Origin of the sequence: Streptomyces sp. NPDC002793, from assembly GCF_040295485.1 — a bacterium.
Taxonomy (GTDB): Bacteria; Actinomycetota; Actinomycetes; order Streptomycetales; family Streptomycetaceae; genus Streptomyces.
Window position 1 is genome coordinate 1 of the sequence record NZ_JBEOVL010000056.1, and the last position, 42,645, is coordinate 42,645.

At 70.6% G+C, this 42,645-nt stretch carries 40 protein-coding genes; 27 read left to right on the forward strand and 13 right to left on the reverse strand.

All coding sequences use genetic code 11. The features are described from left to right. The 11 genes from ABT001_RS32255 to ABT001_RS32305 form a co-directional block, all read left to right on the forward strand. Nucleotides 1–4,236: non-ribosomal peptide synthetase (locus ABT001_RS32255; RefSeq protein WP_351284868.1), on the forward strand; the 4,236-nt coding region annotated here is incomplete at its 5' end. 63 nt (nt 4,237–4,299) lie between these two features. Further along, a complete protein-coding gene (locus ABT001_RS32260) occupies nt 4,300–5,604 on the forward strand; it encodes a lysine N(6)-hydroxylase/L-ornithine N(5)-oxygenase family protein (RefSeq protein ID WP_351284869.1) in 1,305 nt (434 codons plus the stop codon). Next, nucleotides 5,601–5,816, forward strand: a complete 216-nt coding sequence (locus tag ABT001_RS32265; protein WP_351284871.1) for an MbtH family protein — start codon at nt 5,601–5,603, stop codon at nt 5,814–5,816. Before ABT001_RS32260 ends, ABT001_RS32265 begins: the two co-directional genes overlap by 4 nt. 25 nt (nt 5,817–5,841) lie before the next feature. Next, nucleotides 5,842–7,041 (forward strand): cytochrome P450, encoded by a 1,200-nt coding sequence (locus tag ABT001_RS32270; RefSeq protein ID WP_351284873.1) that lies wholly within the window; start codon nt 5,842–5,844, stop codon nt 7,039–7,041. 167 nt (nt 7,042–7,208) lie between these two features. After that, nucleotides 7,209–7,724: a toxin-antitoxin system HicB family antitoxin gene (locus ABT001_RS32275; protein ID WP_351284874.1), complete on the forward strand. Its 516-nt coding sequence runs from the start codon at nt 7,209–7,211 to the stop codon at nt 7,722–7,724. 34 nt (nt 7,725–7,758) lie between these two features. Continuing rightward, nucleotides 7,759–8,610 (forward strand): DUF4097 family beta strand repeat-containing protein, encoded by an 852-nt coding sequence (locus ABT001_RS32280; protein WP_351284875.1) that lies wholly within the window; start codon nt 7,759–7,761, stop codon nt 8,608–8,610. Nucleotides 8,611–8,845: 235 nt separating this feature from the next. Next, nucleotides 8,846–9,736, forward strand: a complete 891-nt coding sequence (locus tag ABT001_RS32285) for an ABC transporter ATP-binding protein (protein ID WP_502967559.1) — start codon at nt 8,846–8,848, stop codon at nt 9,734–9,736. Further along, a complete protein-coding gene (locus ABT001_RS32290; RefSeq protein WP_351284878.1) occupies nt 9,733–10,575 on the forward strand; it encodes an ABC transporter permease in 843 nt (280 codons plus the stop codon). The genes ABT001_RS32285 and ABT001_RS32290 overlap by 4 nt, the downstream gene beginning before the upstream one ends. Nucleotides 10,576–10,906: 331 nt before the next feature. Beyond that, nucleotides 10,907–12,100: a cytochrome P450 gene (locus ABT001_RS32295; RefSeq protein ID WP_351284879.1), complete on the forward strand. Its 1,194-nt coding sequence runs from the start codon at nt 10,907–10,909 to the stop codon at nt 12,098–12,100. Nucleotides 12,101–12,144: 44 nt separating this feature from the next. Then, nucleotides 12,145–13,338: a cytochrome P450 gene (locus ABT001_RS32300; RefSeq protein WP_351284880.1), complete on the forward strand. Its 1,194-nt coding sequence runs from the start codon at nt 12,145–12,147 to the stop codon at nt 13,336–13,338. A gap of 11 nt (nt 13,339–13,349) precedes the next feature. Continuing rightward, the gene (locus ABT001_RS32305) at nt 13,350–14,405 is read left to right on the forward strand and encodes a methyltransferase (RefSeq protein WP_351284882.1); all 1,056 of its coding nucleotides are present in this window, start codon (nt 13,350–13,352) and stop codon (nt 14,403–14,405) included. Between the two features lie 681 nt (nt 14,406–15,086). On the opposite strand, the gene ABT001_RS32310 is transcribed toward ABT001_RS32305, so the two are convergent. Further along, nucleotides 15,087–15,947 (reverse strand): 3-hydroxybutyryl-CoA dehydrogenase, encoded by an 861-nt coding sequence (locus ABT001_RS32310; RefSeq protein WP_351284884.1) that lies wholly within the window; start codon nt 15,945–15,947, stop codon nt 15,087–15,089. Nucleotides 15,948–16,141: 194 nt separating this feature from the next. Here ABT001_RS32310 and ABT001_RS32315 point away from each other — a divergent pair, with 194 nt between their 5' ends. After that, nucleotides 16,142–17,404 (forward strand): glycoside hydrolase family 10-like protein, encoded by a 1,263-nt coding sequence (locus ABT001_RS32315; protein WP_351284886.1) that lies wholly within the window; start codon nt 16,142–16,144, stop codon nt 17,402–17,404. A 55-nt stretch (nt 17,405–17,459) separates the two neighbouring features. Here ABT001_RS32315 and ABT001_RS32320 read toward each other — a convergent pair whose 3' ends face one another. Continuing rightward, entirely contained in the window at nt 17,460–17,663 is a 204-nt protein-coding gene (locus tag ABT001_RS32320; protein ID WP_351284888.1) for a DUF1918 domain-containing protein, read from the reverse strand. 42 nt (nt 17,664–17,705) lie between these two features. Then, complete coding sequence (locus ABT001_RS32325; protein WP_351284890.1) at nt 17,706–18,680, reverse strand: DMT family transporter; 975 nt, start codon at nt 18,678–18,680, stop codon at nt 17,706–17,708. On the opposite strand from ABT001_RS32325, the gene ABT001_RS32330 reads away from it, so the two are divergent. The 4 genes from ABT001_RS32330 (at nt 18,679) to ABT001_RS32345 (ending at nt 22,479) form a co-directional block, all read left to right on the forward strand. Further along, nucleotides 18,679–20,139 carry an aminotransferase-like domain-containing protein gene (locus tag ABT001_RS32330; protein ID WP_351284892.1) on the forward strand — a complete coding sequence of 487 codons (1,461 nt, stop codon included), beginning with the start codon at nt 18,679–18,681 and terminating at the stop codon, nt 20,137–20,139. The two genes, ABT001_RS32325 and ABT001_RS32330, sit on opposite strands and share 2 nt — an antisense overlap. Beyond that, entirely contained in the window at nt 20,136–20,573 is a 438-nt protein-coding gene (locus ABT001_RS32335) for a GNAT family N-acetyltransferase (protein WP_351284893.1), read from the forward strand. Before ABT001_RS32330 ends, ABT001_RS32335 begins: the two co-directional genes overlap by 4 nt. A gap of 68 nt (nt 20,574–20,641) precedes the next feature. Further along, a complete protein-coding gene (locus ABT001_RS32340) occupies nt 20,642–21,217 on the forward strand; it encodes a histidine phosphatase family protein (RefSeq protein WP_351284895.1) in 576 nt (191 codons plus the stop codon). A gap of 110 nt (nt 21,218–21,327) precedes the next feature. Next, nucleotides 21,328–22,479, forward strand: a complete 1,152-nt coding sequence (locus tag ABT001_RS32345; protein ID WP_351284896.1) for a serine hydrolase domain-containing protein — start codon at nt 21,328–21,330, stop codon at nt 22,477–22,479. 7 nt (nt 22,480–22,486) lie between these two features. On the opposite strand, the gene ABT001_RS32350 is transcribed toward ABT001_RS32345, so the two are convergent. The 5 genes from ABT001_RS32350 to ABT001_RS32370 form a co-directional block, all read right to left on the reverse strand. Further along, nucleotides 22,487–23,155 (reverse strand): response regulator, encoded by a 669-nt coding sequence (locus ABT001_RS32350; protein WP_351284898.1) that lies wholly within the window; start codon nt 23,153–23,155, stop codon nt 22,487–22,489. Continuing rightward, on the reverse strand, nt 23,152–24,447 hold the full coding sequence (locus ABT001_RS32355) for a sensor histidine kinase (protein WP_351284900.1): 1,296 nt from the start codon (nt 24,445–24,447) through the stop codon (nt 23,152–23,154). Before ABT001_RS32355 ends, ABT001_RS32350 begins: the two co-directional genes overlap by 4 nt. Further along, on the reverse strand, nt 24,440–25,600 hold the full coding sequence (locus tag ABT001_RS32360) for an acyltransferase family protein (RefSeq protein ID WP_351284901.1): 1,161 nt from the start codon (nt 25,598–25,600) through the stop codon (nt 24,440–24,442). Before ABT001_RS32360 ends, ABT001_RS32355 begins: the two co-directional genes overlap by 8 nt. Beyond that, nucleotides 25,593–26,552 (reverse strand): alpha/beta hydrolase, encoded by a 960-nt coding sequence (locus tag ABT001_RS32365; protein ID WP_351284903.1) that lies wholly within the window; start codon nt 26,550–26,552, stop codon nt 25,593–25,595. Before ABT001_RS32365 ends, ABT001_RS32360 begins: the two co-directional genes overlap by 8 nt. 146 nt (nt 26,553–26,698) lie before the next feature. Continuing rightward, complete coding sequence (locus tag ABT001_RS32370; protein ID WP_351284904.1) at nt 26,699–27,460, reverse strand: LysR family substrate-binding domain-containing protein; 762 nt, start codon at nt 27,458–27,460, stop codon at nt 26,699–26,701. Nucleotides 27,461–27,497: 37 nt separating this feature from the next. On the opposite strand from ABT001_RS32370, the gene ABT001_RS32375 reads away from it, so the two are divergent. Beyond that, complete coding sequence (locus tag ABT001_RS32375) at nt 27,498–27,920, forward strand: DUF5997 family protein (protein WP_351284906.1); 423 nt, start codon at nt 27,498–27,500, stop codon at nt 27,918–27,920. 31 nt (nt 27,921–27,951) lie between these two features. Here the strand turns inward: ABT001_RS32375 and ABT001_RS32380 are convergent, their stop codons facing one another. Next, a complete protein-coding gene (locus ABT001_RS32380; RefSeq protein ID WP_351284908.1) occupies nt 27,952–28,584 on the reverse strand; it encodes an SRPBCC family protein in 633 nt (210 codons plus the stop codon). Between the two features lie 298 nt (nt 28,585–28,882). On the opposite strand from ABT001_RS32380, the gene argC reads away from it, so the two are divergent. Genes argC through ABT001_RS32405 form a run of 5 tightly spaced genes read left to right on the forward strand, consistent with a single transcriptional unit; the run spans nt 28,883 to nt 33,776 of the window. Further along, nucleotides 28,883–29,911 (forward strand): N-acetyl-gamma-glutamyl-phosphate reductase, encoded by a 1,029-nt coding sequence (gene argC, locus ABT001_RS32385; RefSeq protein WP_351284909.1) that lies wholly within the window; start codon nt 28,883–28,885, stop codon nt 29,909–29,911. Next, nucleotides 29,908–31,086, forward strand: coding sequence for a bifunctional glutamate N-acetyltransferase/amino-acid acetyltransferase ArgJ (gene argJ, locus ABT001_RS32390; RefSeq protein WP_351284911.1), 1,179 nt, complete (start codon nt 29,908–29,910; stop codon nt 31,084–31,086). The genes argC and argJ overlap by 4 nt, the downstream gene beginning before the upstream one ends. Continuing rightward, nucleotides 31,083–32,009, forward strand: coding sequence for an acetylglutamate kinase (argB, locus tag ABT001_RS32395; RefSeq protein WP_351284912.1), 927 nt, complete (start codon nt 31,083–31,085; stop codon nt 32,007–32,009). The genes argJ and argB overlap by 4 nt, the downstream gene beginning before the upstream one ends. Continuing rightward, a complete protein-coding gene (locus ABT001_RS32400) occupies nt 32,006–33,205 on the forward strand; it encodes an acetylornithine transaminase (RefSeq protein ID WP_351284914.1) in 1,200 nt (399 codons plus the stop codon). Before argB ends, ABT001_RS32400 begins: the two co-directional genes overlap by 4 nt. A 25-nt stretch (nt 33,206–33,230) precedes the next feature. Next, complete coding sequence (locus ABT001_RS32405) at nt 33,231–33,776, forward strand: arginine repressor (protein ID WP_351284915.1); 546 nt, start codon at nt 33,231–33,233, stop codon at nt 33,774–33,776. On the opposite strand, the gene ABT001_RS32410 is transcribed toward ABT001_RS32405, so the two are convergent. Continuing rightward, nucleotides 33,770–34,471 carry a L,D-transpeptidase family protein gene (locus ABT001_RS32410; RefSeq protein ID WP_351284916.1) on the reverse strand — a complete coding sequence of 234 codons (702 nt, stop codon included), beginning with the start codon at nt 34,469–34,471 and terminating at the stop codon, nt 33,770–33,772. The two genes, ABT001_RS32405 and ABT001_RS32410, sit on opposite strands and share 7 nt — an antisense overlap. Nucleotides 34,472–34,535: 64 nt before the next feature. Next, a complete protein-coding gene (locus ABT001_RS32415) occupies nt 34,536–35,135 on the reverse strand; it encodes a pyridoxamine 5'-phosphate oxidase family protein (protein WP_351284918.1) in 600 nt (199 codons plus the stop codon). 152 nt (nt 35,136–35,287) lie between these two features. Here ABT001_RS32415 and argH point away from each other — a divergent pair, with 152 nt between their 5' ends. Together argH and ABT001_RS32425 are read left to right on the forward strand one after the other, a co-directional pair. Then, the gene (gene argH / locus ABT001_RS32420) at nt 35,288–36,721 is read left to right on the forward strand and encodes an argininosuccinate lyase (protein WP_351284919.1); all 1,434 of its coding nucleotides are present in this window, start codon (nt 35,288–35,290) and stop codon (nt 36,719–36,721) included. Nucleotides 36,722–36,784: 63 nt separating this feature from the next. Then, nucleotides 36,785–37,756 (forward strand): aldo/keto reductase, encoded by a 972-nt coding sequence (locus tag ABT001_RS32425; RefSeq protein ID WP_351284921.1) that lies wholly within the window; start codon nt 36,785–36,787, stop codon nt 37,754–37,756. Here ABT001_RS32425 and ABT001_RS32430 read toward each other — a convergent pair. Further along, nucleotides 37,739–38,263, reverse strand: coding sequence for an HAD domain-containing protein (locus tag ABT001_RS32430; protein WP_351284922.1), 525 nt, complete (start codon nt 38,261–38,263; stop codon nt 37,739–37,741). The two genes, ABT001_RS32425 and ABT001_RS32430, sit on opposite strands and share 18 nt — an antisense overlap. An 85-nt stretch (nt 38,264–38,348) precedes the next feature. Here ABT001_RS32430 and ABT001_RS32435 point away from each other — a divergent pair, with 85 nt between their 5' ends. Continuing rightward, nucleotides 38,349–38,900: a TetR/AcrR family transcriptional regulator gene (locus tag ABT001_RS32435; RefSeq protein ID WP_351284924.1), complete on the forward strand. Its 552-nt coding sequence runs from the start codon at nt 38,349–38,351 to the stop codon at nt 38,898–38,900. Then, the gene (locus ABT001_RS32440) at nt 38,897–40,444 is read left to right on the forward strand and encodes an MFS transporter (RefSeq protein WP_351284925.1); all 1,548 of its coding nucleotides are present in this window, start codon (nt 38,897–38,899) and stop codon (nt 40,442–40,444) included. The genes ABT001_RS32435 and ABT001_RS32440 overlap by 4 nt, the downstream gene beginning before the upstream one ends. A gap of 44 nt (nt 40,445–40,488) precedes the next feature. Here ABT001_RS32440 and ABT001_RS32445 read toward each other — a convergent pair whose 3' ends face one another. Next, nucleotides 40,489–41,160 carry a lysophospholipid acyltransferase family protein gene (locus ABT001_RS32445; protein WP_351284927.1) on the reverse strand — a complete coding sequence of 224 codons (672 nt, stop codon included), beginning with the start codon at nt 41,158–41,160 and terminating at the stop codon, nt 40,489–40,491. 232 nt (nt 41,161–41,392) lie between these two features. Between ABT001_RS32445 and ABT001_RS32450 the strand changes: the two genes are divergently transcribed. Then, nucleotides 41,393–42,556: a glycerophosphodiester phosphodiesterase gene (locus ABT001_RS32450; RefSeq protein WP_351284928.1), complete on the forward strand. Its 1,164-nt coding sequence runs from the start codon at nt 41,393–41,395 to the stop codon at nt 42,554–42,556. The last annotated feature ends 89 nt before the right edge of the window (nt 42,557–42,645 follow it).

The window sequence follows — 42,645 nt, forward strand, 5'->3', positions numbered from 1 at the left end:
CTCAACGACGAGACCGGCGCCATCCTCGCGCCCCACTCGACCGGCCAGATCGCCTTCAACTACCTCGGCCGCTTCTCCTCCGCCGACATGCCCGAAGTGCTGCGCGGGCTCGGCTGGACGGAGGCCGCCGACGCGGCCGGACTCGTCACGGCGACCGATCCGGGCATGCCGGCCATGGCGACGGTGGACATCAACGCGTACGTCACCGACCGGGCGCAGGGCTCGGAGCTGGAGGCCCGGTTCGACTTCCCCACCGGCCTGCTCACTCGCGAAGAGGTGCAGGAGCTGGCGCACCTGTGGAGCGCTGGACTGGAGGCTCTGGCCCGTCATGTCGCGACGCCGGGGGCGGGCGGGCTGACCCCGTCCGACGTACCGCTGATGTCGGTGCGCCAGAGCGAGATCGAGGCCTGGGAGAAGCAGTACCCGGGGCTGAGCGACATCTGGCCGCTCACGGATCTGCAGGCCGGTCTGCTGTTCCAGTCCCAGCTCGCCGAATCCGGCTACGACGCCTACCACGTACAGCTCGTGCACCATCTGACCGGCGAGGTGGACCCGGCCCGGCTGCGCGCGGCTGGGCAGGCCCTGCTCGACCGGCACGCCAACCTGCGCACCGCGTTCGTCAGCGATCTGGCCGGCGACCGTGTACAGCTCCTGCGGGACGGTGTCGAGCTGCCGTGGCACGAGATCGACCTGCGTGACCTAGATGAGGAACAGCGGAACGCTGCGTTCCAGCGGCTCCTGGCCGACGACCAGGCCGCCCACTTCGATCCGGCCGCACCGCCGTTGCTGCGCATGTCGCTGGTACTGACCGGCCCGGCGGAGGCAGAGCTGGTCCTCACCGCACACCATGTGCTGTTCGACGGATGGTCGCTGCCGCTGCTGACCCAGGACCTGCTGCGCCTCTACGGCTCGGGCGGCGACGCCTCCGTACTGCCGCAGGTGCGCGGGTACCGGGACTTCCTGACCTGGCTGTCGCGGCAGGACCGTGCAGCCTCCGACCGGGCGTGGGCGGCTGAGCTCGACGGGCTCGACGAACCGACGCTCCTCGCCCCGGACGCCCCGGCCGAGGCCGGTCAGGGCGGCGTCGGGCACCTGGAGGTCCCGCTGTCCCCGGACGTCTCCCAGGAACTGTCGCGCCGGGCCGCCGAGTTGGGCGTCACGCTGAACACCCTGCTGCAAGGTGCCTGGGCGATGGTGCTCGCCGGTCTGACCGGACGGCGGGACGTGGTGTTCGGCACGACCGTGTCGGGCAGGCCGCCGGCCGTGCCGGACGCGGACTCGATGGTCGGCCTGTTCATCAACACCCTCCCGGTACGCGTCCGGCTGTCTCCCTGGGACACGCTCGGCCGGATGCTCAACACGCTGCAGAGCCGGCAGGCCGCGCTCCTGGACCATCACCACCACGGGCTGGCCGACATCCAGCGCTCGACCGGCCTGCCCGTCCTGTTCGACAGCGTCGTCGTCTTCGAGTCCTTCCCCGTCGACCGCACCGCCATCACGGAGGCGAACACGGCTGCCGGTATCTCCGTCACGCGGGTCAGCGCGGAGAACGGCACCCACTACCCGCTCGGCATCGCCGCCACGGCCGATCCTCATCTGCGGGTGGCCATGCAGTACCAGCAGTCCCTGTTCGACCAGGACACCGCCGAGGGCATCGCCGAACGCTTCGCGCGGATCCTGCGCCATGTCGCGGCGGACCCGGACGTACCGCTCGGGCTGGTCGATGTGCTGCTGCCCGCCGAACGGAACCGGCTGCTGGTCGAGGTCAACGACACCGCTGTGCCCGTGTCCGAGGGAACCGTCACCGAACAGTTCGCCCGCCAGGTCACCGCGACGCCGGACGCCGTCGCGGTGTTCTTCGAGGACATGGAGCTGACCTACGAGGAGGTCGACACCCGGTCGAACGAGCTGGCCCATGAACTGATCCGGCGCGGTGTGGGACTGGAGTCGGTGGTGGCGGTGTCGGTACGCCGATCGCCGGACCTGGTGATCGCGTTGCTGGCCGTACTGAAGGCCGGCGGCGTGTACCTGCCCGTCGACTCCGCCGTGCCGGCGGACCGGATCGCGCTCATGGTGTCGGACTCCGGGGCCTGCCTGTCCCTCGTGGACGCGACGACCGAGGCAGCTCTGTCCGGACTGCCGGTGCCCGGACTGCGGGTGGACGAGCCGCTGCCGGGCACCGACGGCAGCGCCGTCCGGAGCACCGCGGCCGTCGACAACCTCGCCTATGTCATCTACACGTCCGGCTCGACGGGCAGGCCAAAGGGGGTCTCCGTCACGCACCGCGGAATGGCGTCCCTGGTGGCCTCGCACGTGGACCGGCTCGAGATGACCGCGGACAGCCGCATGCTCCAGCTCGTCTCACCGAGCTTCGACGTGTCGCTGTGCGAGGTGTTCACCGCACTGCTGTCAGGTGCGAGCGTGGTGCTGGCCGACGCCGAGCGGCTCGTGCCCGGGACGCCCCTGGCCGAGACGGTGGACGCGCACCGGGTGACGCACGTGCAGATCACGCCCACGATGCTCGCGGCGATGCCCGTCGCATCGTTCTCTACCGTGACCTGCCTGGTGATCGGCGGCGAGATGGCTCCGCCGGAGCTGGTCGCCGCCTGGTCCTCCGGCCGGCGCCTGGTGAACGTCTACGGGCCGACAGAGATCACCGTCTGCGCCACCATGAGCATGCCGCTCGTGGGCGACGGCGGTGCCCGCCCGATCGGCCGCCCGGTCGCGAACACCCGGGTGTACGTACTCGACGACGCCCTGCGGCCGGTACTGCCCGGGGTGGCCGGTGAGCTGTACATCGCGGGTCCGGGCGTGGCGCGGGCCTACGTCGGCCGGCCGGATCTGACGGCCGGACGGTTCGTGGCCTGCCCGTTCGGCACGCCCGGCGAGCGGATGTACCGGACGGGCGATGTGGTCGCCTGGACGCCGGCCGGGGACCTGGTCTTCCGGGGCCGGACGGACGAGCAGGTGAAGATCCGCGGCTTCCGGATCGAACTCGGTGAGATCGAATCGGCGCTGCGCGCGCTCCCCCAGGTCGAGGAGGCCGTCGTCGTGGTCGACGACCGGCCGGGCGACCGGCGGCTGGCCGGGTACGTGGTGCCGGGTGCGGGCGGCGTCGACCCGGCCGAGCTGCGCAGCCGTCTGCACGAACGGCTGCCGAAGCACATGGTGCCGTCCGCGATCGTGATCATCGACGAGGTGCCGCTGACCGCGAGCAAGAAGCTGGACCGGCGTGCGCTGCCGGCTCCGGACTACGCGAGCACCTCGACCGGCCAGGCACCACGGACCACGCGAGAAGCCATCCTGTGCGGTCTGTTCGCCGAGGTACTGGGCCTCGACCAGGTGGGTGTCGCCGACAGCTTCTTCGCTCTCGGCGGTCACTCCCTGCTGGTCAACCGGCTCATCACCCGCATCCGCGCGGTGCTCGGTGCCGAGTTGCCAATACGCGCGGTCTTCCAGTCGCCCACCGTCGCCGAGCTGGCCGCGTATCTGGAATCGGGCAACGGAGCGGACGAGGGTGCGGATCCGTTCGCTCCGGTACTGACCCTCAAGAGCGAGGGGTCCAGAGAACCGTTGTGGTGGATCCACCCCGGTGGCGGTCTAAGCTGGCCGTACCTGGGCTTCGCCACCCTGCTCCCCGAGGACCGGCCGGTCCTCGGCCTGCAGGCGAAGGGCTTCGACGGGAAGGCAGCGCTGCCCGAGTCGATCGAGGCGATGATCGCCGACTACGTGGCAGAGGTGCTGGCCGTCCAGCCCGAGGGCCCGTTCCACCTCATGGGGCTCTCCAGCGGCGGCACGCTCGCGCACGCGATGGCCGCCGAACTCCAGCGGCGCGGACACGAAGTGGCCCTGCTGGCCCTACTGGACAGCGTTCCCAGCAGCTACTTGGCCGGCCGGCCGCTGCCCACCGAGACCGAGTTCCGCGACTACTTCGCGGAACACCTGACAAGCCTGGCGGGCTCGGACGACTACGAGTCGTTCGTGGACAACGCGGTGGCGATCGGCGTCAACTACACCGCCCTCGTAGCCGAGTTCGTCGAGCCCACCTACCGCGGTGACGCCCTGCTCTTCAACGCGGTGCCGAAACCGGAAGGTTCGTACGCGGATCTGTGGCGTCCGTACATCCTCGGTGCCCTGCACCAGCACGACATCCACAGTGCCCATGAGGACCTGTACCTGCCGGGACCGGCAGCCGAGATCTGCAAGATCATCAGCCAAGAACTCGCCGGGGACTGAGGGGGGGGGCGACCGCGCGGGCGGGGCCAGGTCAGTTCGGCTTTTCACTGAGGGGACACAGCAATGGAATCGCGTGAACCAGAAATCCTCGACGTCGTGGGCGTCGGGTTCGGACCGTCCAACCTGTCGCTCGCCGTGGCCCTGGAAGAGAGCCCGGACCCCGTCACATCCGCGTTCTTCGAACGCCAGCCGTCTCTCGGCTGGCATCGCGGAATGCTGCTGCCGTCGGCAAGGATGCAGGTCTCCTTCCTGAAGGACCTGGCCACGTTCCGCAATCCGGCGTCGAATTTCAGCTTCATCTCCTATCTGCACGACGTGGGGCGGCTCACGAGGTTCGTCAACAACCAGGACTTCTTCCCCACCCGGCGGGAGTTCCACGACTACCTCGAGTGGGCCGAGTCGAAGCTGATGCAGCCGGTCACCTACAACTCGGAGGTGACCGCGATCGGACCGGCACCGGCTGCCGGACCGGGGGCCGCCGACCGCGTACGGGTCACGGTGCGCGACGCGGCCGGCGACTCGCGTCAGGTCGACGCGCGGAACGTCGTCATCTCCACCGGGCTGGTCCCCAGGATGCCTGTCGGTCTGGAACCCGACGAATTCGTCTGGCACAGCTCTCAGTTCCTGCACAACTTCCGTCGGCGGAACAGCGGTGAGCTGAAACGGGTGGCGGTCGTCGGAGGCGGCCAGAGTGCCGCCGAGATCGTCAGGTTCCTCTACGACAGCCTGCCGGACGCCAAGGTGTCCGCGATCATCCCGTCCTACGGCTACTCCATCGCCGACGACACCCCGTTCGCGAACCAGGTGTTCGACCCCGGTGCCGTGGACAGCTACTACCACGGCTCGCAAAGGTCCAAGGACGCCGTATGGCACTACCACAAGAACACGAATTACTCGGTGGTCGACGACGAGGTGATCCGGGGCCTGTACGAGCGGGCCTACGAGGAGGATTTCAGCAAGGGTGACCGGCTGGAATTCCTCAACCTGGCCCGGGTGGTCGACGTCAAGCGAGTCGGCAGCGAAACCCGCATCACTGTGCACTCGCTGGTCAGCGAGGAGTCCTACGACCTGGACGTCGACGTCCTGGTCTGCGCCACCGGCTACGACCCGATGGACCCGGCCGAGATCCTCGGCGAGCTCGACGCCTACTGCGTCCACGACACCCAGGGCCGGCACCGCGTCGGCCGCGACTACCGGCTGGTCACGACCCCGGAACTCGACTGCGGGATCTATCTGCAGGGCGGGACGGAGCACACGCACGGGCTCGCGTCGTCGCTCCTGTCGAACATAGCCGTCCGCAGCGGCGAGATCGCGCACTCGATCGCTGCCCGGCGATCCGGCGCCCATGAGAAAGGAATCAACGAATGAGCACCAACCCGTTCGACGACGACAACGGCCGGTTCCACGTGCTGGTGAACGACGAGGACCAGCATTCGCTGTGGCCGTCCTTCGCCCCGGTGCCGGACGGCTGGCAGATTGCCTTCGGCGAGAGCAGCCGGAAGGAATGCCTCGCATACGTGGAGGCGAACTGGGTCGACATACGGCCGAGGAGCCTGCGTGAGGCCATGGCCGGGGACTGACAGAACGCGTTGAAGGAGAATTCCCATGACAACTCCGGCCGAGCGATGGGGTATCCACCCCGAGCATTTCTGGCTGTACGGGCGCCGACCGGAGCAGCCGGTTGAGTTCGACGAGAAGATGAACGCGTGGAACGTCTACGGCTATCCCGAGGCGATCGACGTCCTCGGTGACCCGGGGACGTTCTCGTCCCACATGGCCCGTCTGCTCCCCATGGGCGCAGACGAGTCGTTCACGGAAGGCGATCTGCTGCAAACGGATCCGCCGGACCACCGTGAGCTGCGCAAGCTGGTAAGCCACGCCTTCACCCCGAAGGTCGTGGCCGACCTCGAACCGCGGATCACCGCTCTCACCCACGAGTTGCTCGACGCGGTGGCCGACCAGGACGAGTTCGACCTGATGAGCAGTCTGGCGTACCCGCTCCCCGTGACCGTGGTGGCCGAGCTGCTGACCATTCCGAGCAGCGACCGCCATCTGTTCGAGCGGTGGATGACGGAGATGGTCCACAGCCTCGGTGATGTGTCGATGGAGGACGATGCCGAGGACCAGGAGCGCATCTTCGAGGCCAGCATGGCGCCGATGCGCAAGATGCTCGAGTACCTTCGCGAGCACACGGCCGAGTGCCGGCGGCGGCCGCAGGACGATCTGCTGGGCAGGCTCATCCAGGCGGATCTCAACGGCGGGCGGCTGACCGACAACCACATCGTCAACTTCGCGAAGATGCTGCTGATCGCGGGGTACCTGACGACCACGATGCTGATCGGCAACACGGTTCTGTGCCTGGACAGTTATCCCGACCAGGCCGCGCGCGTCCGGGAGGACCGCTCGCTCGTGCCGGGGCTGCTCGAGGAGTCGATGCGGTTTCTGAGCCCGGTGGCGGCCACGTACCGGGCCACCACCAGGGAGGTGGAGATCGCCGGGCAGCGGCTCTCGGCCGACCAGATGGTCATGGTCTGGTACGGGGCGGCGAACCGTGACGTCCGCCAGTTCGCCGAACCGGACGTGTTCGACATGACGCGTGGGCCCAACCCGCACCTCGGGTTCGGCAGGGGCATCCACTTCTGCCTCGGCGGTCCGCTGGCCAGGATGGAGGGGAGGGTCGCGCTCAACCTTCTCTTCGACCGGTTCCCGGAGCTGCTCACCGACCCGGACAAGCCGCCGACGTTCATGCCGGGCTTCGACACGACCGGCGTCAGCACACTCCCGCTGCGGACCTCGTCGTCATAGTCACGGTCGGTCGGGCCGAGCCGGTCAGAAGCGGCCAGGGTGACGCCATCGTGGCGCAGCCTGGTTGTCATCGAAAACGAGGCAGATGCTGCGCGGATTGCCTGCCCCTGACTGTCAGTGGCGGCAATCGCTTGTGTGTGGCGCCATGTGTGTGCCACTATGGCGTTATGAATTTGACGCCGTACGTCGACCACCTCCGTCGCGAGTTCCTGCTCGCGGCGGAGGCCACCGGCGAGGAGAGCCTCGGGGTGGCGGAGCGCCTTGTGTCCCCGCTGGACGCGTCCGTCCGGCTCACCCTGCTGGACGCCCTGTCGACCGCCGCGGACGAGATCTCCCGTGATCTCGCGCCCGGGGCGGTCGACCTTCGTCTGCGTGGCGTGGAACCGACCTTCGTGGTGACGCCGCCGACATCCGGCCTCGGTATCGAGGACTTCCTGACCGGCGATCCATCCTCCGGAAACGGCATCGTGATCCCGACGGCTGAGGAGGAGGGCGCCCCGGCGCGTATCAACTTCCGCCTGCCCGAGCACCTCAAGGCGCGGATCGAAGAAGCCGCCGGCAGGGAAGGGATCTCGGTCAATGCCTGGCTCGTCCGGGCCGTCACCGCGACCCTCAACGGCGCCGGCCGCTCCGAGCGGCGAGCGCCACCGGGGGACCAGTACAACGTCGGCTGGGTGCGGTAGCGCACACGCAAGCGGCTCACCACGGAAGGCTGACATGCCCACTTTCGACACCCCCGAACCGATCTCCGCCAGGATCGAGATCTCCACGGGCGATATCGCCATCACGGCGAGCCGACGGACCGACACGGTCGTCGACGTCCGCCCGACGGACAGCTCCAATGCCGCCGACGTCAAGGCCGCGGAAGGGGCGAAGATCGACTACGCGCAGGGCAAGTTGCAGATCAAGGCGCCGGCGCAGATGCTCCTCTGGCCCGGCATGTCGCGTCGCGCCGGCTCCGTCGACGTCGTGATCGAGCTGCCCGAGGGGTCCCATGTGCACGGCAGTTCGTCCTGGGTGACGCTGCGCGGCGAAGGCCGCCTCGGCGAGTGCCGGTTCGAGGCCGCGCACAGCGACATCCGCCTGCAGGAGACCGGACCGCTCCGGCTCACCACGTCCCGGGGCGAGATCCATGTGACCCGGGTGGTCGGCAACGCCAAGGTCGTCAACGGCTCCGGAGGCGTACGCGTCGAAGAGATCGACGGAGCGGCTCTGATCGGCAACGACCAGGGCGAGGCCAGAATCGGCGACGTCACCGGAAACCTGCGCCTGACCGGGATGAACGGCGACTTCCATGTCGAGCGGGCGCACGGAAGCGTCGAGGCCAAGACCGCCCATGGCAGCATCCGGATCGGCGAGGTCATCCGCGGCTCGGTCGTGGTGACGGCCTCGTCCGCCGAGATCGAGATTGGCATCAAGGAAGGCACCGCGGCGAAGCTGGACGTGAGCACGCTGTCCGGCGCGGTCCGCAACTCCCTGAAGGTCGTCGAGGGCCCCGCGAAGTCCGACGAGATCGTCGAAGTGCGCGTCCGCACCTACAGCGGCGACATCGTCATCCGCCGCTCCTGACGATTCCGCGAACACGGCAGCGGTCGGCTCACCGGCCGCTGCCGCAACGAGACAGGGCCCCGGCGGACGCATGACCAACATCCCGCCGACGGCCCCGGCGGCCCGAGGACCGAATCCCCCGCGGTTCCCGGGCCGCCACCCGAACCAGGCCCCCACCCGGAGAGACACGCGTGAAGATGAGGGATCAATTATGACAACGCGCGAGAGGGTTGTGCTGGATGTCGATGGCTTGCGCATGCGCTACGGCACGACCGAGGTCCTCAAGGACGTGAATCTCCGGGTGCACCACGGTGAGGTGGTGTGCCTGCTCGGACCGAACGGGGCGGGCAAGACCACCACGCTCGAGATCCTCGAGGGGTTCCGTATGCGGTCGGCCGGCCGGGTCGAGGTGCTGGGCACCGATCCGGCGCACGGCGACGAACACTGGCGGGCCCGGGTCGGTGTGGTGCTCCAGTCGTGGCGGGACCACGGCAGATGGCGGGTGCGCGAGCTGCTGGCGCACCTCGGCATGTACTACGCCCGCTACTCCACCGAGCAGATCAAGCGGCCGTGGGACCCGGACGAGCTCGTCGCCGCAGTCGGGCTGACCGCGCAGGCGGACAAGAAGGTCCGGATGCTCTCCGGCGGTCAGCGCCGCAGGCTGGACGTCGCGGTCGGCATCGTGGGCCGTCCCGAACTGCTCTTCCTCGACGAGCCCACCGCCGGCCTCGACCCCGTGGCCCGGCGCGAGTTCCACGACCTCGTCGACCGTCTCGCCGATGAGCAGGACACAACGATCGTGCTGACCACCCACGATCTGCACGAGGCCCAGAAGCTCGCCGACCGCATCATGATCCTCAACGGCGGGCAGATCATCGCCGACGGTACGGTTCAGGAGCTCGCCGAGCGGATCGTCGGCGAGGACACCGTGCGCTGGTCTCGTGACGGCCGCGACTTCGTGCGCTCGACCGGCGAATCCACCAAGTTTGCCTTCGAGTTGTTCCGGCAGTACGGCGAGGACATCACGGACCTCGAAGTCCGGAAGGCGACGCTCGAGGACACCTATCTCTCACTGGTAGGACAGCCGGCCGGTGAACACGCAGCAGACACAGACGCCGTGAGTGAGTCAGGGGACGTGACCCGATGAACGAGACAGCACTGCGAGCGGGCTGGTCCCGCGGCCTGATCGAACTGCGCCAGTCGTTCACCAACGGTGGGGACCTGTTCAACCACTTCTTCTGGCCCGTGCTGATGCTGATCGTGACGTTCTTCCTGCGGGACGTGTCCTTCGGCAGCACCGGATTCGAACTCGGCACCCTGGTGCTGCCCGGCATCCTCGGTATGAACGCCGCGATGGCCATGGTGTCCATGAGTCAGCTGCTCACCGCAGAGCGGGAGGACGGGACCCTGCTGCGCGCCAAGGCGACGCCGAACGGGATGCCAGCCTATCTGATCGGCAAAATCATCTCGGTGTCGGGCGGCGTCATCGTCGACCTTGCTATCTTCCTCGTACCCGGCCTGTTCATCATTCCCGGACTCACGATCGGTAGCCTGAGTTCCTGGCTCACACTGGTCTGGGTGCTGGTTCTGGGCCTGGTGGCCACCCTGCCGATCGGCGCGGTGCTGGGATCGGTGTTCAGCAGCGCCCGCAGCCAGGGGCTGCTCACGCTCCCGATCCTCGCGATGATCGGAACCTCCGGGATCTTCTACCCGGTTACCTCCATGCCGGAATGGGTGCAATGGATCGCCCAGGTCTTCCCGATCTACTGGCTCGGACTCGGCATGCGTTCGGCATTGCTGCCCGACAGTGCGGTCACCGTCGAGATCGCCGATTCCTGGCGCCATCTGGAGACCGTCGGCGTGCTGGGAGCCTGGGCCGCCATCGGTCTCGTCCTCGCGCCCATCGTGCTGCGCCGCATGGCCCGGCGTGAGTCCGGGTCGACCATGGCCGAGCGCCGGGAGAAGGCCCTGCAGCGGGTCGGCTGACCCATTCCACGTCCTGTGCGGCGCGATGGCGCGACAGTGGAATTTCCCTGTGATAAAGGCAAGTTGCGCCTCCGGGAGCAAACACGCGCACACCCTGAACCATGTCCCGTCGCCAGGACAGGAAAAAGCCGTGGAGAACTCAAGTGAACCTTGACACCGGCCAGGAAGCGCTTGAACACTGGAACAGCACGCTGAATTCGGTGCCCATTCTCACGCCCCGACCGCTCGTAGCGCTCTCGGTCGCATTCGGCCCATAGGCACCGCATGCAGCGCAAGGGCCAGATGCAGGAGTGGCTCGGCGTTCATGACTCTTTCACGGAAGGACACACCTGTGACCTCGCCCGTCGACCAGTGGGAGTTCCATCCCGGCCATTTCTGGCTGCGTGGAAAGCGGCCGGAAAAAATTGTTGACTATGACGAAGAGTTGCAGCTGTGGAATGTTTACGGTTATCCCGAGTCGGCTGCGATACTCGGCAACCCCAAGACCTTTTCCAGCGACACCATGCGGCTGGATCCCATCAAGCTCGACGAGTCGATAGTCGAGGGCGACTTCAGTCACACGGACCCGCCGAAGCACCGCAAACTGCGCGGACTTGTCGATCACGCGTTCACCCCGGGTCTCGTGGCCAAGCTCGAGTCCCAGGTGCACGGGATCGTCCACGAACTGCTCGATGACATCGAGGGGAAGAGCCAGTTCGATCTGGTGGCGGAGTTCGCGGCGCCGCTGCCGCTGATCATGATCTCCGATCTGCTGGGCGTCCCGGGGAGTGACCGGGCCCTGTTTCGGCAGTGGATGGACAAGATGCTCGACGGCTCGGAGAAGTTCGAGTCGCCCGAGACCGTCCTGGAGCAGGAGCAGGAGCTCGAGAAGGAGCTGGAGCTGCTCTGGGAGATGCGCGATTACTGGCACGAGCGGGCCGCCGAGAGTAGGAAGCGTCCCCGTGAGGATCTGATCAGCCAGCTCGTGCACGCGGAGGTGGACGGTGAGCGTCTGAATGACAGTCAGATCTCCAACATCGCCAACCGGCTGCTGGTCAACGGTCACCTCACCACGGCCATGCTGATTGCCAACACCGTGCTGTGCATGGACGCCTTCCCCGAGCAGGGGGCGCGTGTGCGGGCGGACCGTTCGCTGGTGCCGCCGCTGCTCGAGGAATCCATGCGGTACATGAGCCCCATCTGCGGTGTCGGCCGGGCGACCAACACTGATGTGGAAGTGGCCGGGCAGGTCATCCCCAAGGACCAGTTGCTCATCGTGTGGACCGGAGCGGCCAACCGCGACGAGCGGCAATTCGAGGACCCGGACATGTTCGACGCGGGGCGATCCCCCAACGCGCACCTCGGTCTGGGGCGCGGCATCCATTTCTGCGTGGGCCGGCAGTTGGCCCGAATGGAAAGCAAGGCGGCAGTGGAAATCCTGCTGGACCGCTTGCCCACTCTGCGGACCGACCCGGCGAACCCGCCGTCGTTCCTACAGGTGGTGGATGCCAGCGGCGTGGCCACACTCCCCGTCGTCACCCAGTAGGTCGTCACGCAGCAATCCGTAGGACTTCAATAGGGAGAAACGTGATGACGACTGTCGTCGACCGGTGGAACATTCATCCCGACCATCTCTGGCTGCGCGGACAACGGCCCCCGTCTCCAGTGGAGTTCGACGAGTCCCAGGGCCTGTGGAACGTCTACGGATATCCCGAGGCGCTGGAAATACTCAACAACCACGGGACGTTCACGTCCAACCTGGCGCATCTCCTTCCCGTCTCTGTCGACGCCCCGCTACTCGAGGGCGACATGTCGCAGATGGACCCGCCCATCCACCGCAAGTACCGGCAGCTCGTCAGCCGGGCGTTCACCCCCAAGCTAGTCGCTGCCATGGAATCGCGGGTCGCCACGATCACCGGCGAACTGCTCGACGCGGTGGACGGCAAGCCCGAGATCGAGATCGCCGCCGATCTCGCATACCCGCTGCCGGTCATCGTCATCGCCGAGCTGCTCGGCGTCCCGGCCAGTGACCGCGATCTGTTCAAGAAGTGGGCAGACGACATCATCGAGGGCTTCAGCGGGTTCTCGTTCCTCGACGACAGCGAGCAGGGCGAGAAGGACGTTCGCGATGCCACGGACCGACTGCGGCCGCTGCTGGACTACATGGCCGGGCATGTCACCGAGCGCCGGCGCAACCCTCGCGAGGACCTGCTCACGCATCTGGCCTTGGCCGAGGTCGACGGTGAACGCCTCACCGACAACGAGATCGTGAACGTCGCGAACATTCTGCTCGTAACGGGCCACATCACCACCACCATGCTGCTCGGCAACACGGCCCTGTGCCTGGACGCCTACCCGGAGGTGGCCGCGAAGGTCCGTGCGGACAGGTCACTGGTGCCGGGCGCCATCGAGGAGGCGCTGCGGCTGCTGTCCCCGTCGGCGGCGCTCGCCCGGGGAACCAGCGCAGATGTGGAGATCGCCGGGCAGCTCATTCCCAAGGATCAGATCGTCATGCTCTGGCTGGGCGCGGGGAACCGTGATCCCCGCCAGTTCGACGACCCCGAGACGTACAACCCCGCCCGGGATCCCAACCCGCACTTCGGCTTCGGCCGCGGTATCCACTTCTGCATCGGAGCCGGGCTGGCCCGGCTCGAGGGCCGTATCGCGCTGAACGCCCTGTTCGACCGCTTCCCGGTGCTCAAGACCGACCCGGCCACGCCGCCCACGTTCTTCCCGACTCCCGACATGATCGGGGTCAACACGCTCACTCTGCGCACCTCTTGAGAGGAAAAGGCTTGTCCGCCAACGGAGGGGAAGCGGAACCCGCCCCCATGGAACAGTCGCTGACCCAGATGACCCTCGGCTACGTGCCCGCGCAAGTGCTCTACGCCGCCGCGGAACTGGGCGTCGCGGACGTGCTCGGAGACGGCCCGCGTACCTACGAGAGCGTCGCCAAGGAGACGGGCACGGACTCGGCAGCCCTGCGTAGACTGCTCAGAGCACTCGCCGGACTGGGCGTGGTCACCCAGCACGACACCGAGCGCTTCTCCCTCACGGAGCTCGGCAACCGGCTGAGGGCCGACGTGCCGGTCTCTGAGCGGGACGACATCGTGCTCTCCACAGCCCCGGAGCTGTGGCGGGCCTGGGGCGAGCTGTCGACCGTCGTGCGGAGCGGAGCGCCCGCCCGGGATCCCGGCACCGGCCTGACGGCCCACGAGGCGATGCTGCGGCACCCGGAACTGTCGGCGAAGCTGCGCGCGGGCATGGCGCAGGCGGCCCGTGAGTTCGCGTCCGGGGTCGTCGGCGCATACGACTTCTCGCAGTTCCACACGGTCGCCGACTTCGGTGGTGATGAGGGCACCTTGATCGCGGCGGTCCTCGGCGCGGTGCCGGGTCTGCGGGGAGTGCTCTACGACCAGCCGGACGCACTGGAGCGGGCGGCAGCCGCACTGGGCGCGGCGGGCGTCGCGGACCGGTGCGAGGTCGTGGTCGGCGACCTCACGAAGCCGGTAGCGGCCGGAGCCGACGCCTTCGTCCTGAACAACGTCGTCCGCGACTGGGGCGACGAGAAGGCGACCGCGCTGCTGCGCAACTGCCGTGCGGGAATGACCCCGACAAGCCGGCTGCTCCTGGTGGAGACGCTCATGCCACCGGTCCTGACTCCGGACGAGTCCGCCGCGTACGGGCTCACGGACCTCAACAACCTGGTCTTCACCGGCGGGCGGGAGCGCACCCGGGACGAGTACGCCGACCTGCTCGACGCGGCAGGCTTCGCCCTCTCGGCGACCGTGGCCGTGCCGGTCCCCACGGGCATGCCGGACTATCACGTGATCGAGGGCACCCCCACCTGACGACCGTCACACACCCGAGGCAGAGCCGCCGCCAGCTGCCGGCTCTGCCTCCGTGTGTAGGGGGCAGGCCTTCTGCTGATGTTTTCAGCACGAGTTGGCACGGTTCAGGCACACGTGTCGCCTCTGGGGCGAATCCTCGGGCAACCGCAGTTTGTGTGGGCCCGACAAAACATCCTGGTTGTCCTGCTGGTCCTCTGAATAGCTGCGCTTGTGCGCTCGGGCGGTGTCTCTGGCGGCTCTGCAGCAACTCCACCGGTGGCAGCCGGTGGACAGACGCCTTTGGACCGTGCATCACGTGGTAGCACGGGCAACCTGTCGCACGTGCTCTGATCAGGCAAAACGTCACCGGACAGCACGACGAGGCACTACGCAGCATGAACACTCATGGTCTCGTAATGCGTAGGTCCGGGGTCCGAGTCGCCAGGGACTTTTCAGGGACTTTCAGCTCTGTCGGAGGGACATCCGAGGGACTTTTTGCAGTACAAGCACGGAAGGCTGTGACAGCGCTGAAAGGCCCAGGGCATCGGGGCCGCGCATCCGCGCCGTCGCTCCATAGCGCTCCGGCACGGCGTCGGGTCGGCAGTAGAAGACGAGGTTCGTCGGGGCCGCACACGGTCCTGACCTCGGAGAACGTGCCCCCGCGGGCCCGGCGGCGTGAGCGCCGGGCCCGCAAACAGGCGGTCAGTCGTACGGGTAGAAGCCCGACCCCGTCTTGCGGCCGAGCCGCCCCGCGTCCACCATCCGCTGGAGCAGCGGGGGAGCGGCGTACAGCGGCTCCTTGTACTCCGCGTACATCGAGTCGGCGACCGAGGCCACGGTGTCCAGGCCGATCAGGTCGGCGAGTTTGAGCGGCCCCATCGGGTGGGCGCAGCCCATCTCCATGCCGTTGTCGATGTCCTCACGGCTGGCGATGCCCGACTCGAACATCCGGATCGCGGAGAGCAGGTACGGGATCAGCAGGGCGTTGACGACGAAGCCCGAACGGTCCTGGGCGCGGATCGCGTGCTTGTCGAGCACGTCGTGCACGACAGCTTCGGCGCGCTTGATCGTCGCGTCGGACGTCGTCAGCGCGGGGATCAGCTCGACGAGCCGCTGCACCGGAGCCGGGTTGAAGAAGTGGATCCCGATGACCTGGTCCGGCCGGGATGTCGCCACGGCCAGCTTCACGAGCGGGATGGAGGAGGTGTTCGAGGCGAGGATCGCGTCCGGCCGTGTCACCACCTGGTCGAGGACCTGGAAGATCTCGGTCTTGACCTGCTCGTTCTCCACGACGGCCTCGATCACGAGATCGCGGTCGGCGAACTCTCCGAGGTCGGTGGTGAAGCTGAGGCGGGCGAGGGTCTCGTCGCGCTCCTCCACGGTGATCTTGCCGCGTTCGGCGGCCTTGGAGAGGGAGTTGTGCAGCCGGGTACGCCCTATCTCCAGCGCCTCGCCGGTGGTCTCGGCCACCTTGACCTCGAGGCCGCTGCGAGCGCATACCTCCGCGATGCCTGCGCCCATTTGGCCACAGCCCACCACTCCGACGCGTGCAATGTCGGCCATAGAGTCCGTCACCTCGTGCCTTTCGCTGATCTCGTGCGGCAGTTCCCGTTTGATTCCGGTGCCCGCCTCGACCCCACGACGTTACTCCGCGATCCGGCTCCGGTGAGCTGCGGGTGGGGGGTCCGAGGCGGGCATGATCTGTGTCACGCGCTGCCGACGTGACACACGGGAACAGGGAAACGAAAGGTGCACAGATGCGTCGTTTGGGTCGGAGGTCATTGGTGATGGGTGCGGCGAGCACGGTGGCCGCGCTGCTGACGGCGGGTGATGCCGTCGCCACGCGCGTACCCGGTACCCCCCGGCACGGGGGCCGGGGTCGCAGGGCGGACCAGGGCGAGCTGCGCGGTGTGTGGATCGCCACGGTGGCCAACCTGGACTGGCCCTCGAAACCGGGCCTGGGTGCCGCGGCCCAGGAGGCGGAGCTGATCGCGCACCTGGACCGCGCGGTCGCCCTGCGGCTGAACGCCGTGGTGCTCCAGGTCCGGCCGAGCGCGGACGCGCTGTGGCCCTCGTCGTACGAGCCGTGGGCGCAGTGCCTCACCGGCGTCCAGGGCAAGGACCCGGGCTGGGACCCGCTGGGCACTGCGGTCCGCGAGGCGCACGCGCGCGGGCTGGAGCTGCACGCGTGGTTCAACCCGTACCGGGTCGCCAACCACACGGACCCCTCACGGCTCGTCGCCTCCCACCCCGCCAGGGTGCACCCGGAGTGGGTCCTGCCGTACGGCGGGAAGCTCTACTACAACCCCGGGCTGCCCGAGGTCAGGGAATTCGTCCAGGACGCCATGCTGGACGCGGTGAGCCGTTACGCCGTGGACGCGGTGCACTGGGACGACTACTTCTACCCCTACCCGGTGGCGGGCCAGGTCTTCGACGACGACGCGGCGTACGAGCGGTACGGCGAGGGCTTCCCGGACAAGGCGGCCTGGCGCCGTGACAACACCGACCGGCTGGTGCGCGAGACCGCAGCGCGGATCAAGGAGGTCAGGAGCGGCGTCCGCTTCGGGATCAGCCCCTTCGCGGTGTGGCGCAACGCGAAGACCGATCCGCTGGGCTCCGACACCGCGGCCGGCGTGCAGACCTACGACGACCTGCACGCCGACACCCGGAAATGGGTCAAGGAGGGCTGGATCGACTACATCTGCCCGCAGATCTACTGGAACATCGGTTTCTCCGCCGCCGACTACGCGAAACTGCTGCCGTGGTGGGCGGAGACGGTCCGGGGCACCGGCGTCGGTCTGTACATCGGTGAGGCGCTCTACAAGGCGGGCGACCCCGCCCAGCCCGCCGCCTGGCAGGACCCGGCCGAACTCTCCCGTCACCTCGACCTCGCCGCCGGATATCCGGAGGTGGGCGGCCACGTCTACTTCTCGGCGAAGCACGCGAAGGCCGACCCTTCGGGGGCGATGGCCCGGGTGGTGGCCGACCACTACCAGGTCAGGGCGCGCACACCCCGCTGACCCGGGCCCTGACACGTGCGCCGGGGACCGCTCGTGACCCCGGCGCACGCGCGCCCTACCGGTCCCGTTCCTCCGCGGCGGTGTGCTGGACGACGCTGTCGGGGCCCGGGGACCTGATCGATTCGTGCCCGTCCTCGAAGCGCAGGCGGTACGGGGGGCTGCCCCCGTCACCCAGCACCTCGATGATCTCCGCGACACGGTCGTGCTGTCCCACGGTCCTGCCGTGCGTCAGCAGCCGGTCGCCCGTGTGTGCCTCCATCGGGGGTGACCTCCTCACGGGTGGTGGTCCATGTCGACAAGTCTATGACCGGACGGGCGCCTCGGCTCCCGTGCGGCGGGTCTCGCGGCTGCCCGTGCGCTGGGTGACGGCGATGCACACCAGGACGGCCACCGCCGCCACCGGAGCGGCGGCGGACACCTCCTCACCGAGGGCGAGGAACGACCAGACGAGGGTGAGGAGCGGCTGCGCCAGTTGGAGCTGACTGGCCCGCGGGACCCCGATCTCCGCCATGCCCCGGTACCAGACGTACAGGCCCAGGAAGGTGGACCCGGCGGCCACCCAGACCAGACCGATCACCCCGCGCGCCGTGAGGTGTACCGGTTCGAAGGGGAGGGCGACGGCCGCGCCGGCCACCGCGACCGGCAGGGCGAGCATGAGGGCCCAGCCGATCACCTGCCAGCCCGGCATCACCTTGGCCAGTCTGCCGCCCTCGGTGTATCCCGCCGCGCAGACCAGCAGCGCCCCGAACAGGTACAGATCGCCGGCGGACAGCTTTCCGCCGCTCTGCTGGACGGTGAAGGCGATCACCACGGCCGCCCCGGCCAGCGCCGCGACCCAGAAGGCGCGCGGCGGACGTGCCCCGGTGCGCGCGGCCGAGAAGAGCGCGGTGGTCAACGGGAGCAGCCCCACCACGACCGCCGCGTGCGAACTCGTGGAGGTCTCCAGGGCCAGCGAGGTCAGCAGCGGGAAACCCACCACCACGCCGCCGGCGACGACGGCGAGACCGGCCCAGTGGCGGCGCGCGGGCAGCGGCACCCGGCCCGCGAGCAGCGCGCATCCCGCGATCAGTGCCGCGAGCACGCTGCGCAGGGCGACGAGGGACCAGGGGCCGAAGCTCTCCAGGCCCCACACCGTCGAGGGGAAGGTCAGTGAGAAGGCGAGGACCCCGAGACCGGCGAGCAGGAGGCCGCCGCCCGGGCCACGGCGTGTCGACGTGGGTCGGTCTACCTTAACCGCTATCGCTGCGCGGCTGGTAGCGCTACTCTGTGCTGTCATGTATGAGCGTAGCAGCGTGTCCGAACTGGCAAACACTCTGCGGGGCGAGCTGAACCGCTACTCGCCAGGTGGAAAGCTGCCGTCGAGTCGGGCTCTCGTCGACCGGTTCAAAGTCAGTCCGGTCACCGTCTCGCGAGCTGTCGCCCAGCTCGCCGCCGAGGGCCTCGTCGTCACCCGTCCCGGCTCCGGAGCGTTCCGTGCCGAGACCCGCCCCGCCGCGCCCGCCGTGGGTGACACGTCCTGGCAGGAGGTCTCGCTGAGCGGGGCCGGTGGGCCCGAGGTCGTGCCGCGCACCGTCGACGCCTCAGGGGTGCTCGTCACGCTCGCCGCGCCGCCGTCCGGCGTCATCGAATTCAACGGCGGCTACCTCCATCCCCGTCTCCAGCCCGAACGGGCACTCGCCGCAGCCCTGGCCCGGGCGGGCCGCAGGCCCGGGGCCTGGGGCAGGCCGCCCACGTCCGGGCTGGCCGAGCTGTGCGCCTGGTTCGCCCGGGAGATCGGCGGCAACCTCACCGGGCCCGACGTCCTGGTCACGGCGGGCGGGCAGAGCGCCCTGGCCACCGCGCTGCGTGCTCTCGCCCCGCCCGGTGCCCCCGTCCTCGTCGAATCGCCCACCTATCCGGGCATGCTGGCAGCCGCCCGCGCCACCGGCCTGCGACCGGTCCCCGTGCCGACGGACGCCGACGGGGTGCGGCCCGATCTGCTGGAAGCCGCGTTCCGGGCCACCGGGGCCAAGGTCTTCGTCTGTCAGCCGCTCTTCCACAACCCGACGGGCGTGGTCCTCGCCCCCGAGCGGCGCGAGCGCGTCGTGCGGGCGGCCCGGCAGGCGGGTGCCTTCGTCGTGGAGGACGACTTCGCCCGTCACCTCGTCCATGACGACGCCGGCCCGCTGCCCGAGCCCCTGGCCGCCGACGACCCGGACGGCGTCGTGATCCATGTGCGGTCCCTCACCAAGATCACGTCGCCCAGCCTCCGCGTCGGGGCGCTGGCCGCCCGAGGGCCGGTGCGGGAACGGCTGCGCGCGATCCAGGTCGTCGACAGCTTCTTCGTACCGCGTCCGCTCCAGGAGGCCGCGCTCGAACTCGTCGGCTCCCCGGCCTGGGAGCGCCATCTGCGCACCACGGCCGTCGAACTCGGCGGCCGCCGCACCGCGATGACGGCCGCCCTGCGCGGCCTGCTGCCCGAACTCGCCCTGGCGCACGTGCCGTCCGGCGGTGGCAGCCTCTGGCTCCGGCTCCCCGGGGAGGGGGCCGAGGAGCCGGCCCTGGTCGCCGCCGCCCTGCGGGCCGGCGTCGCGGTCGCCCCCGGCCGGCCCTACCACTGCGCCGAACCACCCGCCGGGCACATCAGGCTGAGCTTCGCGGCCGTGTCTGGCCCCTCCGAGATCGCCGAGGGGGTGCGCAGACTGCGCACCGCCGTGGACGAGGTGCGCACGCCGGGCGATAGCCTCCCGGGATGACCGACCACGACACCGCCGTGCGGCGCTACGAGATCTCCGACGACCCCGCGCGGCTCGACAACGCCCGCATCCACCACTGGCTGTCCACGGACGCCTACTGGGCCCTGGGGCGCACCCGTGAACAACAGGACCGGATGATCGAGGGTTCGCTCAACTACGGTGCCTACGACCCCGTTTCGGGGGAACAGGTCGCCTTCGCGCGGGTGGTCACCGACCGCGCCTCCTTCGCGTGGATATGCGATGTCTACGTCGACCACACGGCCCGCGGCGAGGGCCTCGGCACCCGGCTCGTCACCGCGGTCCGCGACGAACTGGCTCCGCTGGGCGTGCGCAGGTTCCTCCTCGCCACCAAGGACGCCCACGGCGTGTACGCCAGGCTCGGGTTCACCCCGCTCGCCGAACCGGACATGTGGATGGTCCTCCAGACGGGCTGAGGACGGGCGGAAACGTGGGGCCGCCCGCCCTCTTGACCGGCACGGCGCCCGGCCCCACGATCGCTCGCATGAGTGTTCGGGTGTCTCTGGTCGCCGCAGCACGCAGCTCCGCCCTCCTCGCCGAGCGTTTCGACGACGACCGGCCGCTCGACCACGCCGGCTGGCGCGAGGTCCAGCTCGCCGCCCACACCCTGGTGCCGCTCAATGTCGCCGAGCTGCGCTACTGCTCGCCCGCCCCGCGCAGCCGCGCCACCGGCGACGCCCTCGGCTTCGCCCCGCTCCTCCAGCCCGCGCTGCGCGACTGCGACATGGGCCGCTGGCGGGGGATGACCCTGTCGGAGGTGGCCGCCCGTGAGCCGGCGGCCGTCGACGCCTGGCTGGCCGATCCGCGCTCCGCCCCGCACGGGGGAGAATCCCTGCTCGGCTTCATAACGCGGGTGGGGGGCTGGCTCGACACCCGCCCGGTCTCCGAGGGTGCGGTCGTCGCCGTCGCCGAACCCGCCGTCGTGCGCGCGGTCCTGGTGTACGCGCTCAAGGCCCCGCCGTCGACGTACTGGAACGTCGACGTCCGGCCGCTGTCCACGCTGACGATCACCGGACTGCCCGGTCGCTGGAGCCTCAGCCTCGGGGCGCTTCCCGGCTGACCGGCAGACCGGGCGGCCGGCTCACCCCGTCGGAGGAGCGGTGCGTACGGCGCCTTCCCGCCGGTCCGACCAGTCGGTATGGTGCGTGGCACCGAGACGAGGAGAGACCTGTGCCGCAGATCCAAGGCCACTGTGACGACCGGTTCGCCGCGGTACGCGACGCGTTCGCCGCGAACTTCGCCGAGCGCGACGAGCTGGGCGCGGCGGTGACCGTGCTGGTCGACGGCCACCCGGTGGTGGACCTCTGGGGCGGCTGGGCCGACGGGGAGCGGTCCCGCCCATGGGAGCGGGACACCGTGGTCAACGTCTGGTCCACGACGAAGGGGCCGACCGCCCTCTGTGCCCACATCCTCGTCGACCGTGGTCTCCTGGACCTGGACGCCCCGGTGGCGGCGTACTGGCCCGAATTCGCCGCCGCGGGAAAGGAGTCCGTCCGCGTGCGGCACCTCCTCTCGCACCGCTCCGGGGTCGCGGGCCTGCGCGATCCGCACACCCTGGCCGAGCTCTACGACTGGGAGCTGACCACGGCGCGCCTCGCCGCCACCGAGCCCTGGTGGGAGCCGGGCACCCGCTCCGGCTACCACGCGATCTCCTACGGCTTCCTCGTCGGCGAGGTCGTCCGGAGGATCACCGGCCTGCTGCCCGGGGAGTTCCTCCGGCAGGAGATCACCGGGCCGCTCTCCATCGACTTCGGCGTGGGCTTCCCGGAGAAGGACGCCGACCGGGTCGCCGAACTCGTCCAGCCGAAGTCCGTCTCCCGTGCGCAGGCCGCCCTGTTCGCCACGATGGAGCCGGTGGCCATCGCCTCCCTGCTCAACCCCGGCACCGGTGTCGCCGCGGCCAACACCCCCGAGTGGCGCGCCGCGGAGATTCCCGCCGCCAACGGCCACGGCACCGCACGCGGGGTCGCCTCCCTCTACGGCATCCTCGCCGGGCGGGGCACCCTCGACGGCCGGCGGATCCTGTCCGAGGAGGCGGCCGAGCGGGTCCGCGAGGGCCAGGGCAGCTGCCGGGACCTGGTGCTGGGGGCGGGCTTCGCCCACGAGACCGAGCTGGGCCTCGGCCTCTGGCTGAGCGGCCCGAACGCCTCCTACGGCCCCAACCCGCGTGCCGTGGGCCACGACGGGGCGGGCGGCTCCTGCGGTCTCGCCGACCCCGAGGCCGGGGTCGCCCTCGGCTACGTGATGAACCGCATGGGCCCGCACATCGCCGACGACCCGCGCAAGACGGCCCTGGTCGACGCGGTGTACGGAGCTCTGTGAGCCGGCGTCAGTAGCCTGCGGGGCGCACCAGCCCGGACTCGTACGCGTACACCGCGGCCTGGGTACGGTCGCGCAGACCCAGTTTCACCAGGATCCGGCTCACATGGGTCTTCACGGTCTGCTCCGCCACCACCAGGCGCACCGCGATCTCGGCGTTCGACAGGCCCTGGGCGACGAGGGACAGCACCTCCGTCTCGCGTTCCGTGAGAGAACCGACCCTCTCCCTGCCCGGAGCCCGGGGCCCGGTGCTCACCCGGGAGAACTCGGCGATCAGCCGCTTGGTGATGTTCGGGGCGAGCAGCGCGTCACCGGCCGCCACCACCCGTACCGCCTGGGCGAGTTCCGCGGCGGAGGCGTCCTTCAGCAGGAAGCCGGAGGCGCCGGAACGCAGCGCCTCGTACACGTACTCGTCGAGGTCGAAGGTCGTCAGGACGAGGACCCGGACGGTGGCGCCGGGCGCCTCGGTGAGGCGGCGCGTCGCGTCGATCCCGCCGAGGCGGGGCATCCGTATGTCCATCAGGACGACGTCCGGGGCGAGTTCGGCCGCCTTCTCCAGTGCGTCCATACCGTCCACCGCCTGTCCGACGACCTCGATGCCGGGCTCGGCGTCCAGCAGCACCGTGAAGCCCTGGCGGACCATCATCTGGTCGTCGGCGATCAGCACGCGGATGGTCATGCGGGGTCCTCCAGGGGGAGCGTCGCCACTACTTCGAAACCCCCGCCGGGGGTGGGGCCGTGGGCGAGGTCGCCGCCCAGCATGGCGGCTCGTTCGCGCATGCCGAGCAGCCCGTGTCCGAGCCCCTCCGCCGGTGCGGCGGGTGTGCCGGGTGCGGAGTTGACGACCCGCACCGTGAGGGCGGTGGAGTGGTAGCCCATCTCCACGCGGGCCCGCGCTCCCGGGGCGTGCCGCAGTACGTTGCTCAGCGCCTCCTGCACGATGCGGAAGGCGGACAGTTCCACCCCCGGCGGCAGCGGCCGACGCCGGCCCGCCGTCCCCCTGGTGACGGTGACACCCGCACCCCGCACCTTGCCGATGAGTTCGTCCAGCCGGTCCAGGGTGGGCTGCGGGGCGTGCCGCAGCCCGTCCGCCACGGCGTCCTCCGAGCGCAGGACGCCGAGCACCCGGCGCAGCTCGGCGAGCGCCTCCACGGCGTTCTCCCGTATGCCGGCGAGATTCTCCCGGAGCTCGTCCGACGGGTTCTCGACCAGATGCGGGGCGACCTGCGCCTGGATGGAGATCACCGACATGTGGTGGGCGACCACGTCGTGCAGCTCGCGCGCGATCCGGTTGCGCTCCTCCAGGAGGGTGCGGCGGGACCGTTCCTCCTCCGTCAGCCCGGACTGCACGACGAGCTGGGTGCGAGCCACCCGCAAGGCGCGCAGGGCGGCGGCGATCACCACCGCCGAGACGAGGACGAGGGAGGTGATGCCCAGGGAGTAGTGGTGGGGCCAGGCGGTGGAGCCGGCGAGCAGCCCCGCCGCCAGGGCCAGCGCGAGTGCGAGACCCGCTCGGCGGGGATGTACGCGGAGCGTCAGCAGGAACAGGGAGGCGCCCTGCAGAGCCATCTCGGGGCCGGTCCACGGGAACAGCGCGCCGGGTACCGTCACCGATGCCGTGATCCGCACGCTGACGACCATGAGGACCAGCGAGGCCCACCACGCGTACAGGGGCTGCCACATCCCGGTGAGCAGCGCCAACGCCTGGGCCACGACCAGGAGCACCGCGTATTCGGGTACGCCGGCACCGTGCGGGACCAGGTCGGGCACGTGCCAGACGGCGACCACCGACACCCCGAGCGTCAGCAGCATCCCGAACACGGGCCGCCAGACCGGGTATCCGGGTGCGTCCACGGGCGGCACGGGATCGACCGGAGCGGACCACAGATCCTCGCGCAGCCTGCGCGGGAGCCCGCGCAGTGCCGCCCCGATCCGCTCCCCGACCCCCGTCATGCCGTTCAGCTTAGACACGGCGCGACTCCGGTGCCCGGGCCGGGGAGCCCGACCGCACGACGGTCGAACTCCCGCCGCCGCGCCGCTCGTACGCCCCGAACGCGGCCCGGCACACCAGCAGCACCAGCGCGAACACCGGGAGCCAGGCCGGTCGGGCGAGCAGCCAGGCCGGGCCGTCGGGGACCGTGTGCAGTCCGGGGAGCGGGCCGTGCAGGAACAGGGTGGTCATCGTGACCACGATCATCGCGGTCTGGTGCCACAGGAAGACGGTCATCGCGGAGAGGTTCACGAGCGCCACCGCCGCCCACACCACGGGCCGCGCGAGCACCCGCCGCAGACGTCCGAGCAGCAGCAGGGCCGCACCGCACTGGGCGAGGCCGAAGGTGACGGCGGCGAGCGTCGGCGGATCGAGGTTGGAGAGGGCGCCGCCCGGCACCCCGACCATGGCGGCGGGGTACCCGGCGAACAGCACCAGGCCCGCGGTGGCCGTCGCGCCGCCGAGCAGCAGTACCCACCCGGTCCCGCGGTCGCTCAGCGCGCCCCGCGCCCAGGCCGCCCCGAGGCAGTAGGGGACCAGCCAGCCGGCGGCCACGTTGATCCACCCCAGGGCGGCCGGGCCGTCGAAGCCCAGCCGGAACAGGTCGGCGTGCAGGACGACGGCGAGCGGCCACAGCGGGTGCAACCGCATCACCAGCGGGGTCGCCGCGGTCAGCGCCGCGAACACCAGCAGGAACCAGAGGGGCGACCACACCAGCTTGCCCAGGGTGCGTACAGTCCCCTCGTCCACCCCCGAGGCCAGCATCACGCCGCTCGCCACCGCCCACACGGCCGTCACCACGGCGACCGGCCGGAAGAGGCGGCCCATCCGGGTCCCCAGCCACCGCCCGTAGGACTCTCCCCTGGCCCGGGCGGAGGCGTAGCCCTTCGCCCCCACCTGGCCGCCCACCAGGAAGAAGACGGCGAGCGTCTGGAACACCCACGAGACGGGCGCGAGCCGGGGCATGTGCTGGAGCGGACTCGCGCCGTGCACGGTGCCGCTGTCCGCGACCAGCGCGGTCACCAGCCAGTGGCCGCACACCACACCCAGGATGGCGAAGGCCCGCAGCGCGTCGACCGCACGGTCGCGGTCCCGGGGCGTCGCCGCGTCGATCCGTCGAACGAGGTCACGCATGACCGCCCCCGGCCGTGCCCCCGACGATCCCGGCGATGCTGCGCAGCGAGACGGAGCCGGGCCGCAGATATCCGCTGTGGTCCGCGTCGCCCGCGTCGAAGACCTCGGCACCGAACGCCGGTGCCACCGGGTCCGTCCCGAACCCGAGGGTGACGAACGGCAGCGGGATCTCGACGTGCGGAACCCGGGCGATCCAGTCGTCCCCGCCGAGGCCCGCCCGGACCGTGGCCCGGGTGCGCAGGGCGGTGGCGTCGTCGAAGCCGGTACCGGGGCTTCCGTACAGCACGATGTCCGCGACGTCGAGCCCGGACGCGGCGCGGGCGCAGACCACGGAACCGTAGGAGTGGCAGAGCAGGGACACCCGGGCGGTGGGTTCTGCCACGCTCAGCTCCCGCACGAAGGCCCGCAGGCCCGGTGCCGCCTCGTCGGCCAGGGCCGACGTCAGGGAGGAGGGGCCCAGCATGACCGGCGTCCGGTAGCCGAGCCAGGCGACGACGGCGGAGCCGCTGCCCAACTCGTCCAGGAGAGCCTCGGCGCCGCGCCGTAAGCGCCCGTAATGATCGAGGTCCACGCCCGCCCCGGGCACCAGTACCGCGATGCGTTCCGCCCCGGACAGCTCCCCGAAGACCTCAGCGCTCCGGCCGCCGTCGCGCCCGTCGAAACTCAGGAAGGCACGCCCCCGGCCCGCCATGGCCGTGAGCGTGGCGGCCCGTCGCCGGTCGCCGTGGTGGGCGGCCATGTCCCGCGCCGCCAGAATCTCCTCCCGGCCGGCCGCGTACCTGTACTCCAGCCCCGAGGGGCCGGCCGTGCCCAGCGGCGACAGGGCGGCCGGGGCGGGGGCCGGGACGGCGCCGGGGCGCGCCGCTCCCGACACCGGCAGTGCCACCGACGCGGTGACGAGTACGGCGAGCAGGGCACGCCGAGCGCGGCTGCTCCGTGGGCGGGACGCCATGGGTGATTCCTTCCGTACCGGATGGGTTCTCGTTGAATCCGGTACCGAAGTTATGGAGCGACCCGTGTGGTCGGCGTCCCGCTCAGGAGTGCACTTGGCGCGTAGCTCCCAGGTACTACGAGTAGGGGGTGAGCACCGGCCACCCGCTACGGCCGGCGGCGGGGCTTCCCGCGCTTGGCGGCGCCGCCCTTGGACGGCTTGGCGCCGCCCCGGGACGTCTTGCTCCCCGCCGCGGGCTTCCGCGGCGCGCCGGTCTTCTTCTCGGCGCGCTTGGCCTTGGGCTGCGGCGGTGTCGGCGGACGGCCCCGGGTGCTGTTGACGGTCCGACCCCGGACGATCCCGATGAACTCCTCCACCAGGTCGGTGGTCTTCTCCTCCGGCCAGGACAGGGCGATCCGCGACTCGGGTGCGCCGGTCAGCGGCCGGTAGGTGAGGTCCCTGCGGTGGTGCAGACGGGCCAGCGACTGCGGGACGACGAGCAGCCCCACCCCCGCCGCCACCAGCTCGACGGCGTCCGCCGTCGTGGCGGGCCGCTCGAACGCGGGCCGGCCCGGTGGGCGCTCCCAGTCGAGGGGGTCGTCGAGGGGGTGCAGCACGATCTCCTCGGCGAGGTCCTCGGCCGACATCTCCTCGACGGCGGTCGCCGCACGGTCCTTGGGAAGGACCACCACGGTGGTCTCGGCGTAGAGGGGGATCGCGCTGAGGTCCGTACGGTCGACGGGCAGCCGCACGAAACCGGCGTCCGCGCCACCGTCGCGCAGCAGGGCGGCGGCCTCCGCGGCGGGTACGCCGACGAGGGTCAGGGGGGTACCGGGCAGCCGCTCGTTCCAGATCCGCACCCACTTGGTCGGGGTCACGCCCGGGACGTAGGCGAGCCGGAACGCAGGGGGTTCTTCCGAGCCTGTCACCCCGCCAGGTTACCGGCCGTGGTCGGAGGCGGCGCACATGCTCGATACCCTGGACACCATGACGTCGCACCAGACCACCCAGACCATGAAGCCCGCCACCGCGGCGAAGAAGCTGGGTGTGTACCTCGAAGCCACCCCCGCCGAGTTCCAGGAGGGCGTCGTCTCGCGCGCCGAGCTGAACGCGCTGCAGTCCGACCCGCCCGAGTGGCTGCAGGAGCTGCGCCGCAACGGCCCGCACCCCCGGCCGGTCGTCGCCTCGAAGCTGGGCGTCTCCATCGCCGGCCTCGCGCGCGGAGGGGTCACCGAGGCGCTCACCACCGAGCAGATCGACGCCCTGAAGCACGAGGGCCCGGAGTGGCTGGAGAAGGAGCGCGCCACCCAGGCGGAGGTCCGCAAGGAAGCGGTGCGCATCAAGGAGCGCGACGCCGCCCGGGCCGCGGAGAAGGCCGACCGCGACTGACGCGCCCCGTGGGCGGCGAGGCGCTGCCGGGCTATTCGCCCGTGTAGAAGGCGACGGTCGCCACCGTCGTCGCGGTCACGGTCTCCGGGTCCGCGCCGGCAGCGGCGAACGCCCGTCCCCATTCCTCGCCCGAGCGGGCCACGAAGGCCTTCGCCTCGGGTGAGGTCTGCCACTCCACCGCGTCGTCCGGGCCGAGCCCGCCGCCCGCCAGGTGCCACCCGAGCCCCAGAAGGGCCAGGTCCCACCCGACGCCGACGGCCCCCGGCCCGTACTGGCTCCGGAACTCCTCCGGGATGACGGACACGTGCTCCAGCTCGAACACCGTCCGGTCGCCGCCCTCCGGCGCGAGCCGCACCTCGACCTCGCTGAACCCGGGATCGGGACCGAACAGCCAGGAGACCCGCAGCCGCTCCGGGGGGACGCACTCCAGGATCTCCCCGCCCGCGTTCCCCTCCAGCTGGTAGCTCCCGCCGACCCGGAAGTCACCGGTCACCGGAAGGAACCACCTGGCGATCCGCTCCGGCGCGGTCAACGCGTCCCAGACGTCGGCGGGACGGGCGTCGAAGGTACGCCGCAACAGCACCGTGCCCGCCTCGTCCGCCCCCACCCGGCGGGTGCCGACCTCTCGCCGCACCCGGCTGATCGCGTCGACGATCTCGCTCATGGCCGCTCACTTCCCTCGGGCCGGCAGATACGCGTTGTCGGTGACGCAGCTCCAGTGGCTCATTTTATGGTCGTTCCCGCGCCGCGACAGCGGGAGGAACCGCCATCCGTCCCGGAGCCACCGACGGCGGCGCGCGACAAGGGGCGGAAGGGCACGGTACGTGGTCTCGCGTGTACACCGCATGGCTCCGCAGGGCAGGTGTGAGCGGGCCGCTCCGGAGCCGGCCCGACCTCCCCCCGGTCTTTGCATAAAACTGCATAGATGCGTATAGTCATGCCGTCGATAGGGAGGAATTCCGATGGTGGTACGTGCGGCAGTGGCAGGAGCGAGCGGATACGCCGGCGGGGAACTGCTCCGCCTGCTCCTCACCCACCCCGAGGTAGAGATCGGGGCCCTCACCGGTCACTCCAACGCCGGGGAGCGGCTCGGCGCGCTGCAGCCGCACCTGAGGCCGCTCGCGGACCGCGTGCTCCAGCCGACCACGCCGGAGGTGCTCGGCGGGCACGACGTCGTCTTCCTGGCCCTTCCGCACGGACAGTCCGCCGCCGTCGCCGAACAGCTCGGTGACGAGGTGCTCGTCGTCGACATGGGGGCCGACTTCCGGCTGGAGAACCCCGCCGACTGGGAGAAGTTCTACGGCTCACCGCACGCCGGTACCTGGCCCTACGGACTGCCGGAGCTGCCCGGGGCCCGTGCGGCACTCGAAGGGGCCAAGCGTATCGCCGTCCCCGGCTGCTACCCGACGGCCGTCTCCCTCGCGCTCTTCCCGGCGTACGCGGCCGGTCTCGCCGAACCCGAGGCCGTCGTCGTCGCCGCGTCCGGCACCTCCGGCGCTGGCAAGGCGGCCAAGCCGCACCTGCTCGGCTCCGAGGTCATGGGCAACATGTCCCCGTACGGTGTCGGCGGGGTCCACCGGCACACCCCCGAGATGATCCAGAACCTCGGCGCCGCGGCCGGCGAGCCGGTCACCGTGTCCTTCACCCCGACCCTCGCGCCCATGCCCCGCGGCATCCTCGCCACGTGCAGCGCGAAGGCGAAGCCCGGGGTGAGCGCCGAGTCGCTCCGCGCGGCGTACGAGAAGGCATTCGCCGACGAGCCGTTCGTCGACCTGCTGCCCGAGGGGCAGTGGCCCGCCACCGCCGCCGTGTACGGATCCAACGCCGTGCAGATCCAGGTGGCCCACGACGAGGCCGCCGGCCGGATCATCGTGATCAGCGCCATCGACAACCTGGCCAAGGGCACCGCCGGAGGTGCCCTGCAGAGCATGAACATCGCCCTCGGACTTCCCGAGGACACGGGTCTTTCCACGATCGGAGTCGCACCGTGAGCGTCACGGCAGCCAAGGGATTCACGGCGTCGGGCATCGCCGCCGGAATCAAGGACAGCGGTAACCCGGATCTGGCCGTTGTGGTCAACCAGGGGCCGCGATGCACCGCCGCGGGCGTCTTCACCTCCAACCGCGTCAAGGCCGCACCCGTCCTCTGGTCGGAACAGGTCCTCAAGGGCGGCGAAGTGACCGCCGTCGTGCTCAACTCCGGTGGGGCCAACGCCTGTACGGGGCCCCAGGGCTTCCAGGACACCCACGCCACCGCCGAGAGGGCCGCGGCCTCCCTCAACAGCGCCGGGTACGACGAGACGGGCGGGCACGGTGCCGGAACGGTTGCCGTGGCGTCCACCGGACTGATCGGCCTGCTGCTGCCCATGGACAAGCTCCTCCCGGGCATCGACAAGGCGGTCGCCCAACTGACCCCGCACGGCGGTGAGAAGGCCGCCATCGCGATCAAGACCACCGACACGGTCCACAAGACCGCGGTCGCGGGCGGCGAGGGCTGGACCGTCGGAGGCATGGCCAAGGGCGCGGGCATGCTCGCCCCCGGCCTCGCCACCATGCTGGTCGTCCTCACCACCGACGCCGACGTCGAAGCGCCCGCCCTCGACTCCGCGCTGCGCGCCGCCACCCGCACCACCTTCGACCGGGTCGACTCCGACGGCTGCATGTCCACCAACGACACCGTGCTGCTGCTCGCCTCCGGCGCCAGTGGGATCACCCCCGCGCAGGCCGAGTTCGAGCAGGCCGTGCAGAGCGTCTGCGCCGACCTCGCCCGGCAGCTGATCGGCGACGCCGAGGGCGCGTCCAAGGACATCCGGATCGAGGTGGTCAATGCCGCCACCGAGGACGACGCCGTCGAGGTCGGCCGGAGTATCGCCCGGAACAACCTCCTCAAGTGCGCCATCCACGGCGAGGACCCCAACTGGGGCCGGGTCCTCTCCGCGATCGGCACCACGAAGGCGGCCTTCGAGCCCGACCGTCTGAACGTCGCCATCAACGACGTCTGGGTGTGCAGGGGCGGCAGCGTCGGCGACGACCGCGACCTGGTCGACATGCGCTACCGGGAGGTCCGGATCACCGCGGACCTCGCGGCGGGGGACGAGTCCGCCGTCATCTGGGCCAACGACCTGACCGCCGAGTACGTGCACGAGAACAGCGCGTACAGCTCATGAGCGCCGCGAGGAAGCACACCGCGCTGCCCAAGGCGCAGATCCTCATCGAGGCGCTGCCCTGGCTCACCCGGCACAACGGGAAGACCGTCGTCATCAAGTTCGGCGGCAACGCCATGATCGACGAGGAACTGAAGGCCGCCTTCGCCCAGGACGTCGTCTTCCTGCGGCACGCCGGCCTCAAGCCCGTCGTCGTCCACGGCGGGGGCCCGCAGATCAGCGCCCAGCTCGACAAGCAGGGCCTGGTCAGCGAGTTCAAGGCCGGGCTGCGCGTCACGACGCCCGAGGCCATGGACGTCGTACGCATGGTGCTGGCCGGGCAGGTCCAGCGTGAGCTCGTCGGGCTGCTCAACCAGCACGGCCCGCTCGCCGTCGGCATGACCGGTGAGGACGCCCACACGATCACGGCCGTCCAGCACCGTCCCGTGATCGACGGCGAGGCCGTCGACATCGGCCGGGTCGGAGAGATCACCGCCATCGACACCGGGGCGATCCAGGCGCTGCTGGACGACGGCCGGATCCCGGTCGTCTCCTCCGTCGCGCGCTCCGCCGACGACAACCACGTCTACAACGTCAACGCCGACACGGCGGCCGCCGCGCTCGCCGCAGCGCTGGACGCCGAGACGCTGATGGTCCTCACCGACGTCGAGGGCCTCTACGAGGACTGGCCGAACAGCGACGACGTCATCAGCCGCCTCACCGCCACCGAGCTGGAGAAGCTGCTGCCGGATCTCTCCAGCGGCATGGTGCCCAAGATGCAGGGCTGCCTCCACGCCGTGCGCAACGGTGTCGAGACCGCCCGTGTCATCGACGGCCGCGTCCAGCACGCGATCCTGCTGGAGATCTTCACCGACGAGGGGATCGGCACGATGGTCGTGCCCGACACGACAGCCGCCGCACCGCACGGCGCAGAGGGGGAGTCATGACCGGCAACGAGGAGTTCGCACAGCGCTGGCAGGGCGCGCTGATGGACAACTACGGCACGCCGCAGCTGCCCCTGGTGCGCGGTGCGGGCGCCCGGGTGTGGGACGCGGACGGGACCGAGTACCTCGACTTCGTCGGGGGTATCGCGGTCAACGCGCTGGGCCACGCCCACCCCGCCGTCGTAGAAGCCGTCTCCACGCAGATCGCCTCCCTCGGGCACGTGTCCAACCTCTACACCGCCGAGCCGCCCATCGCGCTCGCCGAACGGCTCCTCCAGCTCTTCGGACGGACGGGCAGGGTCTTCTTCTGCAACTCCGGTGCCGAGGCCAACGAGGCTGCCTTCAAGATCGGCCGGCTGACCGGGCGCACGCACATGGTGGCCACCGACGGCGGCTTCCACGGCCGGACCATGGGCAGCCTGGCCCTGACGGGCCAGCCCGGCAAGCGGGATCCGTTCCTCCCGCTGCCCGGCGACGTCACGCACGTGCCGTACGGCGACGTCGACGCGCTGCGGGCCGCGGTGACGACCGACACCGCGCTGCTGATCATCGAGCCGATCCAGGGCGAGATCGGCGTCGCCGTACCGCCCAAGGGCTACCTGGAGGCGGCCAGGGAGATCACGCGTGCCACGGGCACGCTGCTCGTCCTGGACGAGGTGCAGACCGGGATCGGCCGCTGCGGCCACTGGTTCGAGCACCAGGCACACCAGGGCGTCGAGCCCGACGTGGTCACCCTGGCCAAGGGGCTCGGCGGCGGACTGCCGATCGGTGCCACCGTCGCGTTCGGTGCCGCGGCCGACCTGCTGAAGCCCGGTCAGCACGGCACGACGTTCGGGGGGAACCCCGTCGCCTGCGCCGCCGGTCTCGCCGTGCTGGACACCCTGGCCTCCGACGGCATCCTGGACGAGGTGAAGCGGCTCGGCGAGCGGATCAGGGACGGCGTCGAGGGTCTCGGCCACCCGCTGGTCTCCCATGTCCGCGGCTCCGGACTGCTGCTGGGTATCGTGCTCACCGGGCCCCTCGCACCGAAGGTGCAGCAGGCGGCTCAGGGAGCCGGACTCCTGGTGAACGCGCCCGCCCCCGACGTCGTACGGCTCATGCCGCCGCTGATCATCGGTGACGCCGAGGTGGACGCGTTCCTGCGGATCCTGCCAGGAGCTCTCGACGCGGCTGACGGGGACGGACGATCCGGCGAGTGATGATCCGGAGAATGAGGCGACGACGATGACCGAGGCGCAGGAAACCGACCACGGCGGGCCGTCGGTTCCGCAGACCCGCACGGCACGCCACCGCAGGATCGTGGACATCCTGAACAGGCGGCCGGTGCGCTCGCAGAGCCAGCTGGCCAGGCTGCTGTCCGACGACGGGCTGAGCGTCACCCAGGCGACGCTCTCCCGCGACCTGGACGAGCTGGGCGCGGTGAAGATCCGCAACACCGGCGGCGAGCTGATCTACGCGGTGCCGAGCGAGGGCGGCTTCCGCACCCCGCAGGCGCCGCTCGGAGGGTCGGCCAAGGAGGAGCGGATGCGCAGGCTCTCGGCCGAGCTGCTCATCTCCGCGGAGGCCTCGGCCAACCTCGTGGTGCTGCGCACGCCTCCGGGCGCCGCCCAGTTCCTCGCCTCGGCCATCGACCAGGCCGAACTCCAGGCGATCCTCGGCACGATCGCCGGGGACGACACGCTGATGCTGATCAGCCGCGACCCCAACGGCGGCCAGGCGCTGGCCGATCATCTGCTGCGTCTGGCCCAGAACGGACCGGCTCCTCAGTAGCGCGTGATCGCGGTCGGGCCGGACTCCGTCCCGACCGCGATGTGCGGACGGCGGACCGGATCGGCCCAGGCCAGGATCCGGTCCATGGCTGCCGCCGGGACGGACACGCAGCCGGCGGTCGCGCCCTTCCCGTCGACGTGGAGGAAGATCCCGGCGCCCCTGCCCCGCACCGGCCGGTGGTAGTTGAACCCGATGACGAGGGCACGGGCGTACTGGACGGTGTAGTCGACGAGGTGTTCGGCCTCGTCCGCGCGGCAGTCGGCGGGCAGCGGCTCCACCCAGCGGTTGTACGCACGGGACGCGTTGTCCTGGCACCACCACGAGTCCTCGGCGACCCGGCGGTACGGGTAGCGGGTACCGGGCGCCGCGGCTCCGGCCCCGAAGGCGTACGGCAGGTCGTACAACCCGGTGGGCGTGGTGTTCGTGCCCTGCGTGCGGGTGGCGCCCTCGGCCAGGCCGTTCGCCCCGAAGCGGGCGGGCGCGGAGCCCGCCGCCACCCAGCCGCCGCCGCGCCGGTCCCACCAGGTGACCGTGCCCGTGGTGGAGTCCGTCCCGGGTGCTTCGGCGGTGATCAGCTGCGAACCGCCGCCCGTGTCGGCCAGCCGTTCCGGCAGGGGCGGCGGCCCGGCGGGCCGCGCGGCGAGCGAACCGGCCAGAGCCAGCAGGGCGGACGCGGTCACCAGGAGTCTGCGCATGCCCCGGACCGTACGGGGCGCGTGGGTCCGCCCCCACCGCGCCTGCTCCGTACGGCCCAGTGGTTCACTCGCCGGTCGGCGTGGGCAGCGCGGGCAGCGGCAGAGGGAGCCCCGGAAGCCCGTCGATGCTGGTGGCGATGTCGGACTTCTTCTCGAAGTACTTGCTCAGGCTGTCGTCGTCCTCGCGCCGGAAGCGGTCCGAGTGCAGGGAACGGTCCTCGTCGTACGACATGAAGGGCACCCCGTAACCGCAGGTGTCCCTGATCAGTTCGGCCGTCACCACGATGATCGCGCGCAGGCCGTGCGGTGTGGGGTCGATGTCAGGGAAGTGGCCGAGCAGCCCGGGGAAGCGCGGGTCGTCACGGAAGACCGGCTCACCGCGGCCGTGTACGCGGACGATGTCGGGCGGGCCCTGGAAGGCGCACCACATCAGAGTGATGCGTCCGTTCTCCCGGAGGTGGGCGACGGTCTCGGCGTTGCTGCCGGCGAAGTCGAGGTAGGCCACGGTCCGTTCGTCGATGACGGCGAAGGAGCCGCTGATCCCCTTCGGGGAGAGGTTGACCGTGCCGTCACCGTCCAGCGGGGCGGTGGCGGTGAAGAAGATGCGCTGCTCCTCGATGAAGGTCCGGAGCCGTCCGTCGATGCGCTCATAGGTTTTTCCCATGGGGGTGATTATCGAAGGAGAGCCGGGGCCGCGTCGATGCTTTGACAAACCATACGGAGGACTGCATAGTTATACCCATCAGTGAATGGATCAAGGATGGCGGACGGCGTGCGCGCACCCCGCCCCCCCCTTGCACTTCCGAGGAGCACGCAGTGAGCAACGGCACCGGCAACAGCGACGTACGCCTCTGGGGCGGCCGTTTCGCCGACGGCCCGGCCGAGGCGCTGGCCAAGCTGTCCGCCTCCGTCCACTTCGACTGGCGGCTCGCGCCGTACGACATCGCGGGCTCCCGAGCCCACGCGCGCGTGCTCAACAAGGCGGGACTGCTGACCACCGACGAGCTGTTCCGCATGATCGAGGGCCTGGACTCCCTCGAGGCCGCCGTCGCCGACGGGTCGTTCACCGGCACCATCGCCGACGAGGACGTCCACACCGCACTGGAGCGAGGCCTCCTGGAGCGGCTCGGCCCGGACCTCGGCGGCAAGCTGCGGGCCGGCCGGTCCCGCAACGACCAGGTCGCCACGCTCTTCCGGATGTATCTGCGCGACCACGCCCGGATCATCGGCGGGCTGATCGCCGAGCTCCAGGACGCCCTGGTCGGCCTGGCGGAGGCGCACCCGGACGTGGCCATGCCCGGCCGTACGCACCTCCAGCACGCCCAGCCCGTCCTCTTCGCCCACCACGTCCTGGCCCACGTGCAGCCCCTGTCCCGGGACGCCGAGCGGCTGCGCCAGTGGGACGAGCGGACCGCCGTGTCCCCGTACGGTTCCGGCGCGCTGGCGGGTTCGTCCCTCGGGCTGGACCCGGAAGCGGTCGCCGCGGACCTCGGCTTCGAGCGCGGCTCCGTCGGCAACTCCATCGACGGCACCGCGTCCCGCGACTTCGTCGCCGAGTTCGCCTTCATCACCGCGATGATCGGCGTCAACCTCTCCCGGATCGCCGAGGAGATCATCATCTGGAACACGAAGGAGTTCTCCTTCGTCACCCTCCACGACGCCTTCTCCACCGGTTCCTCGATCATGCCGCAGAAGAAGAACCCGGACATCGCCGAGCTCGCCCGCGGCAAGTCCGGCCGCCTCATCGGCAATCTGACCGGCCTGATGGCGACCCTGAAGGCGCTCCCGCTCGCGTACAACCGTGACCTCCAGGAGGACAAGGAGCCGGTCTTCGACTCCTGCGACCAGCTGGAGGTCCTGCTCCCCGCCTTCACCGGCATGATGGCCACCCTCACCGTCAACCGTGAGCGCATGGAGGAACTGGCCCCGGCCGGCTTCTCGCTCGCCACGGACATCGCCGAGTGGCTGGTCAAGCAGGGCGTCCCCTTCCGGGTGGCGCACGAGGTCGCGGGTGAGTGCGTGAAGGTGTGCGAGCACGAGGGCATCGAGCTCGACGAGCTGACGGACGAGCAGTTCGCGAAGATCTCCGAGCACCTCACCCCGGAGGTGCGCACCGTCCTGAACGTGCCCGGAGCGCTCGCCTCCCGCGACGGACGCGGAGGGACGGCCCCCTCGGCCGTCGCCGTCCAGCTGGCCGAGGTGAAGGCCGACCTGGTGACGCAGCACGCCTGGGCGACCGCGCGCGGATGATTCACAGGCATCGCGGGCTACGTTGACGGGAAGGCGTTCGGAACCGACCCAGAGGAGCCCGCGATGCCCTTCGCCCGCCTGAACCGAGCGACCACCCCGACCTCGCACATCGGGCTCGGCCTGGCCGCCGTCGCCAGGCCCGGCTACATCACTCCGCACCGTGACCACGATCTGCCCGGCGACCGCGGTGTGGACGACCTACGCGCCCGTACCCATGAACTCCTGGACGCCGCCTACGCCCAGGGGGTGCGCTATGTCGACGCCGCCCGCTCCTACGGCCGCGCCGAGGAGTTCCTCGCCGAGTGGCTGACCGCCAGGCCCGAGGTGACCGACGTGGTCATCGGAAGCAAATGGGGCTACACCTACACCGCCGACTGGCACGTCGACGCCGAGGTGCACGAGGTGAAGGACCACGGCCTCGCCACCTTCGAACGTCAGCACGCCGAAACGACGGGTCTGCTCGGTGACCGGCTCGACCTCTACCAGGTCCACTCGCTGACCGCCGACAGCCCCGCGCTGGGCGACAAGGACCTGCACGCGCGTCTCGCCGAGCTGGCCGCCGCGGGCACCACGGTCGGCTTCTCCACGAGCGGCCCCGGCCAGGCCGATGCCATCCGGGCAGCCCTCGCCGTCACCGTGGACGGCGAACCCCTCTTCCGTACGGTCCAGGCCACCTACAACGCCCTGGAGAACTCCGCCGGAACGGCACTCGCGGAGGCGCACGACGCGGGTCTCACCGTGATCGTGAAAGAGGCCATGGCCAATGGGCGGCTCGCCGGGACCGAGGCGCCCGCCGTCCTCCGGGAGATCGGCGCAGAGGCCGGACTGGCCGCCGACGCGGTCGCCCTGGCGCTCGTGCTCCACCAGTCGTGGTCCGGAGTCGTCCTGTCCGGTGCGGTCACCGCCACCCAGCTCGCGGCCAATCTGCACGCCCCGCTGCTCGACCTGGACCCGGACCGGCTCGACCGGCTGGCCGCCCTCGTGGAGGAGCCGGAGGCGTACTGGCGTCACCGGGCCTCACTGCCCTGGAGCTGAACCGGTGGACGGCCACTCGGCGAGCGCGTCGAAGTCCGTCCGCGTCAGCCCCACCCAGGGGTCGATCCGGCGCAGCAGGGCACGCCCCGGGTGATGGGCGGCGACCCAGGCCGTGTCGAGCTCGGAGATCTCGTCGTCGACCCAGGCGAACGGTCTGCCGTCGGCGTGGTCGACGACGTGCCGCGTCTTCCAGTACGTCCCGTTTCCCGTGGTGCCCTGCATGTCCGGCCAGTCGATGTACGGCAGCGGCGGGAGCCCGAGGCGCGGGGCGATCCACTCGTTCGCCTCGTTCTTCCAGGTGGAGGCCCAGGCGAGTTCGTACCGGTCGGTGAGTGCCAGCAGCTCGTCACCGTGGTCCGGGTTGAGCAGCACGGGCAGGCCCGCCCCCGCCGTCCACCCGGTCGGCCGCATCAGGTGCCGCCGATAGCCCGGGGGGACCTCGCGCCGGGACAGAGCCGCGTACGGGTTGAGCGGACCGTCGACGTCGATCAGCAGCAGCGGCTTCATGGCGTCATGGTGCCCGGAAGGCGCCGGAGTGGCCACGCGGTCCGAGAATGAGACATCCCTGTCTCATATGGATTACTCTCGTCTCATGACTCTTGATCGTGAGCAGGTGCTGCGGAGCGCCGCCGCCCTGCTGACCCGTAAGTCCACGGCGACCATGGACGAGGTCGCCAGGGCCGCCGGGATCGGCCGCGCCACCCTGCACCGGCACTTCGCCGGACGGGACGCCCTGGTCGGGGCGCTGGAAGACCTCGGTATCCGGGAATTCGAAGCCGCGCTGGACACGGCCGGACTGGACGAGGGAAGCGCCGAGGACGGGCTGCGGCGGCTGATCGCGGCAGTCCAGCCCGGTGCGGGACTGCTGTCCTTCCTCGTCGCCGAGAGCCAGCTCTTCGAGGGCGACGACGTCAACGAGGGCTGGAGCCGTCTCGACGCCCGGGTGGCCGCGTTCTTCCGGCGGGGGCAGGAGCGCGGCGAGTTCCGGATCGACCTCACCCCGGCCTGGCTGACCGAAGCCCTGTACGGCCTGATCGGGAGCTGCGCGTGGTCCGTGCAGGCCGGCCGGGTCGCCGCACAGGACTTCCCCTACATGATCGTCGAGTTGCTCCTGGGCGGAGCACGCCGGAGCGTGGAGAAATGAGCAGCACCTCTTCACGGGCGGGTGTCACGGCAGACCTGCGCCATCCCGGCCGGTGGATCGCCCTCACCGTCCTCGTCCTGGCCGTGTTGCTCGTGGCCGTCGACGCCACCGTGCTCGGCCTCGCGACGCCGTTCCTCAGCGAGGACCTCGAACCGACCGGCACCCAACTGCTCTGGATCGGCGACGTCTACTCGTTCGTGATCGCCGGGCTCCTGGTCTCCATGGGCAGCCTCGGCGACCGCATCGGCCGGAAGAAACTGCTGCTGACCGGTGCCGCCGCCTTCGGCGCGGTCTCCGTGCTGAACGCCTATGCGTCGAGCCCCGAGATGATGATCCTGGCCCGGGCGCTGCTCGGTGTCGCGGGTGCCACCCTGATGCCGTCCACGCTCGCCCTGATCCGCAATCTCTTCCACGACCCGCGCGAACGCAGCCTCGCCGTCGGTATCTGGGGCGCCATGGCCTCGGCCGGCGCCGCCGTCGGACCGGTCGTGGGCGGCCTCCTGCTGGAGCACTTCTGGTGGGGCTCGGTCTTCCTGATCAATCTGCCCGTGATGGCGGTCCTCGTCGTCGTGGGCCTCAGGATGATCCCCGAGTCGAAGAACCCCGCGCCGGGGCCCTGGGACCTGACCAGTGTGGGGCTCTCCCTGATCGGCATGATCGGCGTCGTGTACGCCATCAAGGAGGCCGCCGCACACGGTCCGAGCTGGGGAGCCGGGGTCGCGGCCGTCGGCGGTGCGCTGGCACTCGCCTGGTTCGTACGGCGTCAGCTGAGGCTCCCCGCCCCGTTGCTGGACATGCGGCTCTTCCACCACCGGGGATTCTCAGGCGCGGTCCTGGCCGATCTGCTGACCATCCTCGGACTGTCCGGCATCGTCTTCTTCCTCTCCCAGTTCCTGCAACTGGTCCAGGGGAGGGGGCCGCTCGAGGCCGGGCTCGCCGAGCTGCCCGCGGCCGTCGGCGCGGTGACCGCCGGACTGCTGGCGGGGAGGGTCGCGCGCCGCTGGTCCGTGCGTTCGGTGGTCGCCGTCGGGCTCGGGGCCATCGGCGTGTCGCTCGCGATGGTCACGGTGATCCACAAGGAGACCGGCTATCCGCTGATCGGGGTCCTGCTGCTGGTGGTGGGTGTCGGTGCGGGATTCGCCTTCACCGTCACCTCCGACGTGATCCTCTCCAGCGTGCCGAAGGAGCAGGCCGGCTCGGCATCCGCGGTGTCCGAGACGGCGTACGAACTCGGCGCCGCCCTCGGTATCGCGCTGCTCGGCTCCATCGTCACCGGCGTCTACCAGGGCTTCGGTACACCCGAGGGCGTTCCCGCCGCCGCCGCGTCCGCCGCACACGAGTCGCTGGGGGGCGCGGTGGAGACGGCGGAGCACCTTCCGGCCCCGCAGGCGGGCGAGCTCGTCGCCGCGGCCCAGGAGGCGTTCGTCAACGGGCTGCGGGTGTCGGCCGCGGTCGGTGCCGTGGTGCTGCTCGCGACAGCCGTCGCCGCGTGGTTCCTGCTGCGTGGTCAGAAGCTGGAGGAGGGGATCATCCCCGACGAGTAGCGGGCCCCGGCGCGACCGCGCCGGGGCCCGCTCACCCGTCGGGCTCAGGCGGCCTTGGCCTTCGTGGCGTACATGTCGACGTACTCCTGGCCGGACAGCCGCATCACCTCGGACATCACCGAGTCCGTCACCGCCCGCAGGACGTAGCGGTCGCGGTCCATGCCCTCGTACCGGGAGAACTCCATCGGCTCGCCGAAGCGCACCGTGACCTTCCCGGGGCGGGGCAGGCCGGCGCCGCCCGGCTGCAGCTTGTCCGTGCCGATCATCGCGAAGGGCACGACCGGAGCACCGGTCATCAGGGTCAGCCGCGCGATGCCCGTACGGCCGCGGTAGAGCCGGCCGTCGGGGGAGCGTGTGCCCTCGGGGTAGATGGCGAAGGCATGGCCACCCTCCAGCACCCGGCGGCCCGTCATCAGCGCCGCGACGCCGCCGCGACCGCCGTCCCGGTCCACGGGGATCATGCCGCAGCCCGTGAAGAACCAGGCCATCAGGCGGCCTTTGAGGCCCTTGCCGGTGACGTACTCGTCCTTGCCGATGTAGAACACCGGCCGGTCGCAGCAGATCGGCATGATCATCGAGTCGATGAACGTCAGGTGGTTCCCCGCGAGGATCACCGGTCCGTCGCCGGGGATGTTCTCGACGCCTTCCACCTGGGGCCGGAACAGCAGGCGCAGGATCGGTCCGAGCACTGCCTTGATGACCGTGAGTCGGGACAACGCATCCTCCGGTGACGTGGCCGGGCGGCCGGGGCGGGAATTCGCGAGGGTCTGTGCAGGTGAGGACGATACTCGCGGGTCCCGCCTCTGCGCACATCGGGTTCATCGAGCCGATACGCAGTGTTGACGTGTGTTTCCGCCGTGTTCGTCCAAGGGCTGCCCCGCCGATGGCGTAGCTGCCTACGATCAAGCCTGCCCCGAAGGTGCCGGACATCACATGCGAGGAGCAACCATGACAGAGCGCGCGCAGGCAGCACCCGGCCGGCGGAGCCTTCTGGGGGCGGCCGTCCTCGGCACGGCGGCCCTCGGAGTCTCCGGCACGGCGCACGCCGCCGGACAGGGCGCCCCGGGCGGGCGGGGCAACGGCGGCGGGTCCTACCGGGACCTGCCCGTGCCGACCGTCGTCGGCCACCGCGGGGCCAGCGGCTACCGCCCGGAGCACACCCTCGGCGCCTACCAGCTGGCCCTGGACATGGGCGCGCACATCGTCGAGCAGGACCTCGTGCCCACCAAGGACGGCCACCTGGTCTGCCGCCACGAGAACGACATCACCGGCACCACGGACGTCGCCGAGCACCCCGAGTTCGCGAGCCGCAAGGCCACCAAGAAGGTCGACGGGGTGCCGCTCACCGGCTGGTTCACCGAGGACTTCACCCTCGCCGAGCTGAAGACCCTCCGGGCCAAGGAGCGCATCCCGGGCAACCGCCAGGAGAACACCCTCTACGACGGGCGCTGGGAGATCCCGACCTTCGAAGAGGTCCTGCGCTGGGCGGACAAGGAGGGCCGCAGGCGTGGCAAGCCGGTGTGGCTCTACGTGGAGACCAAGCACCCCTCCTACTTCAGGGGCCTCGGGCTCGGCCTGGAGGAACCGCTCGCCAGGCTGCTGCGCCGCCACGGCCGGCACCGGGCGAACTCGCCGCTGATCCTCCAGTCCTTCGAGCCGGGCTCGATGCGGCGGCTGTCGGAGCTCGTCTCCACCCCGCGTGTCGTCCTGCTGTCCGGGCCGAAGGAACGGCCCTGGGACTTCGTGGAGGCCGGTGACCCCCGCACCGTGGCCGATCTGGTGAAGCCCGCCGGGCTGAGGTGGATCGCCTCCTTCGCGCAGGGCATCGGCCCCACCCTGGACCTGGTCATCCCCCGGGACGGCGCGGGGCGGCTGACCACGCCCACCACCCTGGTCGAGGACGCGCACGCGCGGGGCCTGATCCTGCACCCGTACACGATGCGCAACGAGAACGCCTTCCTGCCCGCGGACTTCCGGCGCGGCACCGACCCGAACGCGTACGGCGACGTCTTCGGCGCTCTGCGCGCGTACTTCGAGGCGGGCATCGACGGGATCTTCTCCGACAACCCCGACACCGCCCTGCTCGCGGCCGCCGACTTCGCGCGGGGCTAGTAGGGCTTGGTCAGGTCGGACATGGGTGAGCGTGTCCTTTCGGTCGGTGTTGCGTTGACAGGGTGTGACTCCGGATGAGATTGCGGCTG

Bases quoted from the DNA above. Each gene is read 5' to 3' on its own strand.
- ABT001_RS32260 (WP_351284869.1), top strand. From the start codon at position 4,300: ATGGAATCGCGTGAACCAGAAATCCTCGACGTCGTGGGCGTCGGGTTC.
- argB (WP_351284912.1), top strand. From the start codon at position 31,083: ATGAGCGCCGCGAGGAAGCACACCGCGCTGCCCAAGGCGCAGATCCTC.
- ABT001_RS32350 (WP_351284898.1), bottom strand. From the start codon at position 23,155: ATGACCATCCGCGTGCTGATCGCCGACGACCAGATGATGGTCCGCCAG.
- ABT001_RS32340 (WP_351284895.1), top strand. From the start codon at position 20,642: ATGAGTGTTCGGGTGTCTCTGGTCGCCGCAGCACGCAGCTCCGCCCTC.
- ABT001_RS32425 (WP_351284921.1), top strand. From the start codon at position 36,785: ATGCCCTTCGCCCGCCTGAACCGAGCGACCACCCCGACCTCGCACATC.
- ABT001_RS32265 (WP_351284871.1), top strand. From the start codon at position 5,601: ATGAGCACCAACCCGTTCGACGACGACAACGGCCGGTTCCACGTGCTG.
- ABT001_RS32325 (WP_351284890.1), bottom strand. From the start codon at position 18,680: ATGACAGCACAGAGTAGCGCTACCAGCCGCGCAGCGATAGCGGTTAAG.
- ABT001_RS32330 (WP_351284892.1), top strand. From the start codon at position 18,679: ATGTATGAGCGTAGCAGCGTGTCCGAACTGGCAAACACTCTGCGGGGC.
- ABT001_RS32270 (WP_351284873.1), top strand. From the start codon at position 5,842: ATGACAACTCCGGCCGAGCGATGGGGTATCCACCCCGAGCATTTCTGG.
- ABT001_RS32275 (WP_351284874.1), top strand. From the start codon at position 7,209: ATGAATTTGACGCCGTACGTCGACCACCTCCGTCGCGAGTTCCTGCTC.
- argC (WP_351284909.1), top strand. From the start codon at position 28,883: ATGGTGGTACGTGCGGCAGTGGCAGGAGCGAGCGGATACGCCGGCGGG.
- ABT001_RS32300 (WP_351284880.1), top strand. From the start codon at position 12,145: ATGACGACTGTCGTCGACCGGTGGAACATTCATCCCGACCATCTCTGG.
- ABT001_RS32310 (WP_351284884.1), bottom strand. From the start codon at position 15,947: ATGGCCGACATTGCACGCGTCGGAGTGGTGGGCTGTGGCCAAATGGGC.
- ABT001_RS32450 (WP_351284928.1), top strand. From the start codon at position 41,393: ATGACAGAGCGCGCGCAGGCAGCACCCGGCCGGCGGAGCCTTCTGGGG.
- ABT001_RS32410 (WP_351284916.1), bottom strand. From the start codon at position 34,471: ATGCGCAGACTCCTGGTGACCGCGTCCGCCCTGCTGGCTCTGGCCGGT.
- ABT001_RS32290 (WP_351284878.1), top strand. From the start codon at position 9,733: ATGAACGAGACAGCACTGCGAGCGGGCTGGTCCCGCGGCCTGATCGAA.
- ABT001_RS32405 (WP_351284915.1), top strand. From the start codon at position 33,231: ATGACCGAGGCGCAGGAAACCGACCACGGCGGGCCGTCGGTTCCGCAG.
- ABT001_RS32400 (WP_351284914.1), top strand. From the start codon at position 32,006: ATGACCGGCAACGAGGAGTTCGCACAGCGCTGGCAGGGCGCGCTGATG.
- ABT001_RS32365 (WP_351284903.1), bottom strand. From the start codon at position 26,552: ATGGCGTCCCGCCCACGGAGCAGCCGCGCTCGGCGTGCCCTGCTCGCC.
- ABT001_RS32375 (WP_351284906.1), top strand. From the start codon at position 27,498: ATGCTCGATACCCTGGACACCATGACGTCGCACCAGACCACCCAGACC.
- ABT001_RS32320 (WP_351284888.1), bottom strand. From the start codon at position 17,663: ATGGAGGCACACACGGGCGACCGGCTGCTGACGCACGGCAGGACCGTG.
- ABT001_RS32360 (WP_351284901.1), bottom strand. From the start codon at position 25,600: ATGCGTGACCTCGTTCGACGGATCGACGCGGCGACGCCCCGGGACCGC.
- ABT001_RS32315 (WP_351284886.1), top strand. From the start codon at position 16,142: ATGCGTCGTTTGGGTCGGAGGTCATTGGTGATGGGTGCGGCGAGCACG.
- ABT001_RS32285 (WP_502967559.1), top strand. From the start codon at position 8,846: ATGCGCTACGGCACGACCGAGGTCCTCAAGGACGTGAATCTCCGGGTG.
- ABT001_RS32435 (WP_351284924.1), top strand. From the start codon at position 38,349: ATGACTCTTGATCGTGAGCAGGTGCTGCGGAGCGCCGCCGCCCTGCTG.
- ABT001_RS32430 (WP_351284922.1), bottom strand. From the start codon at position 38,263: ATGAAGCCGCTGCTGCTGATCGACGTCGACGGTCCGCTCAACCCGTAC.
- ABT001_RS32280 (WP_351284875.1), top strand. From the start codon at position 7,759: ATGCCCACTTTCGACACCCCCGAACCGATCTCCGCCAGGATCGAGATC.
- ABT001_RS32380 (WP_351284908.1), bottom strand. From the start codon at position 28,584: ATGAGCGAGATCGTCGACGCGATCAGCCGGGTGCGGCGAGAGGTCGGC.
- ABT001_RS32440 (WP_351284925.1), top strand. From the start codon at position 38,897: ATGAGCAGCACCTCTTCACGGGCGGGTGTCACGGCAGACCTGCGCCAT.
- ABT001_RS32335 (WP_351284893.1), top strand. From the start codon at position 20,136: ATGACCGACCACGACACCGCCGTGCGGCGCTACGAGATCTCCGACGAC.
- ABT001_RS32415 (WP_351284918.1), bottom strand. From the start codon at position 35,135: ATGGGAAAAACCTATGAGCGCATCGACGGACGGCTCCGGACCTTCATC.